The organism is Erythrobacter aurantius (genome assembly GCF_023823125.1).
GTDB lineage: Bacteria > Pseudomonadota > Alphaproteobacteria > Sphingomonadales > Sphingomonadaceae > Erythrobacter > Erythrobacter aurantius.
This window is the reverse complement of sequence record NZ_CP090949.1, coordinates 3,236,035-3,290,409: the sequence shown is the minus strand read 5'-3', so window position 1 is coordinate 3,290,409 and position 54,375 is coordinate 3,236,035. Positions and strand designations below refer to the sequence as shown.

At 62.5% G+C, this 54,375-nt stretch carries 62 protein-coding genes and 1 riboswitch (2 of these 63 cut by a window edge); of the genes, 39 read left to right on the top strand and 23 right to left on the bottom strand.

Annotation, left to right across the window (positions count from 1 at the left end):
• Positions 1 to 854, bottom strand: partial view of a lycopene beta-cyclase CrtY gene (crtY, locus tag L1K66_RS15745; RefSeq protein WP_252258745.1) — the 5' portion only. 379 nt of this gene lie to the left of the window's left edge; the window shows 854 of its 1,233 coding nt (coding positions 1-854); the start codon lies at positions 852 to 854; its stop codon lies beyond the left edge, outside the window.
• A gap of 131 nt (positions 855 to 985) precedes the next feature.
• Between crtY and L1K66_RS15740 the strand changes: the two genes are divergently transcribed.
• Entirely contained in the window at positions 986 to 1,921 is a 936-nt protein-coding gene (locus L1K66_RS15740; protein WP_252258743.1) for a MipA/OmpV family protein, read from the top strand.
• Between the two features lie 32 nt (positions 1,922 to 1,953).
• Here L1K66_RS15740 and L1K66_RS15735 read toward each other — a convergent pair whose 3' ends face one another.
• Positions 1,954 to 2,691, bottom strand: coding sequence for a DUF2059 domain-containing protein (locus L1K66_RS15735; protein WP_252258741.1), 738 nt, complete (start codon positions 2,689 to 2,691; stop codon positions 1,954 to 1,956).
• A gap of 165 nt (positions 2,692 to 2,856) precedes the next feature.
• Here L1K66_RS15735 and L1K66_RS15730 point away from each other — a divergent pair, with 165 nt between their 5' ends.
• Complete coding sequence (locus L1K66_RS15730; protein WP_252258739.1) at positions 2,857 to 4,155, top strand: metal-dependent hydrolase family protein; 1,299 nt, start codon at positions 2,857 to 2,859, stop codon at positions 4,153 to 4,155.
• Positions 4,152 to 5,168 carry an MBL fold metallo-hydrolase gene (locus L1K66_RS15725; protein WP_252258738.1) on the top strand — a complete coding sequence of 339 codons (1,017 nt, stop codon included), beginning with the start codon at positions 4,152 to 4,154 and terminating at the stop codon, positions 5,166 to 5,168. The genes L1K66_RS15730 and L1K66_RS15725 overlap by 4 nt, the downstream gene beginning before the upstream one ends.
• A gap of 34 nt (positions 5,169 to 5,202) precedes the next feature.
• On the opposite strand, the gene L1K66_RS15720 is transcribed toward L1K66_RS15725, so the two are convergent.
• Positions 5,203 to 8,649 carry a YadA-like family protein gene (locus L1K66_RS15720; RefSeq protein ID WP_252258736.1) on the bottom strand — a complete coding sequence of 1,149 codons (3,447 nt, stop codon included), beginning with the start codon at positions 8,647 to 8,649 and terminating at the stop codon, positions 5,203 to 5,205.
• Between the two features lie 240 nt (positions 8,650 to 8,889).
• On the opposite strand from L1K66_RS15720, the gene L1K66_RS15715 reads away from it, so the two are divergent.
• On the top strand, positions 8,890 to 9,492 hold the full coding sequence (locus L1K66_RS15715; RefSeq protein ID WP_252258734.1) for a thiamine biosynthesis protein ThiC: 603 nt from the start codon (positions 8,890 to 8,892) through the stop codon (positions 9,490 to 9,492).
• Here L1K66_RS15715 and L1K66_RS15710 read toward each other — a convergent pair.
• The 3 genes from L1K66_RS15710 to L1K66_RS15700 all read right to left on the bottom strand — a co-directional run bounded on the left by L1K66_RS15710 (position 9,489) and on the right by L1K66_RS15700 (position 11,748).
• Positions 9,489 to 10,127, bottom strand: coding sequence for an SOS response-associated peptidase (locus L1K66_RS15710; RefSeq protein ID WP_252258733.1), 639 nt, complete (start codon positions 10,125 to 10,127; stop codon positions 9,489 to 9,491). The two genes, L1K66_RS15715 and L1K66_RS15710, sit on opposite strands and share 4 nt — an antisense overlap.
• Positions 10,128 to 10,155: 28 nt before the next feature.
• Positions 10,156 to 10,539: a hypothetical protein gene (locus L1K66_RS15705; protein WP_252258731.1), complete on the bottom strand. Its 384-nt coding sequence runs from the start codon at positions 10,537 to 10,539 to the stop codon at positions 10,156 to 10,158.
• A gap of 90 nt (positions 10,540 to 10,629) precedes the next feature.
• Complete coding sequence (locus L1K66_RS15700) at positions 10,630 to 11,748, bottom strand: NAD(P)H-dependent flavin oxidoreductase (RefSeq protein WP_252258729.1); 1,119 nt, start codon at positions 11,746 to 11,748, stop codon at positions 10,630 to 10,632.
• A gap of 132 nt (positions 11,749 to 11,880) precedes the next feature.
• Here L1K66_RS15700 and L1K66_RS15695 point away from each other — a divergent pair, with 132 nt between their 5' ends.
• The 10 genes from L1K66_RS15695 (at position 11,881) to L1K66_RS15650 (ending at position 20,128) form a co-directional block, all read left to right on the top strand.
• Complete coding sequence (locus L1K66_RS15695) at positions 11,881 to 13,449, top strand: flavin-containing monooxygenase (RefSeq protein WP_252258728.1); 1,569 nt, start codon at positions 11,881 to 11,883, stop codon at positions 13,447 to 13,449.
• A gap of 52 nt (positions 13,450 to 13,501) precedes the next feature.
• A riboswitch (TPP riboswitch) is annotated at positions 13,502 to 13,607 on the top strand.
• A 35-nt stretch (positions 13,608 to 13,642) separates the two neighbouring features.
• Positions 13,643 to 15,505: a phosphomethylpyrimidine synthase ThiC gene (thiC, locus tag L1K66_RS15690; protein ID WP_252258726.1), complete on the top strand. Its 1,863-nt coding sequence runs from the start codon at positions 13,643 to 13,645 to the stop codon at positions 15,503 to 15,505.
• A gap of 6 nt (positions 15,506 to 15,511) precedes the next feature.
• Positions 15,512 to 16,042 (top strand): DUF3833 family protein, encoded by a 531-nt coding sequence (locus tag L1K66_RS15685; protein ID WP_252258725.1) that lies wholly within the window; start codon positions 15,512 to 15,514, stop codon positions 16,040 to 16,042.
• A 282-nt stretch (positions 16,043 to 16,324) separates the two neighbouring features.
• On the top strand, positions 16,325 to 16,627 hold the full coding sequence (locus L1K66_RS15680) for a hypothetical protein (protein ID WP_252258723.1): 303 nt from the start codon (positions 16,325 to 16,327) through the stop codon (positions 16,625 to 16,627).
• Positions 16,624 to 17,622 (top strand): hypothetical protein, encoded by a 999-nt coding sequence (locus tag L1K66_RS15675; protein WP_252258721.1) that lies wholly within the window; start codon positions 16,624 to 16,626, stop codon positions 17,620 to 17,622. The genes L1K66_RS15680 and L1K66_RS15675 overlap by 4 nt, the downstream gene beginning before the upstream one ends.
• Before the next feature lie 264 nt (positions 17,623 to 17,886).
• On the top strand, positions 17,887 to 18,099 hold the full coding sequence (locus L1K66_RS15670) for a cold-shock protein (protein ID WP_252258719.1): 213 nt from the start codon (positions 17,887 to 17,889) through the stop codon (positions 18,097 to 18,099).
• A gap of 116 nt (positions 18,100 to 18,215) precedes the next feature.
• The gene (locus L1K66_RS15665; RefSeq protein ID WP_252258717.1) at positions 18,216 to 18,431 is read left to right on the top strand and encodes a hypothetical protein; all 216 of its coding nucleotides are present in this window, start codon (positions 18,216 to 18,218) and stop codon (positions 18,429 to 18,431) included.
• 72 nt (positions 18,432 to 18,503) lie between these two features.
• Positions 18,504 to 19,133, top strand: coding sequence for a dioxygenase family protein (locus L1K66_RS15660; protein ID WP_051700095.1), 630 nt, complete (start codon positions 18,504 to 18,506; stop codon positions 19,131 to 19,133).
• Positions 19,134 to 19,204: 71 nt separating this feature from the next.
• Positions 19,205 to 19,480, top strand: coding sequence for a hypothetical protein (locus L1K66_RS15655; RefSeq protein ID WP_252258716.1), 276 nt, complete (start codon positions 19,205 to 19,207; stop codon positions 19,478 to 19,480).
• 303 nt (positions 19,481 to 19,783) lie between these two features.
• Positions 19,784 to 20,128, top strand: coding sequence for an HPF/RaiA family ribosome-associated protein (locus tag L1K66_RS15650; protein ID WP_252258715.1), 345 nt, complete (start codon positions 19,784 to 19,786; stop codon positions 20,126 to 20,128).
• A 33-nt stretch (positions 20,129 to 20,161) separates the two neighbouring features.
• On the opposite strand, the gene L1K66_RS15645 is transcribed toward L1K66_RS15650, so the two are convergent.
• Positions 20,162 to 21,418: an FAD-binding domain-containing protein gene (locus tag L1K66_RS15645; RefSeq protein ID WP_252258713.1), complete on the bottom strand. Its 1,257-nt coding sequence runs from the start codon at positions 21,416 to 21,418 to the stop codon at positions 20,162 to 20,164.
• 178 nt (positions 21,419 to 21,596) lie between these two features.
• Between L1K66_RS15645 and L1K66_RS15640 the strand changes: the two genes are divergently transcribed.
• The 4 genes from L1K66_RS15640 (at position 21,597) to L1K66_RS15625 (ending at position 23,581) form a co-directional block, all read left to right on the top strand.
• Complete coding sequence (locus tag L1K66_RS15640; RefSeq protein WP_252258712.1) at positions 21,597 to 22,169, top strand: fasciclin domain-containing protein; 573 nt, start codon at positions 21,597 to 21,599, stop codon at positions 22,167 to 22,169.
• Between the two features lie 125 nt (positions 22,170 to 22,294).
• A complete protein-coding gene (locus tag L1K66_RS15635; RefSeq protein WP_252258711.1) occupies positions 22,295 to 22,741 on the top strand; it encodes a COG3650 family protein in 447 nt (148 codons plus the stop codon).
• A complete protein-coding gene (locus L1K66_RS15630) occupies positions 22,738 to 23,154 on the top strand; it encodes a hypothetical protein (protein ID WP_252258710.1) in 417 nt (138 codons plus the stop codon). The genes L1K66_RS15635 and L1K66_RS15630 overlap by 4 nt, the downstream gene beginning before the upstream one ends.
• Positions 23,155 to 23,176: 22 nt before the next feature.
• Positions 23,177 to 23,581, top strand: a complete 405-nt coding sequence (locus L1K66_RS15625) for a GFA family protein (RefSeq protein WP_252258709.1) — start codon at positions 23,177 to 23,179, stop codon at positions 23,579 to 23,581.
• Between the two features lie 21 nt (positions 23,582 to 23,602).
• Here the strand turns inward: L1K66_RS15625 and L1K66_RS15620 are convergent, their stop codons facing one another.
• The gene (locus L1K66_RS15620; RefSeq protein ID WP_252258708.1) at positions 23,603 to 25,042 is read right to left on the bottom strand and encodes a S41 family peptidase; all 1,440 of its coding nucleotides are present in this window, start codon (positions 25,040 to 25,042) and stop codon (positions 23,603 to 23,605) included.
• Positions 25,043 to 25,285: 243 nt separating this feature from the next.
• Here L1K66_RS15620 and L1K66_RS15615 point away from each other — a divergent pair, with 243 nt between their 5' ends.
• Both L1K66_RS15615 and L1K66_RS15610 read left to right on the top strand, forming a co-directional pair.
• Entirely contained in the window at positions 25,286 to 25,855 is a 570-nt protein-coding gene (locus L1K66_RS15615) for a YbhB/YbcL family Raf kinase inhibitor-like protein (protein WP_252258707.1), read from the top strand.
• Between the two features lie 49 nt (positions 25,856 to 25,904).
• The gene (locus tag L1K66_RS15610; RefSeq protein WP_034955353.1) at positions 25,905 to 26,156 is read left to right on the top strand and encodes an SWIB/MDM2 domain-containing protein; all 252 of its coding nucleotides are present in this window, start codon (positions 25,905 to 25,907) and stop codon (positions 26,154 to 26,156) included.
• Positions 26,157 to 26,202: 46 nt separating this feature from the next.
• Here the strand turns inward: L1K66_RS15610 and L1K66_RS15605 are convergent, their stop codons facing one another.
• The 4 genes from L1K66_RS15605 to dapD form a co-directional block, all read right to left on the bottom strand.
• Entirely contained in the window at positions 26,203 to 26,604 is a 402-nt protein-coding gene (locus L1K66_RS15605) for a DoxX family protein (RefSeq protein WP_252258706.1), read from the bottom strand.
• The gene (locus L1K66_RS15600) at positions 26,601 to 27,059 is read right to left on the bottom strand and encodes a cupin domain-containing protein (protein WP_252258705.1); all 459 of its coding nucleotides are present in this window, start codon (positions 27,057 to 27,059) and stop codon (positions 26,601 to 26,603) included. Before L1K66_RS15600 ends, L1K66_RS15605 begins: the two co-directional genes overlap by 4 nt.
• A gap of 22 nt (positions 27,060 to 27,081) precedes the next feature.
• Positions 27,082 to 27,234 (bottom strand): hypothetical protein, encoded by a 153-nt coding sequence (locus L1K66_RS15595; protein WP_252258703.1) that lies wholly within the window; start codon positions 27,232 to 27,234, stop codon positions 27,082 to 27,084.
• 81 nt (positions 27,235 to 27,315) lie between these two features.
• Positions 27,316 to 28,152, bottom strand: coding sequence for a 2,3,4,5-tetrahydropyridine-2,6-dicarboxylate N-succinyltransferase (gene dapD / locus L1K66_RS15590; RefSeq protein ID WP_252258701.1), 837 nt, complete (start codon positions 28,150 to 28,152; stop codon positions 27,316 to 27,318).
• A 196-nt stretch (positions 28,153 to 28,348) separates the two neighbouring features.
• On the opposite strand from dapD, the gene L1K66_RS15585 reads away from it, so the two are divergent.
• Positions 28,349 to 30,787: a S8 family peptidase gene (locus tag L1K66_RS15585; RefSeq protein ID WP_252258700.1), complete on the top strand. Its 2,439-nt coding sequence runs from the start codon at positions 28,349 to 28,351 to the stop codon at positions 30,785 to 30,787.
• A gap of 4 nt (positions 30,788 to 30,791) precedes the next feature.
• Here the strand turns inward: L1K66_RS15585 and L1K66_RS15580 are convergent, their stop codons facing one another.
• From L1K66_RS15580 to L1K66_RS15565, 4 genes are all read right to left on the bottom strand, one after another.
• Entirely contained in the window at positions 30,792 to 31,886 is a 1,095-nt protein-coding gene (locus tag L1K66_RS15580; RefSeq protein WP_407931958.1) for a phosphotransferase family protein, read from the bottom strand.
• Positions 31,886 to 32,974, bottom strand: coding sequence for a Zn-dependent alcohol dehydrogenase (locus L1K66_RS15575; protein WP_034955348.1), 1,089 nt, complete (start codon positions 32,972 to 32,974; stop codon positions 31,886 to 31,888). The genes L1K66_RS15580 and L1K66_RS15575 overlap by 1 nt, the downstream gene beginning before the upstream one ends.
• Before the next feature lie 47 nt (positions 32,975 to 33,021).
• Entirely contained in the window at positions 33,022 to 34,356 is a 1,335-nt protein-coding gene (locus tag L1K66_RS15570) for an acyl-CoA dehydrogenase family protein (protein ID WP_252258698.1), read from the bottom strand.
• Positions 34,357 to 34,438: 82 nt separating this feature from the next.
• The gene (locus L1K66_RS15565) at positions 34,439 to 35,977 is read right to left on the bottom strand and encodes an MFS transporter (RefSeq protein WP_330221238.1); all 1,539 of its coding nucleotides are present in this window, start codon (positions 35,975 to 35,977) and stop codon (positions 34,439 to 34,441) included.
• A gap of 123 nt (positions 35,978 to 36,100) precedes the next feature.
• Between L1K66_RS15565 and L1K66_RS15560 the strand changes: the two genes are divergently transcribed.
• From L1K66_RS15560 to L1K66_RS15550, 3 genes are all read left to right on the top strand, one after another.
• Positions 36,101 to 37,294, top strand: a complete 1,194-nt coding sequence (locus tag L1K66_RS15560) for an acyl-CoA dehydrogenase family protein (RefSeq protein WP_252258697.1) — start codon at positions 36,101 to 36,103, stop codon at positions 37,292 to 37,294.
• An 84-nt stretch (positions 37,295 to 37,378) separates the two neighbouring features.
• A complete protein-coding gene (locus L1K66_RS15555; RefSeq protein WP_252258696.1) occupies positions 37,379 to 38,518 on the top strand; it encodes an acyl-CoA dehydrogenase family protein in 1,140 nt (379 codons plus the stop codon).
• Positions 38,519 to 38,532: 14 nt separating this feature from the next.
• Positions 38,533 to 39,342, top strand: coding sequence for an SDR family oxidoreductase (locus L1K66_RS15550; protein ID WP_034955344.1), 810 nt, complete (start codon positions 38,533 to 38,535; stop codon positions 39,340 to 39,342).
• A gap of 210 nt (positions 39,343 to 39,552) precedes the next feature.
• Here L1K66_RS15550 and L1K66_RS15545 read toward each other — a convergent pair whose 3' ends face one another.
• From L1K66_RS15545 to L1K66_RS15530, 4 genes are all read right to left on the bottom strand, one after another.
• Positions 39,553 to 40,980, bottom strand: coding sequence for a B12-binding domain-containing radical SAM protein (locus L1K66_RS15545; protein ID WP_252258694.1), 1,428 nt, complete (start codon positions 40,978 to 40,980; stop codon positions 39,553 to 39,555).
• A 135-nt stretch (positions 40,981 to 41,115) separates the two neighbouring features.
• The gene (gene gmk / locus L1K66_RS15540; protein ID WP_252258693.1) at positions 41,116 to 41,766 is read right to left on the bottom strand and encodes a guanylate kinase; all 651 of its coding nucleotides are present in this window, start codon (positions 41,764 to 41,766) and stop codon (positions 41,116 to 41,118) included.
• 31 nt (positions 41,767 to 41,797) lie between these two features.
• Complete coding sequence (locus L1K66_RS15535; RefSeq protein WP_252258691.1) at positions 41,798 to 42,199, bottom strand: hypothetical protein; 402 nt, start codon at positions 42,197 to 42,199, stop codon at positions 41,798 to 41,800.
• 31 nt (positions 42,200 to 42,230) lie between these two features.
• Positions 42,231 to 42,731 (bottom strand): SspB family protein, encoded by a 501-nt coding sequence (locus L1K66_RS15530; RefSeq protein ID WP_252258690.1) that lies wholly within the window; start codon positions 42,729 to 42,731, stop codon positions 42,231 to 42,233.
• Positions 42,732 to 42,868: 137 nt separating this feature from the next.
• On the opposite strand from L1K66_RS15530, the gene hisB reads away from it, so the two are divergent.
• From hisB to pal, 13 genes are all read left to right on the top strand, one after another.
• Complete coding sequence (hisB, locus tag L1K66_RS15525) at positions 42,869 to 43,486, top strand: imidazoleglycerol-phosphate dehydratase HisB (protein ID WP_252258689.1); 618 nt, start codon at positions 42,869 to 42,871, stop codon at positions 43,484 to 43,486.
• Complete coding sequence (gene hisH, locus L1K66_RS15520; protein WP_252258687.1) at positions 43,479 to 44,105, top strand: imidazole glycerol phosphate synthase subunit HisH; 627 nt, start codon at positions 43,479 to 43,481, stop codon at positions 44,103 to 44,105. Before hisB ends, hisH begins: the two co-directional genes overlap by 8 nt.
• A complete protein-coding gene (gene hisA, locus L1K66_RS15515) occupies positions 44,102 to 44,830 on the top strand; it encodes a 1-(5-phosphoribosyl)-5-[(5-phosphoribosylamino)methylideneamino]imidazole-4-carboxamide isomerase (protein WP_252258686.1) in 729 nt (242 codons plus the stop codon). The genes hisH and hisA overlap by 4 nt, the downstream gene beginning before the upstream one ends.
• Positions 44,827 to 45,006: a hypothetical protein gene (locus L1K66_RS15510; protein ID WP_252258685.1), complete on the top strand. Its 180-nt coding sequence runs from the start codon at positions 44,827 to 44,829 to the stop codon at positions 45,004 to 45,006. Before hisA ends, L1K66_RS15510 begins: the two co-directional genes overlap by 4 nt.
• Complete coding sequence (hisF, locus tag L1K66_RS15505; protein ID WP_252258683.1) at positions 45,003 to 45,767, top strand: imidazole glycerol phosphate synthase subunit HisF; 765 nt, start codon at positions 45,003 to 45,005, stop codon at positions 45,765 to 45,767. Before L1K66_RS15510 ends, hisF begins: the two co-directional genes overlap by 4 nt.
• A gap of 15 nt (positions 45,768 to 45,782) precedes the next feature.
• Positions 45,783 to 46,097 carry a phosphoribosyl-ATP diphosphatase gene (locus tag L1K66_RS15500; RefSeq protein WP_034955335.1) on the top strand — a complete coding sequence of 105 codons (315 nt, stop codon included), beginning with the start codon at positions 45,783 to 45,785 and terminating at the stop codon, positions 46,095 to 46,097.
• Between the two features lie 2 nt (positions 46,098 to 46,099).
• Positions 46,100 to 46,477, top strand: coding sequence for a histidine triad nucleotide-binding protein (locus L1K66_RS15495; RefSeq protein ID WP_034955334.1), 378 nt, complete (start codon positions 46,100 to 46,102; stop codon positions 46,475 to 46,477).
• Between the two features lie 95 nt (positions 46,478 to 46,572).
• The gene (locus L1K66_RS15490; RefSeq protein ID WP_252258681.1) at positions 46,573 to 47,028 is read left to right on the top strand and encodes a YbgC/FadM family acyl-CoA thioesterase; all 456 of its coding nucleotides are present in this window, start codon (positions 46,573 to 46,575) and stop codon (positions 47,026 to 47,028) included.
• A 2-nt stretch (positions 47,029 to 47,030) separates the two neighbouring features.
• Positions 47,031 to 47,750, top strand: a complete 720-nt coding sequence (gene tolQ, locus L1K66_RS15485; RefSeq protein WP_252258680.1) for a protein TolQ — start codon at positions 47,031 to 47,033, stop codon at positions 47,748 to 47,750.
• Positions 47,750 to 48,196 carry an ExbD/TolR family protein gene (locus L1K66_RS15480; protein ID WP_252258678.1) on the top strand — a complete coding sequence of 149 codons (447 nt, stop codon included), beginning with the start codon at positions 47,750 to 47,752 and terminating at the stop codon, positions 48,194 to 48,196. Before tolQ ends, L1K66_RS15480 begins: the two co-directional genes overlap by 1 nt.
• 12 nt (positions 48,197 to 48,208) lie before the next feature.
• On the top strand, positions 48,209 to 49,033 hold the full coding sequence (locus L1K66_RS15475) for an energy transducer TonB (RefSeq protein WP_252258677.1): 825 nt from the start codon (positions 48,209 to 48,211) through the stop codon (positions 49,031 to 49,033).
• On the top strand, positions 49,030 to 50,442 hold the full coding sequence (gene tolB / locus L1K66_RS15470) for a Tol-Pal system beta propeller repeat protein TolB (RefSeq protein ID WP_034955330.1): 1,413 nt from the start codon (positions 49,030 to 49,032) through the stop codon (positions 50,440 to 50,442). The genes L1K66_RS15475 and tolB overlap by 4 nt, the downstream gene beginning before the upstream one ends.
• Before the next feature lie 64 nt (positions 50,443 to 50,506).
• Entirely contained in the window at positions 50,507 to 51,037 is a 531-nt protein-coding gene (gene pal, locus L1K66_RS15465) for a peptidoglycan-associated lipoprotein Pal (RefSeq protein WP_252258675.1), read from the top strand.
• Between the two features lie 52 nt (positions 51,038 to 51,089).
• On the opposite strand, the gene L1K66_RS15460 is transcribed toward pal, so the two are convergent.
• Positions 51,090 to 51,239: a hypothetical protein gene (locus tag L1K66_RS15460; protein WP_252258674.1), complete on the bottom strand. Its 150-nt coding sequence runs from the start codon at positions 51,237 to 51,239 to the stop codon at positions 51,090 to 51,092.
• A gap of 174 nt (positions 51,240 to 51,413) precedes the next feature.
• On the opposite strand from L1K66_RS15460, the gene L1K66_RS15455 reads away from it, so the two are divergent.
• On the top strand, positions 51,414 to 51,947 hold the full coding sequence (locus tag L1K66_RS15455; protein WP_034955327.1) for a J domain-containing protein: 534 nt from the start codon (positions 51,414 to 51,416) through the stop codon (positions 51,945 to 51,947).
• The gene (locus tag L1K66_RS15450; protein WP_252258673.1) at positions 51,935 to 52,480 is read left to right on the top strand and encodes an NADPH-dependent FMN reductase; all 546 of its coding nucleotides are present in this window, start codon (positions 51,935 to 51,937) and stop codon (positions 52,478 to 52,480) included. Before L1K66_RS15455 ends, L1K66_RS15450 begins: the two co-directional genes overlap by 13 nt.
• Here the strand turns inward: L1K66_RS15450 and L1K66_RS15445 are convergent.
• Together L1K66_RS15445 and L1K66_RS15440 are read right to left on the bottom strand one after the other, a co-directional pair.
• Positions 52,470 to 53,309, bottom strand: coding sequence for an SDR family NAD(P)-dependent oxidoreductase (locus L1K66_RS15445; RefSeq protein ID WP_252258672.1), 840 nt, complete (start codon positions 53,307 to 53,309; stop codon positions 52,470 to 52,472). The two genes, L1K66_RS15450 and L1K66_RS15445, sit on opposite strands and share 11 nt — an antisense overlap.
• 50 nt (positions 53,310 to 53,359) lie before the next feature.
• A protein-coding gene (locus L1K66_RS15440) for a cystathionine gamma-synthase family protein (RefSeq protein ID WP_252260530.1) crosses the window boundary here: on the bottom strand, positions 53,360 to 54,375 show its 3' portion. 304 nt of this gene lie beyond the right edge of the window; the window shows 1,016 of its 1,320 coding nt (coding positions 305-1,320); its start codon lies beyond the right edge, outside the window; the stop codon is at positions 53,360 to 53,362.

Below are 54,375 nucleotides of genomic sequence, written 5' to 3'. Positions count from 1 at the left end.
TAGCTGGTGAGCGGATGGGTGAACCCGCCGCGCGCGCCCGCGATCGCCACACCGGAGATGCGGACCTCTTCCTGATAGGCCGAGAAATTACCCCCGGTCAGCACCGGCAGCACACCTGCTTCATTGCCGACGATGGCGTGATCGGGCCAGCCGTTTTCGCGAGCGTATTGGTCGATCCGCGCCGACAGCGCAGCCCGGTCAAGCTTGAAGCTGTCGGCGTAGTAGGTGTCTTCGACGAAGACGTCATGCGATGCCAGCGGCAGGACATAGACGAAGCGATAGGCCCCACCATTGCCGCTGGGCGCGAGTTGATCGACGGTTGCATCCATGATGACAGGGCGTTCCAGCCCGTGCGGTTCGGGCAGACGCATGTGCCGGCCAAGGAACACCTGCCACCCGCCGCGCAGATGCCTGCTTGGCTGGAAGCTGCGGCAATCTATCACCGCCCGTGCGTCCAGCCGGGTTCCGTCGTCCAGATCGACCCCGCGCGCATCAAGGCTTGCGGCCTTGCGCCCCAGCATCACCGCGTTGTCGGGCAGGGCGCGCATCAGCCCTTCGTGAAAATCATGCGACGCCATCGAACAGTATGAGGTGCCCAGCGTGCGCCGATATTTGGGGAATTCGACATCATAGCCCGCGTCCCAGCCGGTCTGGCGGAATTCGGCGAGCAACGCGCGGCCTTCTTCGGACAGGTCGCTGTCAAACCAGCTCCAGCGGTGATTGCCGCCGATCACCTTGCCCGCCTCGACCACGGCAATGCGGAATTCCGGACGCGCGCGGTGCAGCGCAAGAGCAATCAGCCCGCCCGCAAGGCCGCCGCCAACAATCGCCACGTCGAGTTGTGAGTCGCTCATCTGTATTGGCCCTAGGGGACAGCGCGCGCAGGGGCAACGCGCATCGCCATCCACCCGGCAGAACCGGAACCTATGGGGGCAGTGCACATTGACCATTCGCCCCCTCTCTCTCCCACGGAGTTCTCCCTGAAATGCCCGAACCCCGCCCCTTGCCATCGATTCTTGCCTTTCTTGCCATGACTTTGGCGGGGCATGCCCATGCGGAAACCGCCCAGGAGATGGGCGCTGAAGAAGAGGGCGCTCCCGCCGCCGTCGTGCAGGATGCTTCACCTCAAGGGGCCGGTGCACCTCCGTTCAAGCCGGTGTTCGACGAGACTTGGGCGACCATCGGTATCGGTGCAGGTCTGGTCCCAAGCTATTCGGGTTCCGACGATTACGTTGCTTTCCCGCTGCCGCTGATCGTCGGGCGCGTGGGCGGTGTGGGGATCAGCCCCAACGGCCCCGGCTTCAACCTCGATCTGCTGTCACAAAAGCCCGCCATGGGCCCTGCGAAAACCTCGTTCTCGCTCGGGCCGTCATTCCGCTTTCGCAATGACCGCGCCAACCGGATCAAGGACCCGGTGGTGGAATTGGCGAGCGAACTCGACACCGCGATCGAGGTCGGATTGAATGGCGGCGTGACCTTTCCGGGCGTTTTCACGCGGGGGGATCGTCTGGGAGTATCGACGCAGCTGCGCTGGGACATTCTGGGTGCGCATGAGGGAATGCTGATCGAACCGGGGGTGAATTACTTCACCCCTCTGGGGCGCGGAGCCGCGCTGCAGCTGGGGTTCAATGCCAGCTTCGTCGACGATGATTTTGCCGACTATTACTACACCGTCACCCCTGCCGATGCAGCGGCGACCGGCCTGCCGCAGTTCACCGCTGATGGCGGGCTGAATTCGCTCGGCACGCTGGCGATCTTCACGCTGGACCTCGACGGCAATCTCTTGAACGGCGGGTTCAACCTTTATGGCGTCGCGGGCTATTCACGGCTGGTCGGCGATGCGGCGGACACTCCGTTCACATCGGTTCGCGGCAGCGCCAGCCAGTTCATCGGCGGGATCGGCGTGGGCTACACGTTCTAGTCTGCGCTACCGCTTCGCTGCTTGAGCGCGGGTTATTCCCCAAGCCTGCGCTTGAACACCGCCTGGATCACCGCTTCGATCTGGGCGGCCTCGTCAGGGGTGGGCTGTTCCTGCTCCATCTGCGCGCGCAGGGCGATCATTTGCGGGTTGATCTGGCCCAGCTTCAGCAGCGCGGGCTTTTCCATCGCCAGCCTGCCCATCGCGACAAGATCGTCCTGCGACAGTTCCGAAATCGTCGCCTGAGTGGCATTGCCGATATCACTGGCGACATTGTCGCGCACTTCGTCTTCGCTCTGGCCGTCCAGCTCCTGCACATTTTCCAGCGTCGCATCGGGGCTGTAATTGCGCGACACCCCGCCAAGGATGCGGCGGCCAAGCTCCGACCGATAGAATGCCGCGATGTCCTGCGCTTCGGAAGTGGTCAGGTTGCGCGCGAACAGGCCGACCATTTGCGGGCGATACTTGTCGCGCACACGCGCCTGATAATCGCGGAAAATCGGGCGCATTTCCTTGACGATCTCATCGATCAGGCCGGGGCTCATCTGGTCGACCTGAGCGATCACGGGAATTGCCGCATATTCGCGCCGTACGACCTTCATGGTGGAATCGAGCGCAACTTCGTGATCGACCCCTTCGTCGATGGCGTTGAACAGATCCTGATAGGCGGCATCGCTCTGCTGCGCGGCAGCCGGAACCGGCAAGGCGACAAGCGCCAGCGGCGACAGGGCAAAGGCACCCAGAACAAGGCGGATCTTCAAAAACGGAATCATGGGTGCGTCCCTGTGGCAAATGACAAGACACCGCAAAGACCAAGCGCCCGCGCAATCGTCAAGCGAATTGCGCGTGCCCCACGAATTGCCGAAGGCCCGGTCTTGCCAGCGCACCTCAAGCGGGGCATCACTGTCACCTTGGGGCCTGACAGGGGAGAGAAACCAATGAAACTGCTTGCCAAAACCATGGGCGCGATTGCTGCGCTGGCCGCGTGCATCGCTTCGCCTGCCGCAGCCGATACGCTGATCGTCGAAGCGGGCAGCGTCATCATGGACGCCGACAGCCAGCCAAGCGGCCCTATGGCGATCGTCGTGATCGACGGAACGATCCGCGACATCCTGCCCTCTGACAGCCCCGATCTCGAAGTCTATGCGGTTGAAGGGTCGAAGGTGATCGACCTTTCGGACAAGACCGTGCTGCCCGGCCTGATCGACCTGCACACGCACCTTTCGGGTGATCCCTCGGGCGAATTCTGGCGTGCGGCGACAACTCCGCCCGAATACTTCACGCTGATCGCCGCCAAGAACGCGCGCATCACCGCGCTTGCCGGGTTCACCACCGTGCGCGATCTGGGCAGCCGCACCGATCAGGTCACGCAGATGCTGCGGCGCGCGACAGCCGAAGGGATGGTGGCAGGTCCGCGCATCGTCACCAGCGCGCGCACCATCGCCATCATCGGCGGGCATGGCGACGTGAACGGCTTTATCGAACATGTGAACGACGTCCTCGATTCCGGCTTCACCTGCACCGGCGCGGTCGAATGCGCAGCCAAGGTGCGGCTTGCCTCGCAATACGGGGCCGACCTTATCAAGATCACCGCGACCGGAGGCGTCTTGAGCCAACAGGGGCGCGGGCTCGAAGCGCATTTCAGCGATGAGGAAATGCGCGCCATCGTCGAAACGGCGGAAACGCTCGGCCTCAAGGTCGCGGCGCACGCCCATGGCGCTCGCGGGATCGAGGCAGCGGCGCGCGCCGGTGTGCACACGATCGAACACGGCACCTATCTTGACGAGCAGGCGGCGCGGGTGATGCGCGAAAACGGCACCACGCTGGTCCCGACACTGATGGCGTTGAAGGGCGTATCCGAAGGGCTCGACACCGGTACCTACACCCCGGTGGTGGAGGCCAAGATCCGCGCGGTGCAGCCGTTGATGGCGTCGCTGGTCTCGCGCGCCCGGCAATTCGGCGTGCGGGTTGCTTTCGGCACCGATGCGGGTGTGTTCCCGCATGGCCGCAATGGCGAGGAATTCGCGCTCATGGTGGCGCAGGGGATGAGCCCGCGTGAAGCGCTGGCCAGCGCGACCACGGTGGCGGCTGACGTTCTGGGGATGGGTGACACCATCGGACGCATCGCGCCGGGCTTTTCGGCAGACCTGATCGCGGTTGACGGCAATCCGCTGGCCGATGTGACGGTGCTGGAGGATGTGGACTTTGTCATGGTGCGCGGGCGCGTGATCGAATGATGCGCGGCCTTGCCGCCCTGCTGGCGGGCGGTGCCTTGTGTTCGGCCCCTGCCGTTACCTATGCCGCCGATGGGGAGCCGGAGGTCTGCAAGGTCGAGCTCGTCGTGCTCGGGGCAGGGCAGGATGCGGGCGCGCCGCAGATCGGCAATGCCGATGACACCGGCCCGCACCTGCTGCCATCCGCGCTCGCCCTGATCGATCGGGCGAACGGCAAACGATATCTTTTGGATGCCAGCCCCGCGATCACCGAGCAGCTTGCCATGCTGGACAGGATCGAGCCGCCCGCGGATGGGTTGGGCCTGGACGGCGTGTTTCTCACGCATGCGCATATCGGGCATTATCTCGGCCTTGCGTATTTCGGGCGCGAGGCTGCGGGGGCGAGCGGGGTCCCCGTCTATGCGATGCCGCGCATGGCCCAGTTCCTGCGCACAAACGGGCCGTGGAGCCAGCTGGTCGAGCTGGGGAATATCGCCATCAAAGAGGTGGCGCATTCCTCTTATCGTTACCCTCCGTTGGCGAACGAAGCATGGCGGCCGTCAGAGCCGCAGCTTATCGGCGGCAATATCGCCGCCAGCGCCATTCCGGTGCCGCATCGCGACGAATATTCGGAGACGGTCGGTTGGGTTTTCGCCGATCCCGAACGTTGGTCGATCCTATACCTGCCGGACATTGACAGCTGGGATGAGATGGAGGCGCGAAACCCGGGCTTCTCGCTCGAAACCTGGGTGCGCAAGGTCGGGCCGGATGGGTTGGTCTTCATCGACGCGACCTTTTGGGACGACGATGAACTGCCGGGGCGGGACATGAGAGAAATCCCGCATCCGCGCGTCACAGAAACGATGGACCGCTTGCAGGAGCTTCCGCCAAGCGAGCGCGCCAAGGTGCATTTCATCCATTACAACCACACGAATCCGATCCGCGATCCGGACAGCGCGCAAAGCCGCGAGGTGGCAGAGCGAGGCTATAACGTTGCCCGGCGCGGGGACCGCATTTGTCTGGACAAGGGCGGGTAGCGACGAGCCCGAAAGGCCCGCCCCCATTCTCGCTTCAGAAACCGAAAGCGACGCCCACACGCCCTCCGGTGCTCTTTTCGGCGGTCGATCCGGCAACGCTGGCGGTGATATATACGCGTTCGCGCACCCGCGCCGCGATCGATCCGGAAAAGCCCTGTTCGCCCTGATAGGTCGAAACATTGGCGCTGACCGAAAAAGTGCTGTCAGGCACGATCATCGTTCCGCCCATCGCCATCGCCGCAGCAATGCCGCCGCGGGTGCGCTGGTCGAGGTCTTCCAGCTGGAACGCCAATCCGGTGATCCTGCCGTCCAGCGCGGAAATGCTGCCCGACAGATTCTGGATCTGTGCATCGGTGATTGCCTGCATCGTGTTCATCGACACGCGGACATTGTCGACAGAGGCGGCAGTGGCGACGGTTTGCCGCCCCAGCGTGCCGGCTTCGTCCACGGTGACGACGCTGACCGGGCCGACCTGCGCCTGGGTGCTGGCGGCGATGTCACCGATCCGCACGGCGCTGCCCGTACCGCCCAGCGTCACCTGATTGGCGGCGGTGGTTTCTGCATTGGCACCGACGGCGGTGGAGCCAGCAAATGCGGCCTTGGCGCGCGATCCGATTGCCGTCGCGCTTTGCGCCGTGGCCGACGATGTGTTGCCGACTGCGGTGGCCAGCAGCTCGCTGGCGAGCGCCTGTTGCCCAAGCGCGGTGGTGTTGTTGCCGGTGGCCCTTGCTGTCTGTCCGAAGGCGACCCCCTGTGCAGCGGCGCGGGCGCCGGTGCCGAAAGCAGCGCTGTTAGCGCCGAACGCCTCCGCCGCACGGCCCAACGCAGTCGAACTGTCCCCGGTCGCAATCGCCGAACGGCCGACAGCGGTGGCGAAGTTGGCGTTTGCAAGGGAGCCTGCACCAATCGCAATGGCATTGTTGGCCAGCGCCCTCGCATCCGCTCCGAAAGAGGCGGAGTTGATCCCCTCCGCCCGCGCACGCGTGCCGAACGAGTTGGCGCTTTCCTGACTGGCGACCGCCGATACGCCGACAGCAACGCCGCGATTGCCCGCTGCATTGGCAAGCGAACCAATGGCCAGCGCGTCAATCCCCGTCGCGGATGCGGAAGTGCCGGTGGAATTGATCCCGAAGAAGCGGTTGTTGGCACCCGAAACGCTGCTGAGCGCGGAATTGAGCTGAGCGACATTGACCGCGTCCGTCCCGGCAGACCCGGCTGCGACGTTGACGATGCGGCGTTGCTGGCTGGCGCTGCCGACCGAGACGACATTGGCCTGCAATGCCGCCGAACCCGCCCCCAGCGCCACCGAATTGTTACCGCTGACAAAGGCGCTTTCGCCGATGGCTGTGCCTGTCAGCGCGTTGACGAAGCTGAGGTTGCCGATCGCGGTGCCGCTGGCAAAGGCGGTGGCATCGGTGCCGATCGCCAGAGCGTTGGCGCCATCCCCCCGAGCGCGCACGCCGATTGCGATCGCGCCGTCGCCCGACCCGCTGTTCGCAAAGCTGCCCATCGCGATTGCCCCCGTGCCGTCGGCGCGGGTCGAATTCGCCCCGCCGATGGTGTCGCCGCCAATGGCGATGGAACCCGCGCCGCCTGCCGTGGCGACCGTTCCTATGGCGATAGCGTTCAGCCCGCCCGCCACTGCATTTCCGGTTGCGCCGTTGACCTTGACGAAGGGCGTAGCGCTGTCGGCAAGCGCATCGTTGAGCTGGCCCAGCGTCACCGCGTCATTATCATCCTGCGCGTCGGCAACATTGGTGATCCGCCGCTTCAGCGTGGAATTGCCGATCGACAGCGTATCGTCCTGCAAGGCCAGCGATCCCGCACCGAGCGCGATCGTATTGCTGCCCTGCGCCTGCGCCTCGGCACCGACCGCCAGAGCGCCCTGTCCGCTGGCGAAAGCGCCGACATCACCCGGATCGGCTGTGTCGAGGCCGATGGCGATGGAGTTGGTTCCTTCGGCAATCGCGCCCGATCCGATGGCGAGCGAATTGCTGCCCGTGGCCGTCGCAATACCGTTGGTGCCGTTGGCGGCGAACTTGTCGTTCCCGGCAATCGCCTTCAACTGGCCGACGGTTGCGGCATCGCTGTCCGCCACCCCGTCCGCGACATTGGTGATCCGCCTTTCAAAGCCGGTGCTGCCGACCGATACCGTGTTGGCGGCGCTGGCGGTTGATCCTGAACCCAGCGCGACCGAATTGGCGAAGCCCGCGCTCGAACCGGTGCCAATGGCGACAGAATCGATCCCCGATGCCTGCACCGAAGTGCCGACCGCGACAGCCCCGCTGGCGCTGGCGCTGGAGGAGCTGCCCAGCGTGGTCGCATTGTTGGCCCCGGCATTGGCGCTGAAACCCAGTGCGGTGGCATTGGTGCCGGTGGCGTTGGCAAAGCCGCCGAAGGTGGTCGCTCCGTTTCCGTTCGCACCCGAAGTCGCGCCCACGACCACGGCTTCGCTGCCATCGGCAATGGCGCCGTCGCCGATGGCGATTGATCCCGTTCCGGTCGCGGTGGGGGAGAAGCCGCCATCGACATTGACGACGACGCCCGGCGTGCCGCCGCCTGAAAGCAATGCATTGACCTGTCCCAGCGTCACCGCGTGATCGTCGCGGTATCCGGGTGCGACATTGGTGATGACGCGCCGGTTCGTCTCGCTGCCGACCGACACGGAATCGTTGAGGTCCGCTATGGAACCGGCCCCGATGGCGACCGAATTCAACCCGACCGCGAACGAATCCGCACCCAGCGCCACGTTGCCGGTCGCGTTGGCGGAGGAGCCCAGCCCGTCATTGTCGAGATCGCCGCCAATCGCGATTGCCCCGTCGGCATAGATGCGCGTTTCCGAACCGATGGCGATGGTGGCCCGTCCGCCGGCGATCACCCCGAACACGTCCGCGCCCGCCGTGTTCGATCCGATCGCGATCGAACCCACGCCAGAACTTTCCGCGTCATTTCCGATGGCAATCGCGGCCTGGCCCGATGCGTCCGCTGCTTCGCCGAGGGCGGTCGCTTCGTCTCCGGTGGCGCTTGCCCCGGTGCCGATGGCGACCGAACGCGCGGTCGATGCCTGCGCCAAGCGCCCCACCGCGATGCTGTCCGCGCCGGTGGCGACCGAAAGAATTCCGATGGCGGTGCTGTTGGTGCCGAACGCGTCCGATGCCGCGCCGATTGCGGTTGCGCCTGCCGCGGTTGCCTGTGCCGAACGGCCAAAGGCGCTGGCGCTGTCGCCCACGGCAAGGCTCAGGCTTCCCGAGGCGGCGGAGCCATTGCCCACGGCTGTCGCATTGCCGCCCGTCGCGCTGGCATTCTCGCCGCATTCGAGCGTGTCGTCGCTGGTGTCTGCCACCGCGTCAGGCCCGTTGCCGGTGTTGCAGGGCGCGGTGGTGTCGGCCTGCGCCGGGCTGGTCATGGCGATCGCAAGCGTGCTCGATGCGAGCAGGAGCGCGCCCGAAATGCGGACGCGCGGCAGGCGTGAAATATTCATGGATGCTCCCCCTTTAGAAGTCAGCGGCTCCGTCCAAACCAATGGTCGAATCAAGCCGCATAGACCGGAGAAGAATAACAGGATCAGTGGGTTGCGAAACTCTAATCGCGTGTCATGGTGGGGGATGCCGGGATCCGGTGTAACCTTTTGCTCGCAACCGGCGAACGCGCCTGTATCGTTGATTTTGACGCCCGGACTACACCAAAGCACAGGGCGCGCGCGATGACAGGGGTACGATTCATGCCGATTTCCTTCCGCAACACGGTCCGTCTGGTTGCCGCTCTCTTGCTGGCAGCCGCAGTCACGCAGAGCGTCTACACCGCGCTTTATGCCAGCGGTGCTGAGGTGCCGCGCCAATTGCTGTGGGGTATCGAAGGGGTCATCTTTACTCTGATGGCGGCTTTTGCCGGGGCTGCCATGCTTGAGGCAAAGCAGCATTTTCTTGCGTGGTCGGCGATCGGCTTTGCAGCCGTGCTCAACGTGGTGCAGGTCGGCGTGGGGCTGACCTTGTTCGGGCCGTTTTTCGAAGTCGCGCGCGAGGTGGAAGCCTTCGCGCCGGCTGCCGCGGCAATCGTCGCTTATTCCTTCATGGTCTACAACGCGGCGAAGCTCTTGCTGGCATTGGCGTTGATCGTTTTCGCCCTGGCTAGGCTTGGCGGCGGGTCACGATTGTTGGGTTGGTTCGGCCTTGTGGTCGGTTGTGTCGCTGCCATCGCCAACGCATTGTCCATGGCACTGGGCCGCGATTTCGCTGGCGAACTGCCGATTGCGGGCGGATCAGGCGTGCTGGCGACTATGTTGCTGGCCATCTGCCTGTTCAGCCTCCCGCGTGAGGAAGCCTAATCCGGTTCCATATCCCGTTCGATAAGCGGGATCGGTGCCGGGCGCTCAGTCAGAAGTCTGGCCGCGTCCCAGCCGCCGTGCAGCCACGTCTGAAGGCTGCGATCATCGGATGGCAAAATCAGCGGCATGGCATTGCATCCCGCCGCTTTTGCAGCGCCGGATGCTTCTCGTGTGAGCAGGGCGAATGCGGGAATGTCCTCGTCTTTCCACACCCCGGCGATGGCGAAGATCCCGCCGTCCTCGGGCGCGAACCAGTGTTTCAGCCGTCGCCCTTCATAATCGATCCCGCTGCACCACAGCATGACCGATGTCGCCGGGACAATGCAGCGGAACTCGCTGTTCCTGAGATTGCCGATCCAGAACGGGCTGTCGGGATTGCGCACCGTGGAAATGCGGCGCATCGGATCGTCGGAGCCGGACGGGGGCAGCACGCCCCACAGGCGTGGCACGATGCGCGGCTGCAGCATTCCGCCCGGCGGGCGCGGCCCGGCGATAAAATCGTGCCCGGCGGTGATGACGGGGGCAAAGCGGTCCCGCGCGACATAACCCCCGCCCCAGGGATCATCGCCCAGCCTCGCGCCAAAGCGCCCGGCAATTTCGCGAGCGGTGCAATCGAGACGGTAAAGAGATGTCATCGCGGTGCGCAGGTAGGGAATACGCAGATCAGAGCGGTTTCATAGCCCAATCAGGTGCAAACAGGCTGGCCGCGAGCGCCACCGCAATCAGTCCGAAGAAAGCCGCGCCTATGCGCACCAAGGGTACGTGCTTGTCATACGCCAGCAACACCGCTGCGCCGCCATTCGAAACGAGTCCCATGATCGCAATGCCATAGGGAAACCCACCGTCCCGCCACCACGAAAAGCCCGACGCATAACCGATCAGCAGCGCGCCGACTGCGAGCGCATAGAGGCGCATGTAGCGCATTTGCGTCTCCTCAAGGCCAAGCAAGGGAGCGCTGACCCGAACCGGCACGACAAACAACGGGATCACGACCGCAAGCGCAGTGACGAGAATCTTGGCCGCAAGGATCAGGTCAAACAGTTGCACATTGAAACCTTTATCTTGCGGGGCTTGTCCGGGCAAGTACCATTTTGTGTCTGCGGAGATATCGCCAGGTCCGTTTGCCGCAGCTTGGCTCTATTCGAGATTGGCAGCCAGACCCTCGAACCCGGCGGCAAAATCGGCTTTGAAATCCTGCACGATGGTGCCGACCCCGCGCGAATCCTTGACGAGGCCCAGCCCCTGACCGACCCAATAGCTTGAGAGAGCCTGGGCCTTGGGATTGCCCGCCACCGCCGCCTGATCCAGCGCGCGCAGCACCGGTTCGGCCAGCAGGCTCATCAACGGCATGGGCAGGGCAGGCAGGCCAGCCGCCTCCCACCTATCGTGCCATTCGCTCTTTAACTGACGGCTGTATTTGCCGGTGCGATGCTTTGAGCGGATCGTGTCGCGCGATCCGGCCGCGATCATCTTTTCGCGGAACACCGGGGTCGTCTCGGCTTCGGGTGAGGCAAGCCACACGCTGCCGCACCAGGCGCCCGCCGCTCCCATCGCCATCATCCCTGCCATCTGCCGCCCGTTCATGATCCCGCCTGCCGCAAGCACCGGAATGTCCGCGCCCGCTTCCTCTATCGCCTGGATCACTTCGGGGACGAGCACGATCGTCGAGACATCGCCGCAATGCCCGCCGCCTTCGCCACCCTGCGCGACGATCACATCGACCCCGGCGGCCACCTGTTTAAGCGCGTGCTCCTTCGCGCCCACCAGCGCTGCGACCGGAATGCCGTATTTCTTCCCCGCCGCGATCATTTCCGGCGGGGCGGTGCCCAGAGCATTGGCGATCAACCGCACCGGATGGTTGAAGCTGACTTCAAGCAATTCCTGACCCAGCGAAGTGTTGGGCGCCTGCGATCCGCCCTGCGGCGCTCCGACATCATCGGCAATCCCGCATTCGCGCAGCAGCTGGCGGGTGAAATCGCGATATTGCGACGGGATCTGCGCGATGATCGCATCTGCGCTGACCGAATGATCGACCGCCTGCACTTCTGGGATCAGCACGTCGACGCCATAGGGCTTGCCCTCGACATGATCGTCGATCCACGCAAGTTCATGCTCCAGCTGTTCAGGCGTGTAGCTGACCGCGCCCAGCACGCCGAAACCGCCCGCGCGACTGGCTGCGGCCACCACGTCGCGGCAGTGGGAAAAGGCAAACAGCGGGAATTCGCATCCCACCATCTCTGTCATACGGAATGGCATCGTGTTCTCTCTCCTCAGGCCCCTGTGCTGACGCATCGCGGGCTTGTGGGCAAGCCGTCCCGGCCAAAATTGATCCGCATCAATGTGCCTCTGCGCACCCCTCGATATCCCTGCAGCATGGAGGATTGCGCGATGGCACATGTGATCGATTGGCCAACTACCACCCATGTCGATGTCCTGATTGTCGGGGCGGGGATATCGGGCATCGGATCGGCCTATCACCTGCAGCAGCAATCCCCCTGGGCAAGCTATGCCATCCTTGAAATGAAGGACACATTCGGCGGCACATGGGAAACGCACAAATATCCCGGTGTCCGCTCCGACAGCGATCTCTACACTTTCGGCTATCGCTTCAAACCGTGGGTGGGCGCACCCATCGCCAGCGCGCAGGCGATCCTCGATTACATGGGCGAAGTGATCGAGGAAAACGGCATCGGCGATCATATCCATTACGGCCACCGCATCGTCCATTGCGCGTTCTCACGCGAAACGAACCTCTGGACGGTCGAGGCGGAGCGGCTTTCCGACGGTGCTATGGTCGCCTTCACCTGCAATTTCCTGTGGATGTGCCAGGGCTATTACGACCACGAAAAACCCTACATTCCCGAAGACTGGGCGGATCGCGGGCTAAACGATTTCGCGGGCGATTTCGTCCACGCGCAGAAATGGGATCCGGAATACGATTATTCGGACAAGCGGGTGCTGGTGATCGGATCGGGGGCCACCGCTGCCACCGTCGTCCCCGAACTCGCCAAGAGAGCCGCGCATGTCACCATGCTGCAGCGTTCGCCGACCTATTTTTATTGCAGCGAGAACAAGAACGAGCTGGCCGACCGGCTGCGTGAAATCGGCATAGACGAGCCGACCATTCACCGCGTCGTGCGGCAACAGATCATGCATGATCAGGATGTCCTGACACGGCGCTGCATCGAAGAACCCGATGCCGTGTTCGAGGAATTGAAGGAGCTGGTGCGCGCCTTTACCGGGAAACCCGATTTCGAATTCGAACCGCATTTCACCCCGCGCTATCGCGTTTGGCAGCAAAGGCTCGCATTCTGCCCCGACGGCGACGTTTTCCGCGCCGCGGTGTCGGGCAAGGTGAGCGTGGTGACCGACACGATCGACCGCGACACCCCCGAAGGGGTGGTGACAGCATCGGGCGAACTGATCGAAGCCGATCTGATCATCGCCGCAACCGGTTTCCGCCTGTCGGTGATGGGCGATATCCCGTTCGAGGTCGATGGTGCGCCCGTCAACTGGAACGACAGCGTGACCTATCGCGGGATGATGTTCACCGGCGTGCCGAACATGGCGTGGGTCATGGGCTATTTCCGCGCCAGCTGGACCTTGCGGGTCGACATGCTGGGCGATTTCGTCTGCGGCCTGCTCAACCGGATGCATGACAAGGGCATGGCGAGGGTCGAGGTTGCCCTGCGGCCCGAAGACGAAGGGATGCAGCTGCACCCCTGGATCGAACCGGACAATTTCAATCCGGGCTATCTGATGCGCGGGCTCGACCAATTGCCGCGCCGGGGCGACAAGCCCGAATGGCGGCACAATCAGGATTACTGGCGTGAGCGCGAGGAAATCCCGGCGATCGACCTGAGCGGCAGCGAGTTTGTCTATACTCCGGCGGTGACGGCTCGCGTTGACGCGCTGCATGACGAAGCCGCAGATGCGACTGGCGAGCCTGCGCATTGATCCTCCAGCGGTGATGCAGTCCTAGACTCGCAAGCCAACGCGGTTTAACACTCACCCATCCCCGGGGAGCCATGATGGCTGAGAGGGCGGTTTGAGTCCGCCGACCCGTTGAACCTGAACCTGTTAACACAGGCGGAGGGAGTGGGCGCCGCTAAGGCAGAAGTCCGCACTCCGCCATCTGGAGAGACTTCGCATGGCCGATATCAATTCCCCCGTAGAGATTGGCGTAACCACCGGGCCCATCCGCGGCAGCCGCAAGATTCACGTCGGCGCGCGCACCGGATCGGGCATTCAGGTGGCCATGCGCGAAATCCATCTCGAAGGCGGGGAGCCGCCAGTGCGCGTGTACGACACCTCCGGCCCCTACACCGATCCCGAGGCCGTGATCGACATCAACGCCGGCCTTGCGCCGCATCGCCGTGACTGGATTCTCGCTCGTGGCGATGTCGAGGATTACGATGCGCGCGAGGTAAAGCCTGAAGACAACGGCCAGCTTGGCCCGGATCGTTCGGGCGGCGTCCCTGAATTCCCCAATGTGGTGAAGCGCCCCTTGCGCGCCAAGCCGGGCATGAATGTCAGCCAGATGCACTACGCCCGCAAAGGTATCGTCACGCCCGAAATGGAATATGTCGCCGAGCGCGAGAATCTGGGCCGCGAAATCGCCAAGGATCAGGTGCGCGATGGCGAAAGCTGGGGCGCGGCTATCCCCGATGTGATCACCCCCGAATTCGTCCGCAGCGAAGTCGCACGGGGACGGGCGATCATCCCTTCCAACATCAACCACCCCGAAAGCGAACCGATGGCGATCGGGCGCAATTTCCTCGTCAAGATCAACGCCAATATCGGCAATTCCGCCGTCGCATCGGACGTGGCGCAGGAAGTCGACAAGATGGTGTGGGCGACGCGTTGGGGCGCTGACACGATCATGGACCTGTCGACGGGCCGCAACATTCACGATACCCGCGAATGGATTATCCGCAACAGTCCCGTGCCGATCGGCACCGTGCCGATCTATCAGGCTCTGGAAAAGGTTGGCGGCATTGCCGAGGAACTGACCTGGGAAATCTTCCGCGACACTCTGATCGAACAGGCCGAACAGGGCGTCGACTATTTCACTATCCACGCAGGGGTTCGCCTGCCTTACGTCCCGCTCGCCGCCAAGCGCGTCACCGGGATCGTGTCGCGCGGCGGATCGATCATGGCGAAATGGTGCCTTGCGCATCACAAGGAAAGCTTCCTCTACGAGCATTTCGACGAGATCACCGAGATCATGAAGGCGTATGACATCGCCTACAGCCTCGGCGACGGCTTGCGCCCCGGCAGTATCGCGGACGCCAATGACGAAGCGCAGTTCGCCGAACTCTACACGCTGGGCGAGTTGACCAAGCGCGCGTGGGAGCAGGACGTGCAGGTCATGATCGAAGGGCCGGGCCATGTGCCCATGCACAAGATCAAGGAGAACATGGAAAAGCAGCTCGAGGCATGCGGCGAAGCGCCGTTCTACACCCTCGGGCCGCTCGTCACCGATATCGCTCCCGGTTACGACCACATCACCAGCGGCATCGGTGCAGCGCAGATCGGGTGGTACGGCACGGCGATGCTCTGCTACGTCACGCCCAAGGAGCACCTCGGCCTGCCCGACCGCGACGATGTGAAAGTCGGCGTTGTCACCTACAAGCTTGCCGCCCACGCGGCTGACCTGGCGAAGGGGCACCCGGCGGCACAGGTGCGCGACGATGCACTCTCCAAGGCGCGCTTCGAATTCCGCTGGCGCGACCAGTTCAACCTGTCGCTCGACCCGGAAACCGCCGAGCAATATCACGACCAGACCCTCCCGGCGGAAGGCGCCAAGACCGCGCATTTCTGTTCAATGTGCGGGCCGAAGTTCTGCTCGATGAAGATCAGCCAGGAAGTGCGCGACTTCGCGGCCAGGCAGAATGCCGAGCCCGATACCTTCATCGCCGCAGAAGACGCGGAAAAGGGGATGGAGGAAATGGCCAAGCTCTACGAGGAGAAGGGCAAGCAGCTCTATCTTCCCGAAGACGCGGCGGAGTAATCCCGCATGGCGCAGCGCGGCAGGATCACCTTCGGGCTTGCCGCGCTCGCCGCTTTGGCATTGTCCGGCTGCGCCAGCCTGCCCGATGATTTCGCCATGGTCGGCGAGGCCGCGTCACCGGCCTTCGATCCGCTGGTGTTCTTCAACGGGCGGCTCGAAGGGCAGGGCACGCTCGACAAGGGGCTGCTGGGCACGGTGCCGATCCGGGTCGAGAGCACCGGCAGTGTCGCGCCATCGGGCGTGCTGACGCTGGTGCAGGTGATCCACGAAGGCGAAAAGCCAGCCCGCACCCGCACATGGGAAATGCGCCGCCTGTCCGAAGGCCGCTACGAAGCGAGCCTGACCGACGCCGACAGCCCGGTCGAAATCTGGACGAAGGGCAACACGCTCAACATCCGCTACACCATGGAAGGCAGTTTCACCGTCAAGCAGCGCCTGACTCTGTCACCCGACGGACAGCACGCCACCAACGCGATGCAGGTCGACCTGCTGGGCGCAAGGGTTGCCATGCTGAGCGAGGTTATCGAGCGGGAGTGAGGGGCTACCGCGTCGGGCTGTCGATCTGCTCCAGATCCTCCACAACTGCTTCATCGCGCTATACAACAGGCCAATTTTCCATAAGATCAAGCCTTTCAACTTTCGGAATTGATGCAATTCCGGATGGCTAGACGTGGAGTGTTGCGGTTGAAAGAGGTCAACAAAGAATCTGCATTTTTGGGATTCGAAATCATTTTGACGATAATACTATCAGCGTTCTTACAAAATACAGCGTTGAACAGTCTTGTCAAGAAATCATCATGAAATATGTTAATAGATTGTATGAATTTTGAAATATTTTCCAATTTCTTTTGGTTTCTTTTGATCGTCGTTTCTCTTGCATTTTTCATATTCAACGCACGATCCTTGGCTATAGATTATTTTATATATGGCGTGAACGGAGATCGATGGAGTCTTGTTCGGATTGCCTTTGCACTGATGGTGATGGTTTGTGTAGACCTTTGGATGGATCAGGTGGCAAACAATCCTGCTGACCTTCCCGTTTCGTTTTTGGCATTGGCTTGGTTGCTTGCCTATCTGGTGTCCGCGTCACGCGCCAAGCCCAAACAGGAACGCATGGAATGAAGATCAAGTTCTACAAGATTGCGGATGTCATCGACAAATTGACCAGAATCGATGACCGGTGGAGAACTGATTCCGATCTTGGCACCCAAATAGAAGCCTTCGAAAAGGTCGTGAATTTCTCAATCACGGACAATGTCTCCTTTCAGCATGGCGTGGCTCATGTCGGTGTGGATTACCGGTTGGGGAACGAGCCGACCTTTGGCCGATCAATGGTCGATGCATGGAGCGCGTTCGAGCACGTTCTGATGCATCTCGGCGACAAAAAGGTCAGATGGCTCAGGGACATTGTCGACGAAGATATTCTGGAGAATTGCGTCAGCTTTGGCAGCCCTCATTCCAATTTCGTTGCACGACTAAGCTTGGGTTACAGCCTGAACAGCGGAAGCATGCAACTCATCCCCGAGGCAGACGATCTGCCTTTCATGCCGAAAATCCGCTACGGCGATGGCGGGTATGGTCATGAGGTTGACCGTGCGGGTTACTCCGAGGGCCAGTGGGATCTCTCCTATAGCGACGGTGGCGATATCGTCAGGCTCATTCCACCGTTGGGCAAGACCGGGCAATTGACCAAAGACTATCTCGTTTTGTCCTGCGTGCCGAACATGGGCTCGTCGGTGACGAGGGAGCATTTCCGAGCCAAGCGGGATTTGGCCCAACTGGCGCGGGCAGACCTGGCAGAACGGGATACCCCCGAATACCGCAAGAAGCGCGATGCATTGATAAGGATGCGCGATAGAAAGGCACCGCTTCGCACTCTGATTGTCGGGGGGCTCCACGGGCCGGGAACAGCTGCCGCAAAACATATCTTCACTTCGCCAGAAAGGCTGAAACGCCTGTCGGATGCCCTTCGGGATCATGATGTGGCAGGGCGCCCGTGGCAGGCGCTCTATGAAGTCGGGAACGTCGAACGACGAACCGTGGACGGAGTGCTGAGGGATGTTCCGGTTCCGGAATCGATAAAGTTAGCAAGAGTCTGCGTTCTGGATGAGCGATAGGCTCGCGTAGTGACTCCAGAAGCCGCCGCGAACAATAATTAGGCGTTTGCGCAATTGTGTGCTACAACATCGCCGCTGACGTCGGAATTTGCGACGGAACTTGAACTTTGACGACCGCCGCTTGCCACTTGCTTCCCCTTCCAACGGGTAGCCCGGCCCCGGCGTAAACCGGACGACGACTTCCTTTCATCTGATCGATTTACGCACGACCCGCACGGCACCCTGCCGCGCGGGCAACCCAATCGTTCTTGAAAGGAACGCATCATGGCCAAGACTGGCACCGTAAAATTCTTCAACACCGACAAGGGTTATGGATTCATCCAGCCCGACGACGGTTCTGCCGACAGCTTCGTGCACATTTCCGCGGTTCAGGCCGCCGGCATGCACAGCCTCGACAAGGATCAGCGTCTGAACTTTGAAGTCGAAACCGGCCGCAATGGCAAGGAATCGGCGATCAATCTGTCTTCGGCAGACTGATAGGCTGAACCAGCCCGCAAGTCAGGGGCGCCGCGCTGCAAGGCTGCGGCGCCCCGCTTGCAACGCCCGCTACACCACCCCCCCGCTTTCCCCTCTTCCGACAAAGGAACCCCGCCATGGCCCAGACTTACGAATTCTATCTTGAACGTGCAGTCGAAGCGGCATTGGCAGCGGAGAAAGCGGAGCTGGACAATGTGAAGGAGCGCGAATTGCGTTCCGAAAAGACCTGGCTGGGCCTTGCCGAACAGGCGCGCAAGGGCGCGATCCGGCGGGAAAAGGCCGATGCCGAGCGCCGCGCAAAGCGCGAAGCCGAAGCCCTGCACGCGCAATAGCGCCGCCTGCACTCGCCAATCTTCATACGGCGTGATAATCCTCCCGGCAGGGTCGTCGATTGGGGGGTATCGATGAAGCATAAACTTTCGCGCCGCGCGTTTGCCGCTGGCGCAGTTCTCACAGCCACAGGGGCCACGCGGCTTGCCGCGCAAGGGGCGCCGGAATGGTGGGACAAGATCACGCCATACCAGACGATCGGCCCGTTCTATCCGGCCAATCGTCCGCACGAAGCCGACGCCGACATGACCCGGCTGCACGGCCATGCCAATCGCGCCAAGGGGCAGGTGATCGAAGTGTTCGGCCGGGTGCTGGACCGCTTCGGCAAGCCGATCAGCAATGCCAAGATCGAATTGTGGCAGGCCAACATGCACGGCCAGTATTCGCACGGCAACGCTCCGCACAAGGAAGAGTGGCACGATCCCGACTTCCAGGGCTTTGCCGAAATCCGCACCGATCCAGACGGCAACTGGCGCGTCACGACGATCAAGCCGGGGGCCTATGCCGGGCGCACCAATCACATCCATTTCGATGTGGTCGGTCGCGAACAGCGGTTGATCACTCAGATGTATTTCCCGGATGAAGAAGCCAACAATGCCGAGGACGGCCTGCTGCGCCGTGCCGGCGACGGTGCGCCCTTACTGATCGCGCACAAGACAGCCGACCATGCCTACCACTGGGACATCCGCCTCGCGGACACCTGACGCAGATGGGGAAGGGGCGGGCTGAACTCACCCCTTTCCTACAGGCCTGCAATTGTGGCTTATCCTGATGGATGAGTACACACCCGTACCCATCCACCCCTGACAACACCCATTGGACTGCCGAAAGGGCTACAGCCTTTCTCAGGGCGCTGGCCGTTTCCGGCAAGGTTGCGCCTGCAGCGCGATCTGTCGGGATGAGCCGCCAGGCCGCCTATCGCCTTCGACAGCGCGCGCCGCATTTTGCGCATTTGTGGAACATTGCGCTGGAGCAGGCGCGGGCCCGGCGTGCCTCTGAGCGGCAGGGCAGGCGCGTCCATCCGCTGCTGGCGAAGGGGCTGTCGAGGTGACACTTGCCCCCCTGCAAAGGCGACACTCTGCCCCGGCGAATGGTCATAGTTTCGCGAATTCGGGTCACACTTTCCCGGCTTTGGGTGACACTTTCGCACGTAAGGTGACGCTTTGCGCACAAAGGGTGACACTTCCACGATTTTTTCTTCAGGACCGTGTTCCACCCGTTCCATCCTGTTGGAAAACGGCCCGTCGCATATCCTTCAACCCGGCGCCGAAAGTGCTGGCATTACACGCCGAAATGCCCACATTGGATGACACCGATGATGCCATCGGCAACGACAACGATAGGAGAGCATTCCATGCAGTTCCAGTTCAACTCCGACAGTTCCGTCATGGGTACGGAGAACGTTGCGACCCGGATCGAGGCGATGATGCGCGACAAGCTCGCCCGCTTCGAGGATCGCCTGACGCGGGTGGAAGTGCATGTCTCCGACGAAAACGCGCACAAGCATGGCGCCGATGACAAGACCTGCACGATCGAGGCGCGCCCGCGTGGCGGTCGTCCGATCGGCGTGACCGAGCATGCCTCGAAAGTGGATGATGCGGCGCGCAAGGCGGCGAACACCATGGCGCAGCGGCTTGAGCGGGTGCTGGGCAAGGAAGCGCGGCACAAGCACGACGCGCGCCCCGACAAGGTGATGTGATCGGTTGACGGGGGGTGTGAACTCCCCGCTTTCCTACTCCGCCGCGAACAGGGTAGGGCTGGCGCTGATCCCGAGATCGTCGAGGATCGGGCCGACCTTCTTCTTGACCCCGAAGAACCCGGCACGCGCATGCGGCCAGGTTTCGCGGTCGATCGCCGGGAGGAGTTCGGTAACACGGCCCTGATGTGCGAGCGGAGTGATCTGCGGCATCAGAGCGTCGCGGGTCCACCCGGCGGGCAGGTACGGCAAGGCGAGCCGTTCGATCCCGGCTTGGGCAAGGATGTCAGCCAGCGGGCGGTCCGTTGGCCAGTCGATACCGGGGCAAGCGAAAGCCGCCGCGGCTGCGCTGACCCCGCCTGCCACGGCCTCTTGGGCAAAGCCGGATACGGCAGCGGCCGTCGGCAAGGGTGAACGCGCCTCTGGACGAGCGGCGCCGATCACCAGAGCCGGCGGCGAAGGGAGGTTGAGCGGAACGTGGCTTGCACCTTCGTCATGCAGGAGCAAGGCATAGGGCTTCGCGAAAGCCGCGCAATCCGGTGCAGGCGGCAAGGCGAGCCTCTGGCGCGGGTGCTCGCCCGGTTCCTCAAGCGCGGGGGCATCGCTCGCGAGACCCTGCGCCGCCAACGGACCGCCCTGTTGTTTGGCGGTGTAGCGGGCGATGTTGTCGGGCCGGGCAAGGTAGGTCTTGCCCTTGGTATGCAGCCCGCCAACCCAGCGCCACGAAAGCGTGTTGGAGGCCGCGTCGCCATCGATCAACTGGCGCAGGAACAGGTCTGCACCAAGGTGCCAGTCGAGCTTGAGCGTGAAGATCCAGATGCTCGCAAACCACATGCGGGCGTGGTTGTGGAGGTAACCGGTGGAGGCCAGCTCGCGTGCCCAATGGTCGAAGGCCTCGATCCCGGTCGAGCCTGCGACTGCGGCTTCATAGGTGGTGCGCAGTCCGGCGTTCGCCTCAATCGCGTCCAAGGCGCGGTCGCGCCCTTCGCAATAGGCGCGCCATATGCCGGGACGCTGTTCGAGGTAGCCCTTGAAGTAGACGCGCCAGAACACCTCGGCGATGAACTTGTCGGCGGCATCGGCGCTGTGCTGACGCAAAACGGCATCAAGCACTTCGGCTTCCTTGATGAGGCCGGAGTGCAGCCAGGGGGAAAGCTGCGAGACGTTGCGGCGAATGCCATTGTCAGGCACGCCGTCATCGTAATTGCGGTTTTTGGCGTAGGCGCGGCCTGCTCTCGGAAGGAAGTCGGTCAGCCGATCCAGCCCGGCAGCGCGTGTCGGTTCAAATCCCATGCCGCCTCAACTGCGCGGAGGGCCAAGGGTTCCGAAAGCGGTCCGGCAATTCGGAACATCCGCCGCGACGACCCGTTCGTATATGTGAAGGGGCTGCCACTCATTCTCTGGCCCCGGACTTGCGAACCCCCTTTCGCAAGATCAACGACAAACCCGATAATCCAAAGGATTGGTTCTGATGAACATTGTGAAGATCACCCTCGCTTCCTCCATCGCCCTCGCGCTGGCCGCTTGCTCTTCCGAAACTGACAGCGGCGACACCATGATGGCCGACGAAACCGCGATCGCCGAAGATGCGACCGCAGCCGGTACCATCGTCGAAGTGGCACAGAGCGATGAAGGTTTCTCAACCCTAGTAGCGGCTGTGACGGTTGCCGAGCTCGGTGAGACGCTGTCGGGTGAAGGGCCGTTCACGGTCTTTGCGCCGACCAACGATGCCTTTGCAATGATCGACGAGGCGACCCTTACCGAACTGACAACCAACGACATCGAAACGCTCACGGCGATCCTGCAGTATCACGTTGTCGCCGGTGCTGTTGACGCAGCGACGCTGACCGCCGCGATCGAAGAAGCGGGCGATGAGGGCTACACCATCACCACCGTTGGCGGCGGCACTCTCAACGCAAAGCTGGTCGATGACGCCGTGGTGCTGACCGATGCAGCAGGTGGCACCTCCACCGTAATCGCGACCGACGTGGCCGCCTCGAACGGCACGATCCACGCGATCGATACGGTCTTGATGCCGCAGTAACCCGGATCCGCAGACTGCCATTCAAACCGGGCGGGCCTGCAAGTGCGGGCCCGCCCTTCGCATTGCTGACTGCGGTTTCCTGACACGCCGACATGCGATATCAGTCGGGAAAAAGGGAAGCGAGCGTGCCGAAATTGCCCAGATCGATCCTTGCCGCGTCAGGCGGCTTGCTGCTGTTGTCTTGCGCCGATGCTCCCGGAGAAATCGGCCGTGATACCCAGCCATTCGACGGCATTTCACCGACAGCAAGCATAACCCTGCTCGGCACGGAACCGTTCTGGAGCATTTATATCACCCCGGATGGCGAAGGCTTCGTCGCCCGTTACGCCTCGCCGGAAAATTTTGATGGCTCGCAATTCGCGGTCTCGCGTTTCGCCGGCAACAACGGGATCGGATTCAGCGGTTCTCTGGATGGGAACGCCCTGCAGATTGCCCTTACCCCGGGGCAGTGCAGCGACGGCATGAGTGACCGGGCATACCCTTACACCGCCACAGTCGCGTTTGGCGATGCGGTCCTTTACGGCTGTGGCCATACCAGCGATCAACCTTTCACCGGCGATGAGGCTCCATGATCAAGGAAACGGAAAATTTGGCAGGGTCCGGCCGACTGGGGGCGGCCATTGGCAGTGAGCCTGTGAGCAAGGGCTGGATCCTTTTCTTCTGGGCCGCCAGCCTGTTCAATTTTGTGATCGGCGCTCTCGGCATGTTTTCGCCCGAGGCAACTATCGATGCCCGGATTGTCAGCCTGCTCGTCTTCTGCTTCGGCATTGTCTACCTGCTGGTGGCGCGTGATCCGCTTCGCTTTGGGCCGGCCCTGTGGGCGGGTCTGATCGGGAAGCTCGGAGTGGTCGGTTTGCTGGGGCCCGCCGCGCTGGAGCCGGGGGCGGATGCCGCGATACTCCCCATTCTGTGCGTTGACGCCTTGTTCGCTCTGGGGTTCGTTGTGTTTCTCTTTGTCAGGAGCGACGATCTGAGTGCGAAGTGACGGCAGGAGGGGAGAAGACAAGATGACGAAAACCGGAGGCTGCCTGTGCGGCAAGGTGCGCTACACGCTGAGTGCCGAGCCCAAGATTTGCGTGACCTGCCATTGCAAGAACTGCCAACGGCAGGCTGGCAGCGCGCTTTCCATTATCATCGGCGTGCCTGAAGACGCCGTCGAATTCACCGGCGAGATCAAGACCTATAACGACACCGGGGATAGCGGTGCGACGGTGAGGCGCCAATTCTGCCCCGAATGCGGATCGCCGGTGTTCACCCGTTTGGAGCAACCCGGCCTGATGTTCATCAAGGCCGGTACGCTGGACGATACTTCAGACCTTCAGCCCGCGTTTCACTGCTACGCCAAGAGCGCACAGGCATGGACTCCGATGGGCGATATTCCAGGGTTCGAAACCGTCCCCGACGGAATGTGAATCCGGAAGGGGAGACCCCGGTCAGAAAAGACCGGGGATCTCGAACTGGGCGGCTGTCGGGAATTCGGGGCGCAATGTCTCGCGTCCGCCCACGCTTTGCGCCGTCTGCCCGCCGCCTTGCGAAATGGCGGTGCAGCTGCGACCGGCGAGGAAATCCAGCGCAGTCGCAATCGAGGCTTCGGCCGGATCACCCAGCGGGGTGAAGATATCGTCATCTGCGCGGCACGAATTGGGGATTACGCTGGCAAGACCTGTGAAGTATTCGCCCTGATCGCTGGCGTTCACGGTCTGGAACGTCACAGCACGAATACGCAGATCGCACTCCGCAAAATCGAAGCCGAACTGCCCCACCGGCTTGCCCGAAGTGTTCGAGCCCACGATCGCGATGCTGTCCGCATTGAGATAGGGGATCATCGAGTTGATCACCAATTCGCTGGCCGAGGCACTATTGCCCGTAGTGATGAAGGCGATTTTGGACGCCTGGAGCGACTGGGCTTCGTTCTGGAACAACCGCGTGGAGTTCTCCGAAGATTTCGACGCGCGCAGGATCGTGCGGCTCCACACCTGGCCGACCCGGCCTTCGCCCAGAAGATCTCCGAAGGTTTCGGCGAGAGACACGAGTCCGCCACCATTATAGCGGAAATCGATGATCAGCTCGGTCACGCCATTGGCGTTGAATAGCTCGAACGCATCGCGCAATTGATCGCCTGCGCTGCTAGGGAAGAAGGTGCGGAAATTGAGATAGCCGACATTCTTTCCGCCATCGTTCAAGACGAGCGCACCATACCGGTCTGACACCGGATCGAGCGAGAATTCGGTCTTTGTCACCGATGTCTCGATTACGTTCCCGCCCAGCTGGGCGAAGCGGATCACCCGGCTCACGCCCGGATCGGACGGGCCAAGAGCGTTGACGACCGCTTGCGGCCCACCCGATGCCATCAGCGAGTTCACCGTCTGCAGGTTCGCGCTGGTGGTGCCGATTGCGAGAAGTTCGGTGCCGCGATCCATGCCGGCCTGGAAGCCGTTGCCGTTTTCGAACGCTTCGAACAGGAAAACGCGGTTGTTAATCGAGTCAAATGCCAGCCGGATTCCGAACCCGGCGCTGGAGCCAGAGTTGATGAGCGCGTTTTCTTCCGCGATCGAGGTGGCGAAGGTGAAGCCCTTGTCGCGCGACTGGGCGCGGGCAGGGGCGACGCGTGCATCCAGATAGCTTTGCACCGAATTGAAATTCGCCGGGTTCACGGTGTTGTCGAGCAGGCTGGGGAACAGGTACCATTCGTTCAGCACATCGTTGGCAAAGGCGATCTGGTTCGAAATCGCGCAGTTGGACGTCGGTGGTGTCGGGGTTGGCGTTCCGCCTGTTGGGGGAGTGCTAGAACCGCCTCCTCCGCATGCTGCGAGGGAAAGGGCAAGCGTCGCTGAAAGCGCGATGCGGCTGATGGATACACGTTTTGTATTCATGAGATGGACGCGACTCCGGGCAAGAAACCGATACAGATAGCCTCAGCAGGCGTCGGGTTTTATGCATCGGCGCTTTGCAAACTGCAAGCGAACGAGCTTGTCCACGACCAAAAAAGCCGGGACTGTGTTTGAATTCGTTCACATTTCGCGGGGTTTTCCCCAGAAGCGGGGGCAAATCCCGGCGATCTCCCTCGTTTTGGGCATCTGTTCCGACTAGCAACGAGGTCATGGAAAGACAGAATCATGCCTGACCTGCCCGAATGGCTTGCGCCCAAACTGCCCCCGGCGGCGCGTCACCCCGGCCTTGCAATTGCAAGCCTGGGGGATGCCAAGACGCTTGGGCGTGGCGGGTTCGCACTGACCAGCCCGGCTTTCGATTCCGGTGAAGCGCTCGACCCGTGTTTTACTGCCGAGGAAGAAGATGCCGTTGCTCCTCCGCTGGAGTGGAGTGCGCCCCCTCCCGGATCGCAGGAACTGATCATTATCGTCGAAGACGCTTCGAGCGCCGGCGATACTCCTGCGTGCCATTGGCTGGTGTGGGGACTGCCGGGCCAGAAGGGAAAGCTTCTCGAAGGCGAAGTACCACCTCGTGCAGGGAAGAATGCGCTCGGCAATTCCGAATGGCTGCTGCCCGCTCCGCCCGAAGGCGAGACGCGCCACTACGTATTCCAGATTTTCGCAACCGAACTACCTTTGACGCTGATGCCCGGAGCAAGTCGCGACGACGTGCTGGGCGCGATCAAGGGCTTTGTTACCGGTTGCGCCGTGATCCACGCGCCTTACACCGGCGGTTCTGCCGATGACGAGGCGTAGGAAGATGAAGATTTCTGACAACCTGCCATAACATCAAGGGAGACTAACCATGGCTGGCAAAACGAATGCACTGCAGAAGCCGGTGCAACTTTCGGGCGACCTCGAAGCGGTGATCGGCAAAGGCCCGATGACCCGCGCCGAAGTGACTTCGAAGGTGTGGGAATACATCAAGGCCAACGGCCTGCAGGATTCGAAGGACAAGCGTCAGATCAATCCCGACGCCAAGCTGGGCGCAGTGATCGGCAAGGACCAGATCTCGATGTTCAAGATGACGGCTGCTGTTTCCAAGCACCTCAGCTAAGAGGCTTTGCCTCAAACGGCAGGCCAGTGGCGCTGTTTCCTGACGGTTACGCGTTGCTGGCCTTCCGCCGCAGGGGGATTTCCCCTGCCCATAATGCCCACCCGATGATGATTGGTTGGGCGATCATGCGCGGAATGTGATAGCCAAGGCCTAAGCCTTGATCTTCGCGCGCCATATCCATGATGAAATGATTGATGTTCGCAGGCCATACGCACAGCGCGTATAGGGCAAGGCCAATCCCCCCTGCGCGCCGCAAAGCCGGGCTGAACGGCTGCACAAGCGCGATGGCGCCGAGAATCTCGGCAATACCCGTCCAGAACACGATGGCTTCGGGATAGGGGATCGCTGCTGGCATGATCGACAGGAAAGGCGTCGGCTGCGCAATGTGCATGTAGCCGGCAAAGGCATAAAAAGCGGCCAGAAGCAGGCGAAGCGCGGTTCGGATCATGATTGTTCCTTCTTGCCCGGTTCCCATCCGGGGGCCGCAAGCACAAAGCCCGCGAAATCGAATCCCGGCACGACAATGCAGCTGACCAAAGTATAGCCATGATCGGATTCTGGCGCAGGTGACGCACTGGCAGCCTGCCATGCTCCTGCCGGGACTATGCCCTGCAGACATTGGCCATCCGCAATGTCACGGCCAAGCGTTACTTTCCGCACCGGTCCGATATCGGTCTGTGCGATTGACAGTTCGAGTGGATCGCCATCCTGCCAGAGCCAGAGCTCATCCGCATCGACCTTGTGCCAATGCGATGCTTCGCCGGATTTGAGAAGGAACAGGATCGCCGTTCCTCTTGCGCGACCTTCGTTGTCAGGCTCTGCCCGCCAGGTTTCGCGGTACCATCCACCCTCGGGATGGGGCGCCAGTTGCAAACGCTCGATAAGACGGTCGGCGTTTGTCATCCGGCATTTGTCCTTGGCGTCTTCAGTTCGAAAGCGCCGGAATGATCCATACGATCGACATCGCGACGATAGCGATCAGCAATCCGATGCCGAGTACATAGCGCATATAGCCCGTTGTATGTGCAGCGCGTGCGTCGTCGTCTTCGATGTGGATGGGTTCGTTTTGTTCGGCCATGGGGGCTCCCTTGATTGTTGGTCCTATTGATCAACGGGAGTACCTTGGTCCTGTTCCTGAATCGTAGTGGCCGGGCGTGGCTCAGTCGCGCAAAAGTTCGTTGATTCCGGTCTTGGAGCGGGTCTGCGCGTCAACGGTCTTGACGATCACGGCGCAATAGAGCGAGGGGCCGGGTGAACCGTCTGGCAGAGGCTTGCCGGGCAGGTTGCCGGGCACCACGACGGCATAGGGCGGGACTTCGCCCATGTGCACTTCGCCGGTGGCGCGATCGACGATCTTTGTCGATGCGCCCAGATACACGCCCATCGAAAGCACAGCGCCTTCGCCTACACGGACACCTTCGGCCACTTCGGCGCGCGCGCCGATGAAGGCTCCGTCGCCGATGATGACGGGTTCCGCCTGCAGCGGCTCAAGCACGCCGCCAATCCCCGCACCGCCCGAAATATGGACGTTCGCGCCGATCTGCGCGCAGGAGCCGACGGTGGCCCAGGTGTCGATCATCGTGCCTTCGCCGACATAGGCTCCAATGTTCACGAAGCTGGGCATGAGCACCGCGCCCTTGCCGATGAAACTGCCGCGCCGCACGACCGCGCCTGGGACCACACGAAATCCGGCTTCCCGAAACCGGCTTTCGCCCCAACCCGCGAACTTGATCGGCACCTTGTCATAGGCTGTCTCGCCGCCCGCAGCGGTTTCCATCACGCGGTTGTCGTTCAGGCGGAACGACAACAGCACTGCTTTCTTGAGCCACTGGTTGACTTTCCAGCCCCCATTGCCGTCAGGCTCTGCCACGCGGACTTCGCCATTGTCGAGCATGGTCAGCGCCTCTCCGACAGCGTGGCGGACATCGCTGCCAGGGGTGATCTCGCTGCGGTTTTCCCAAGCTTCTTCGATCTGGGAGATAAGGCTGTCGGTCATGCTGGTTTCCGTTGGAGCGGCGCGTAGGCCGGTTGGTTCTGATGAAAGCTGCTAGCGAGAGCCGCATTGCACGGCAAGGGCGTTGCGCGAACCGCTGCTGAGTTCGGCCATAAGTCATTGTGCCGAGGGGCTTGTAAGAAGTGCTGCCATCTGACTATGACTAGGGTGCTGGGGGTAGTGGTGAAGGAAGACGATTATGCCCGAGACCTCCGGGACTTATCCAACATGCGATTTCGACGGGCAGCCGATCGGCTCCGAGCCACCGATATGTGAACCAGACGCTCCGATCCGCTGGAAAGTGGTCGCAGCGGCTGTCGCCTGCGCGGCGCTGAGCGCATGCGGAGGCGGGGGTGGCGGTATGCCGCCGATGACCATGCTGCCACCCCCTCCGCCTCCTCCGCCGCCTCCTCCTCCGCCACCTCCTCCCACGACCAATTTCGACACTGCGGAATTCCGGCGTTCGGACGGGCCGGGTTTTCATGGCGCAATCGAGGCCTGGCAGGACGGCGCAACCGGATCGGGCGAAATCATCGCTGTTATCGACAGCGGCATCGACAGTGACAGCCCCGAATTTGCCGGGCGGGTGCACCCGAATTCGCGTGATGTCGCAGGCAGCCGGGGCGTCGATCCCGAAGACGATCACGGCACCAATGTCGCACTCGTCGCGGCGGCAGCGCGCAACAACAGCGGCGTGCTGGGCATCGCTTTCGACGCTCAGGTATTGGCGATTCGTGCGGACACGCCCGGTTCTTGCGGATCAGACACACCGCAAGACCCGACACTCGGCTGCACTTTCAGCGACGCCAACATTGCCGCGGGGCTGGATCTTGCGATCTCGTCAGGCGCGACAGTCATCAATCTTAGCCTCGGCGGCAGCCCGGCAACTTCGCAATTGCGCAATGCCGTCGGCCGGGCCGCAGCTGCGGGCATTGTCGTGGTGATTTCCGCAGGGAATGGCGGCGATGGAAGCGAGCCGGGGATCGACCCCAATCAACCCGATCCGTTTGCCACCAGCCTGCTCGAAGTGGGGGGCGGAAATGTCATCATTGTCGGCTCGATCGACGAAGACGGGGCATTTTCCGACTTCAGCAACCGCGCGGGCAATTCTGCAGCGTCCTTTATCTCTGCGAGGGGCGAAAGGATTTGCTGCGTCTACGACAATGGCGAGCTGTTTGTCGAAACCATTGATGGCCAGCAATTCGTCACGCTGTTTTCCGGCACCAGCTTCGCAGCACCTCAAGTCGCCGGGGCGGTCGCGCTGCTGGCGCAGGCGTTTCCAAATCTGACAGGCGAAGAGATCGTCGAAATCCTGTTGGCCACCGCCCGCGACGCGGGGGCGACTGGAACGGACAATGTGTTCGGCACCGGCATTCTCGACATCGCCCGCGCGTTTCAGCCACAAGGGACGACAACGCTCGCAGGGACAGGATCGGCGCTGGCGCTGGTCGATGACTTCGCGATCGGTTCGGCGGCAATGGGCGACGCATTGTCTGGTGCGACGATCAGCACGATCGTTACCGATCGCTATGACCGGGCCTATAGCGTCGACCTCACCGGGCAAACCCGCAACGCCGCGCAGGTCCAGCGGCTGCAAGGCGCGGTCGGGCGCGGTGGTCTGACCCGGGCAGCCGGTAATGAAACGCTGGCGCTGGCGATCACGGTAGGCGAAGGCCCGCGCGCCGCTGGGCTTGGCTGGTCGGAGGCGCTGCAACTCACCCCTGATGATGCGCTGGGTGCGCGCGTGCTTGCGGCTCGGGTGGCGGCGCGCATTGCGCCCGACATGCAGGTGGGTTTCGCGGTGTCGCAAGGTGCGAGCGGCCTTGTCGCCCAATTGCAGGGAGCGGAACGACCAGCGTTCCTGATTGCACCCGAAGCGGGGCGTGATGCCGGCTTCCTCGAAAGCAGCGAGCTCGCCTTCGCAACTCGACACGAGGTCGGGGCCTGGGGGATCACGGTATCGGCAGAGCGTGGCCGGGCTTGGCTGGGTGACAATCGCCGTGCGAGCGATATCATGTTTGGCATTCGCGAGCGTCGTCCTACTTCGACATTCAGCCTTGCTCTGGATCGCAATTGGCAGGGGCTTGACGCATCCGCCGCACTAACGCTGCTGTCGGAAGAGGGCACGCTGCTGGGCGCGCATTTCAATCCGGCTTTTGGTCTTGAGGGCGCCGATACGGTGTTCCTTGATGGCCGGTTCGGCTACTCGATCGCCCCGAACTGGCGAGTTGGGGCGGCTTATCGTGCCGGCTTTACCGCTCCGCGCGGAGGATCGTTGATCGGTGCCGGGTCGCAAGTGGAAACCCGGGCGTGGTCTTTCGATGTAACCCGGCGTGGCAATTTCTTCAGCGGGGACAGCATAGGCCTGCGCGTAAGTCAGCCTGTGCGGGTAGCAGCGGGAGCGATCCAGTTCGATCTTCCGGTTGGCTATGACTATGCTACCGAAAGCGCGATCTTCGGACGGCAGAGCCTCTCGCTCGCCCCGGAAGGGCGCGAGATCATGAGCGAATTCAACTGGAGCGCGCAGTTGCCGTTCGGGCGGGTATCAACCAGCGTCTTCTACCGCAGCGAACCGGGGCATTTCCAGAATGCCCCGGATGATATCGGCGCGTTGATTACGCTCGGATCGTCATTCTGACGGCCTATTCGGGCATTCCGGCGGCGCGGGCGAACATGTAGGCCCGCTCAACCAATGGCGCCACTCGCTCGCTCATGGCTTGCGCATGGGCGGACGATGCGGTGCCGTCGATCACGCGCTTCTTGATGCCCTGCATGATCCCGGCGAGGCGGAACAAATTGTAGGCGAAGTACCAGTCCATCGGCGGAACCGGGTATCCCGTGCGTGCGACATATCGCTCGACCGCTTCGTCCTGTGAGGGGATGCCCAGTTCTTCCAGATTCAATCCGAGCAGTCCCGCGCGCCCATCGGCAGGATTGTGCCAGTTGAGCATCAAATAGCTGAAGTCCGCGATCGGATCGCCCAGCGTCGACAGTTCCCAGTCGAGCACGGCAATGATGCGGTTTTCGGTCTTGTGGAAGATCACATTGTCGAGCCGGTAATCGCCATGCACCACAGAGGATTCATGCTGCGGCGGGATGGTTTCGGGCAGCCATTCGATCAGCCGCTCCATCTGCGGCATGTGCTCGGTTTCGGAAAGTTTGTACTGCTTCGACCAGCGCGCGATCTGGCGTGCGCAGTAATCGGTTGGCTTGCCATAGTCGCCCAGCCCGATCTGGTCCGGCTTGTTCAGATGCAGGTCCGCCATCGTGTCGATCAGCGAATGGTAGATTTCGCGCCGTTGTTCGGGCGTGCAGCCGGGCAGCGCACCGTTCCAGAGCGAACGGCCATCGGCCATGCTCATCACGAAGAATTTTGACCCGATCACCTCCGGATCCTCGCACAGCCCGTAGGTGCGCGGCACGGGGAATCCGGTCGGGTAAAGGCCCGTCATCGCGGTGTATTCGCGGTCCACCGCATGCGCACTGGGCAGGAGCTTGCCGAATGGCTGGCGACGCAGGACGTAGTTTGTCCCCGGTGTTTCGATCTTGTAGGTCGGGTTGGACTGGCCACCCTTGAACTTGGTGTAACTGATCGGCCCTTCGAACCCTTCGACATTGGCTTCGAACCACTGTGTCAGCCGATCAAGATCGAGCTTGTCGCGCTCGGTCACCTCGACCGTGCCCACCATTTCCTTGTCGAAATCGATATCGGGCATCCCCATGGTGTTCTTGCTCATCAGTCGAACACCACCACGCTGCGTGCGGAATGGCCGGCGCGCATCTTGTCAAAGCCGGAATTCACATCCTCAAGGCTGATCCGCTCGGCGATGATTGTGTCGAGATCAAGCAGGCCGCGCATGTAGAAGTCGACGAGGCGCGGCAAGTCCACCGGGAAGTGGTTCATGCCCATGATCGCGCCCATCAGCTTCTTGCCGCCTAGCAGGTCCATCGCGCCAAGGCCGACTTTGCAGTCCAGCGGCATCATGCCGAGGATGACAGCCGTGCCGCCTCGGCGCAGTGCCGCCACCGCCAGATCCGCCGACGCCTGACGTCCGACTGCTTCGATCCCCCAGTCGACACCGCCGTTCGAAATCGCCATGATTTCCTGCACCACGCCATCGGCGAGGGCATCGACAGTGTGCGTCGCGCCCAGCACTTCGGCCAAGGCACGCTTTTCGGGCAGGGGATCGGCGGCGATGATCTTGCCGGCACCGGCGATCTTGGCTGCGTTGATTGTCGCAAGGCCGACACCGCCGCAACCGACCACCAGCACGCTTTCGCCCGGCGTCACATTACAGGCGTTGAAGATCGTGCCGGCCCCTGTCGTCACCGCGCATCCGATCACGGCGGCACGATCCAGCGGCATGTCCTTGTCGATCGCGACGCAGGCGTTTTCGTGGATCAGCATCTGTTCCGACAATGCCGACAGGTTGAGCATCTGGTTGACCGGATCGCCACCCGCACGAGTGATGCGCGAGCCTTCGCCCTTGCCCCGGCGGGTGTTGCCGCCAAGGCAAAGCGCCATGCGCCCGGTGACGCAGAATTCGCACTGGCCGCAGAACGCGCTGAGACAGGAAACCACGTGATCGCCCGGCTTCACTGACCGTACTTCCGATCCGACCGCGCGCACCACACCCGCGGCCTCATGGCCGGGGATGCAGGGGAGCGGATGCGGATAAGCACCGTCGATGAAGTGCAAGTCCGAATGACACAGGCCGCAAGCCTTGGTGTCGATCAGGACTTCGTGCGGGGCGGGGTCGGCATATTCGACCTCGCCAATCACCAGGCCTTGACCCGGCGTTTCAAGGATTGCGGCTTTTGCCATGTCTGGCTTCCTCTCTCAGCAGGTTCTTGTCGGAAGGGGTGGGGCGCTCAGCGAGCGACCCCCATGTCCCCCGAGCTGAACGAGCCACCGTCATTCGCCGGAGCCGAGCCATTGCGCAGGGCATTGGCGCTCGGTCCCGCTTCGGGCACGTGCTTGCCAATTTCCATGCGGGCGATGGAACGGGCGTGCACTTCGTCCGGCCCGTCGGCAAGGCGCAGCGTGCGCATGTGCGCATAGCTTGCGGCAAGGCCATAGTCGTCCGAAACGCCGCCACCGCCATGCGCCTGGATCGCATCGTCGATGATCTTCAACGCCATGTTGGGTGCCTGCACCTTGATCATGGCGATTTCCTGCTTGGCCGACTTGTTACCGACCTTGTCCATCATGTCGGCAGCCTTGAGGCACAGCAGGCGGGTCATGTCGATGTCGATACGGGCGCGCGCAACGCGCTCTTCCCAGACCGAATGCTTGTAGATCGGCTTGCCGAACGCCTCGCGCTCTTGCAGGCGGCGGCACATCTTGGCCAGCGCTTCTTCGGCAACGCCGATGGTGCGCATGCAGTGGTGAATACGGCCCGGCCCGAGGCGACCCTGAGCGATCTCGAACCCGCGCCCTTCGCCCAGCAGCATGTTGCTGGCCGGAACGCGTACGTCCTTCAGTTCGATTTCCATGTGGCCGTGCGGTGCATCGTCATAGCCGAACACCGGCAGGTGGCGCAGGATGTTCACACCCGGCGCATCGAGCGGCATGAGGATCATGCTTTGCTGAGCATGGCGTTGGGCGCTGAAGTCGGTTTTGCCCATGACGATGGCGACCTTGCAACGCGGATCGCCCGCACCTGATGACCACCACTTGCGCCCGTTGATGACGTATTCGTCGCCATCGCGCTCGATCCGGGTTTCGATATTGGTCGCGTCGGACGATGCGGTGAAGGGTTCCGTCATCAGGAAGGCCGAACGGATTTCGCCGTTCATCAGCGGACGCAGCCACTGCTCCTTCTGCTCCCGCGTGCCATAGCGGTGGAACACTTCCATGTTGCCAGTGTCGGGGGCGGAGCAGTTGAACACTTCCGATGCCCAGCCGATGCGGCCCATTTCCTCGGCGCAGAGCGCGTATTCGAGGTTGGTGAGGCCCGGCCCTTCGAATTCGAAGCTGTCATCGACATGGTGATGGCTGTCGTTGCGGGGCGGCATGAAGAGGTTCCAGATGCCCGCATCCTTGGCGAGCTTCTTCTTGTCTTCGATGATCTGGATCACCTTCCAGCGATCGCCTTCGGCATCCTGCGCCTTGTAGGTGTCGATATTGGGGCGAACGTGCGCTTCGATAAAGTCGCGCACGCGATCGCGCCAATAGGCCTGGCGTTCTGTCGGTTCGAAATCCATGGGGATAATCCTCTCTCAGTCCTGAAATGCAATCGAATCTGTCGGGCCGACCGTGGCAGAGCCTTGTGCCCGCGCCAAGCTCTCATTTGTGGCTGTGCGCCTCTTGTTCTTGTGATGCCCTGCGCGCCGCCAATGCCGCCACACGGGCTTCGTGATCTTCCCGCCTGATCGGGAACCGGCCAAGCCAGTAGGCGGCGATCAACGCCAGCACAATCGAGACGCCGCCATACATCAGGATGATGTCGCTTATGACTTCCTGCGGGACTTCCCCCGGTGCGGCGTCGCTCGAAAGTTGTGACATCCGGATGATCTGCCCGGTCAGGAAAATGCCAAGCCCGGTCGCACATTTCTGCACCAGCCAGTTGCCGGAATAGAAAGCCCCTTCGGCACGCCGGCCGGTACGCTCCAGATAGGCTTCGACGATCTCCGCGATCATCGAGCTGGCGGAAATCATCACAACGATCCCCATTGTGTTCGCGAACACCAGGAAGGTGAAATACAGCCCGGTTGATCGAGTGGTGCCCACCTCCGGCCAAAGCCCGCCCAGCAGCAGCAAATAGGGAAGCAGGAACAGACCCAGCGATACCAGCGCCGATACAGCCGCACTTTTCGGTTTTCCGAGATGCTTGTGCATCGGGCTGACGATGAAGAACATCAGCACCACCGAAAAGAACAGGATGACGGGATAAAGCTGCAAGGCAATCCGATCGAACTGCCAGACAAACACGTTGACGTAGTTCGAGATCGAAAACGTCATCCCCTGACTGACATAGGCCGCCAGTCCGCCCGCTGCGAAGATCAGAAACGCGCGTTCGCTGAAAGCTTCGATAATTTCGGAGAATGCGCCTTTCAGGCTGAAAGGCTCAGGCTTGGTTTCCGGAAGATGCGCGACCAGACGATGCTGGCCCAGCGCCGAGCCCAGCACAGACACTGCCATCAGGATCGCGCCAAATGTGCCAAATGCGACATAGCCGTCGCGTTGCAGCAGGCCTTCGGGGCCGGGCATGAAGACGGTGTAAGCGAGCATCATCATCAGGATGCCGCCGAACCAGCCTGACAGGTAGCGATAGCGAAACAGCGTCGTGCGTTCGTCGTAATCTGCGGTGATTTCGGGAAGCAGCGATACCGAAGGTACCTCGCAAGCCGAAAGCAGCACTCGCACCACGATGGCAATTCCGACCAGACCGAGGAAGCTGGGCGCTTCCGACCCCGGCGGAGACCACATGACGACCCATGCAAAGGCCAGGGGTATCGGCGCGGCGTAGAGCCATGGAAGCCTGCGACCCCATCGCGTGTAGGTGCGATCGGACAGATTGCCGAGGATCGGATCGATCACCGCATCCACTAGCAGTGCGATCAGGAGGGCGAGGCTGACCAGCCCCGCATCCATTCCCAGAACCTGATTGTAGAACAGCAGCAGGAAGAAGCTGAAGCCCGAATCCTTGACCCCGAATGCCACCGCTCCAAAGCCGTGGATCAGTTTCAGGCGTGCCGGAACTTTGCCTTCGACAAAGCTCACGCGGTCGCGCTCCTGTGCGCGATCATGTTCTGCCGAAACTGCGCGAATCCGGTCATTCTGGCTCTCCCAAACCTTGACCCGAACGTAAGCTCGCGGCTGCATCCGTCAACGGAATCCCGCTGACGCTACGGCATGCGTGCCTATCGTAACGGTGCTTGCGGGCGCTCGCGAAATCACGATAACGTAAGCGTTAAGTGAGAGCCAATTTGAGAGGAGTCGGCTGCAATGTCCGATCTGGAAACCTTCCGCACTGAAACGCGCGCATGGCTGGAGGCGAACTGCCCGCCGGAAATGCGCGAACCTGCCCGCGATGACAGCGATGTGTACTGGGGCGGCCGCAAGGCCACTTTCAAGAACGATGCGCAAAAGGCATGGTTCGAAGCCTGCCGGGACAAGGGCTACACCGTCCCGTCCTGGCCCAAGGAATATGGCGGTGCAGGGCTGAACCCCGCCGAAGCCAAGATCCTGCGTCAGGAAATGAGCCGTATCAACGCCCGCCCGCCGCTCAGCTCGTTCGGCATCTGGATGCTTGGCCCGGCATTGCTGAAATTCGGCACCGAAGGGCAGAAGCAGCGCTTCCTCAACGAAATCGCGCGCGGCGAAATCCGCTGGTGTCAGGGCTATTCCGAACCGGGCAGCGGCTCCGACCTCGTTTCGATGCAGACATTCGGCGAGGACAAGGGCGATCACTGGATCGTCAACGGCCAGAAGATCTGGACTTCCTATGCCGATCACGCCGACTGGATTTTCTGCCTCGTCCGCACCGACAAGAACGACAAGTATCAGGGCATCACCTTCATGCTGTTCGACATGACCAGCGAAGGCGTGTCGACCAAGCCAATCCTGCTGATCAGCGGCAACAGCCCGTTCTGCGAAACCTTCATGGACAATGTGAAGGTGCCCAAGAGCTATGGCGAGGACATCCCCGGCTATGTCGGCCAGATCAACCGCGGTTGGGACGTGGCCAAGTATCTGCTCGGCCATGAGCGCGAGATGATTTCCGGCATGGGCGGCGGTGAACGCACCGCAGCCATCGGTTCGGCGATGAAGCGTCACGCGGCGAAAACCGGTGACGAGATCGACCCGGTGCTGCGCAGCGAATTGGCGCTGTTCGATGTCGATGCGCTGGCTTTCACCGCGATGGCTGAAAAGTTCATGGACGAGATGAAGGCGGGCAAGGGCCATCCGGCGCAGCCCAACATGATGAAATACGTCGGGACCGAACTGAACAAGCGCCGCCACGAGCTGATGATGTCGGCCGGTGGTTCGCGCAGCCTCGAATGGGAAAGCGACGAAACCGGCGGGGGCAAGCCTTCGCGCAACTGGCTGCGGACCAAAGCGAACTCGATCGAGGGCGGCACCAGCGAAGTCATGCTCAACGTGATTTCGAAGCGCATTCTCGACCTGCCGGGCGCCTGAGGTCTCCACCAAGAACAAGGGCCGCGTTCCGTGATCGGGATGCGGCCCCGATAACGACATTCCGAGAGAGGAACGAGGCACACCATGCCCCTTTATCACACCGAAGATCAGGCCATGCTGGCCGACACCGCCGCCGGTTTCATGGCCGAGGAAGGCAATATCGCCAAGCAGCTGCGCCATTGGCGCGATCGCAATTGCAAGGACGCCTTCGGCCACGGCCTGTGGAAGCAGTTCGCCGAGCTGGGCTTTACCGGCATGCTTCTGGACGAAGACGATGGCGGGCTGGGCATGGGCCATGTCGAAGCCGGGATCGTGCTTGAAGAGATCGGCCGCAACCTCACCCCGTCGCCGTTCCTGACCTCCTCCGTGCTGGCCGCGACCGCGCTCAAGCACGGCGGAGCCGCGATCAAGGACCGGTATCTGCCCGGCCTCATCGAAGGCGAGAGCGTGTTTGCCGTCGCGATCGACGAAACCGCCAAGCACCGTCCGGGCCGCATCACCTGCCGCGCCGAGAAGTCGGGCAACGGTTTCCGCCTGACCGGCGCCAAGAGCTTCGTCATCCACGGTGCCAGCGCCGACATGCTTGTTGTCGCCGCCCGCACCAGCGGCGCGGATGAGGACGAGGACGGGATAACCCTGTTTGCCGTGCCCAAGGACGCGGCCAACATGAACCATGATCCGGTCCGCCTCGTCGACAGTTCGATGGCAACGCACACGAAGTTCGACGGGGTCGAGCTCGATGGCGATGCCGTGATCGGCGAAGTCGACGGTGGCCGCGAAGTGCTCAACGCCATGCTCGCCGCCGGGCGTATCGGTGCCGCTGCCGAAGGCGTCGGCGTCGCGCGCGGGGCGATGGACATGACGATCGACTACCTCAAGCAGCGCAAGCAGTTCGGCAAGCTGATCGGTGAATTCCAGGCGCTTCAACACCGCGCCAGCCACCTCTATTCCGAAGTCGAAATCGCCCGTGCGGTGACGATCAAGGCGCAGCAATTGCTCGACGAAGGCGCCGAAAGCGCGGAGCTGATGACATCCGTTGCCAAGGCCAAGGTCGCCAAGGCTGCTGGTCTCGCCGTCAAGGAGGGCGTGCAGATGCACGGCGGCATCGGCATGACCGACGAATACGACATCGGCCTGTATATGAAGCGCGACCGGGCGCTCCAGGAATTCCTCGGCGATGCCTATTTCCACGCCAATCGCGTCGCGCAGTTGAGCGGCTACTAAAGGGATACCGACCAATGGACATTCAATCACTCTTCAGCCTCGAAGGGCGCGTTGCGCTCGTCACCGGCGGTTCGCGCGGCATCGGCAAGATGTTCGTCGAAGGCCTGCTCGCCGCCGGTTGCGCCCGCGTCTACATCTCGGCCCGCAAGGTCGAGCAGATGCAGGAAACCATCGACGAATTCGGCGCCGATAAGGTCATTGGCATCCCCGCCGACCTGTCGCAGATGGACGGCATCCAGTCGCTCGCCGACGAAATGGCCAAGCGCGAGGACAAGCTCGACATCCTCATCAACAACGCCGGAGCGGCGTGGGGGCAACCCTATCTCGAATTCAACGAGGCGGGCTGGCACCGCACGATGGACCTCAACGTCAAGACTCCTTTCTTCCTCACGCAAAAGCTGCACAACCTGCTGGTCGCAGGCGGCAAGGGCGATCACCCGGCCAAGGTGATCCATGTCTCCTCCATTGATGGCCAGCGGATCAACCCGTGGGAAACCTACGCCTATCAGGCTTCCAAGGCGGGCGTCATCCAATTGACCCGCCGCATGGCCGCGCGGCTGATCCAGGACAACATCGTTGTCACCTCGATCGCGCCGGGCGCCTTTGCCAGCGAGATGAACAAGGCCGCCAAGAACGCGCCCGACGCATCGGCATCGATGATCCCGGCCAAGCGTATCGGCAGCCCCGAAGACATGGCCGCCGCCGCGATCTACCTGTGCAGCCGCGCGGGCGACTATGTCGTCGGCGAAACGCTGACCGTGGATGGCGGCGTCGTCAACGCGGCGCTTCCGTCGATGTTCAACGATCCCGCCGGACACGGTTGAGAGTAGCAGACCGACTTCACACTTGCACAAAATGCAAGTTGATGAAGTGCATGCTAGGGGCTCTCTTTTCCAAAGGGGTGCCCCGGAAACGCCAAAAGCCCCGCTTGGCAGGCGGGGCTTTTTCGTTTGGCTTTGCTGTCCACGATTTGAAAGAACCGACGCCAGCCTAACCTATTGTGGCGATGTAGGAAAACGCCGAATGCCGCCGCATCAGACTTCGATCCGGTCGACCGCCTCGACCCGTTCGCTCCTGTGGCCCGAGGCGCGATCCGCCGCCTTTGTAACCCGCGACAGCACCGCTTCGAGCAGCGGCGTCATCACATCAAGCCGCCGCGCGTTGATCACCATATCCCATAGCGGTTCGAACTTCTTCCAGCCTGCCGCATAGAAGAAATGCTTCGCCTGATGTTTCAGCGACTGATGGCCCGATGCACCCGCAAACACATTCGCCCAGCTGTAGAAATCGCGATAGGCGCGGTCATACCCGTCTTTCAGCTCCTGCGCGCTTAGCCGCATCGGCTCGAACACAACCTGCCTAGTGTCGTAGCGATCCCAGTCCCTGCTCGTAATGCGTCCCTGTTCCTCCATGCGCTGAAACAGGCGGGTTCCCGGATACGGCGTCTGGATGTGAAAGGTCGCGGTCGTGATCCCGTTCGACACCGCCCAGTCCACCGTGCGATCAAACACGTCAGGCCCGTCGTCATCCATGCCGAACACGAACGATCCGTTGATCATGATCCCCAGATCGCTGAGCCGCCTTGCCACCGCCTCGTAATCGCGCGCCAGATTCTGTTTCTTGTTGCTGGCTTTCAGATTGGCCGGACTGAACGTTTCAAAGCCGACAAACAGGCTGCGCAGCCCCGCTTCTGCCGCCTGTTCGATCAGGTCACCGCGCAGCACGCTGTCAACGGTGGCCGCCCCCTGGAACAGCCGCCCCATGCCGCTCATGCCTTCGAACAATCCCGATGCGAAGCGGCGATTGCCAAGCAGATGATCATCCAGAAAATACAGGTGCCGTCCCGGCAGCCGGTCAATCTCGGCCAAGGCCTCGTCGATCCGCTGGGTGTAGAACGAGCGGCCCCCTTCGAAGAAGGCATCCTTGTAGCAGAAATCGCAATGCTGGGGGCAGCCGCGCGTGACGACGATCGAGTTCGGCACAAGATAACGTTCGCGCTTGATCAGATCGCGCCTGACCGGCGGAATGCCTTCGATCGTTCGCCCATCGCCGGACACATATACGGCGCATGCGTGCCCCGCCGCGAAGTCTGCGAGAAATTCGGGAAAGGTCTGCTCCCCCGGACCGATGAAAATCGTGTCGGCATGCTGCGCCGCTTCATCGGGGAGCGAGGTCACATGCAGCCCGCCCAGAATGACGTAGCACCCGCGCGCCCGGTACAGATCGGCTAGCGCATAGGCGCGATAGGCATTGGTGATGTAGACTTGGATGACGACCAGATCGGGCTGATCGTCGGTCTGCAGCGTTTCGACATGATCGTCGACCAGTTCGACGTCCCAGTCATCCGGCAGGAACGACGCCAGCGTCGCAAGGCCCAGCGGCGGAGACAGGGAATATTTGATTGGCCGCCAGAACGGGCTCTTTGCCTCGGTCAAAGCCGGCAGGATCATCTTGACCTTCATGTGCGCCCCCGTCCCGGCTTCGCATTACGCCTGCCAGTGACGGTGTTGTACATGAAAATCCTGTTGCGCCAATGGCTTGGGTAGTGGGCCGGTACAGACTTCGACGGTGAAACCCGCCCGAACTACCCCAACAACCTACCCCATCAATTCGCGCACAAACGGGATCAGCCCGGTCTGCCGCTTGCGGCGCATGCGCTCCGCGTCGAGCACTTCGCGCACGCGGGCAAAGCATTCGCTAATGTCATCGTTGATCACGACGTAATCATATTCGGCCCAGTGGCTGATTTCGGCGCGGGCGCGTTCCATGCGGGAATCTATGACTTCGGCGGAATCCTGTGCCCGGCTTTCCAGCCGGCGGCGCAATTCGTCGAGACTGGGCGGCAGCACGAAAACGGTGACGACGTCCTGATCGTCCTTCTGCTTCAATTGCTGTGTGCCCTGCCAGTCGATGTCGAACAGGTAATCCTGTCCGCGCTTCAACCCTTCGCGGATCGCGCCCTTGGGCGTGCCGTAACGGTGGCCAAAGACCTGCGCCCATTCGTAGAAATCGTCTTCTGCCACCATCGCGTCGAACTGCGCGTCGGACACGAAATGATAGTCCACCCCGTCACGTTCACCCGGACGCGGCGGGCGGGTGGTGGCGGAAACCGACAGCGTGATTTCCGGATCCTGTTCCAGCAGCATGCGCGAAAGCGTGGTCTTGCCCGCGCCAGAGGGGGAAGACAGGATGAACAGCAGGCCGCGCCGCGCCAGCTTGTCCGTCGATTTGAAGGAATGATCGCCCATAGGCCCCGTTGCCGCAAATGGGGCACGGAAATCAAGTGTCCTTATCGGCCCCTTGGCTGGTCGGGCGTTGCCGACCCTTTCTGCGGCGGACAGCCTTGCCGCGATCATACAGCGTCTTCAGCACCAGCCCTCCCGTCACCAGCGCCAGCCCCGGCACCGATCGGGTCGCCAGACGGCTGGCCCCGTAGAGGCCCAAAGTCGTCAGCATCGAACGCCCGTCGAGCACTTTCCGCTCTTCCTCGCTGCTGTGCGCGCTGGCTTTCACGACCTGCCGTTCCACCTTTTGGCGCAGCAAGGTGGACGCGCCGAGCAACACGATGTCGGCGATCACGAGATTGGTCGTCGGATTGTCGCTTGGCAGCGGCAGGCGGCGCGGCGGCTTCTGCGCGGATTCTGGCGCGGACGTTTCCTTGTCGGAGGCTTTCCTTGTCATGGTGCCTCGAAGTCTCCCTGCGACCTTGCGGCTATTTCTTGCGGCCGAAATCGACCGTCACGACATTGGAGCCGTCGCCGCCATCGCCATCGGGCTTGCCGCCCTGCGGTTCGGCATCGTTTTCGGCAATGTCGTGTTCTTCGGGCGCCAGTTCGTTCACCGACGCCTGGAACTGCAAACCGAAATCCACCGCCGGATCGACGAAAGCGGTGATCGCGGCATAGGGAATTTCCAGCTTCGCCGGGATCTGGTTGAACGACAGGCCGACCGAAAACCCGGTTTCCTGCACGTCGAGGTCCCAGAACTTGTTCTGGAGCACGATCGTCATTTCATCGGGAAACCGTTCACGCAGGTGAGCCGGGATCGACACGCCCTGTGCGCCCGTCTTGAACGTGATGTAGAAATGATGGTTGCCGGGAAGCTCGCTCCCCCCGCGCTCGATCTCGCCGAGCACGCGCCCGACAACGGCGCGGAGCGCTTCCTGGACGATCTCGTCATACGGGATCAGGCTGTCTGGCGTGTCATCTGTCATTATGCGCTGAATCGTGGAGCGAGCCGCGTCGCTGGTCAAGCGTTTCGTGAAGGGTCGTGGCGATTGTCCGAACGGTAAGCGCATTTGCCGCGCCGCAGGTGCTTGCACCGTGCACACGGGCGCTTATAGCCGCAGCCATGACAGACCTCTCCGCAAGCAGCCCCCGCACGGGCACGATCAGCCGCAACACCGCCGAAACCGGGATCGCGATCAGCGTGAATCTGGACGGCACGGGCACCTATGACATTTCGACCGGGATCGGCTTTCTCGATCACATGGTCGAACAGTTTTCCAAGCATTCGCTGATCGACGTGACGATGAAGGTCGATGGCGATCTGCATGTGGATCAACACCACACGACAGAGGATTCGGCGATTGCGCTGGGTCAGGCGATTGCGGATGCGCTGGGCGACAAGGCCGGGATCGGGCGATATGGCGCGGCCTATTCGCCGATGGACGAAACGCTTAGCCGCGTCGCGCTCGACATTTCGGGGCGGCCCTATCTGGTGTGGAAAGCGGGCTTCACCCAGGAAAAGCTGGGCGAATGGGATACCGAGCTGATCGAGCACTGGTTCCATTCCGTCGCGCAGAGCGCCGGGCTGACGCTGCATATCGAGCTGCTGTACGGCACCAACAACCACCACATCTGCGAAAGCATCTACAAAGGCTTTGCCCGCGCAATGCGGATCGCGGTCGAACGCGACCCGCGCAAGGGCAGCGCGATCCCCAGCACCAAGGGGCAACTCGGTGGCTGAAATCGTCGCCCTCGTGGATTACGGCGCGGGCAATCTCCATTCGGTGCACAACGCGCTGAAGGCGGTTGGGGCGGATGTCGTCGTTACCGCCGATGCCGATGTGGTGCGCGCGGCGGACCGGATCGTGCTGCCGGGCGTGGGGGCGTTCAAGGCTTGCGCGGATGGCCTCAATGCGGTCCCCGGAATGGTCGAGGCGCTGACGGAGCGCGTCTATCACGGCGGCGCGCCGTTCCTTGGCATTTGCGTGGGCATGCAATTGCTCGCCACCCGCGGGCTCGAATTCGGCAGCCACAAGGGGCTCGGCTGGATTCCGGGCGAGGTGCGGCTGATCACCCCGCATGATCCCGCGATCAAGGTGCCGCACATGGGCTGGAACGATGTCGCCGTTATGCCGCACGCGCGCGGCCATGACGTGATCGAGGAAGGCGAGGCCTATTTCCTCCATTCCTACCACTTCGTCGCCGAAGACCCGCATCACGTCGCCGCGTTGACCGATCACGGCGAAGGCCTTGTCGCCGCGGTATCACGCGGCAATATCTGCGGGGTGCAATATCACCCTGAGAAAAGTCAGGCCTATGGCCTCGCGACGCTCACCCGTTTTCTGGAGTGGAAGCCTTGATCGTATTTCCTGCCATCGACCTCAAAGGCGGCGAAGTCGTGCGGCTGGCCGAAGGCGACATGGATCGCGCGACCGTTTACGGGGACAACCCGGCGGCTCAGGCCATGCTTTTTGCCGAGGCCGGGGCCGAGCATCTGCACGTCGTCGATCTCGACGGCAGCTTCGCCGGCGAGGGCCGCAACGCGCAAGCGGTGCAGGCGATCATCGAAGCATTCCCCGGCTACGTCCAGCTGGGAGGCGGCATCCGCGATGCAGCGGCGGTGGAAGGCTGGTTCAACATGGGCGTGGCGCGGGTGGTGATGGGCTCCGCGGCGCTCAAGAACCCGGACTTCGTCAAGGAAATGGCCCGCGAATGGGAAGGCGGCATCGTCGTCGCGGTGGACGCGAAGGACGGCATGGTCGCGACCGAAGGCTGGGCCGAAGTGTCCGACGTGCCCGTCGTGGACTTGGCACGCCGTTTCGAGGACGCAGGCGTCGCCGCGCTGCTGTTCACCGATATCGGCCGCGACGGGCTGCTCAAAGGCGTGAACATCGACGCTACGGTGGACTTGGCGCGGCGGGTGGACATTCCGGTGATCGCCAGCGGCGGAGTAAAGGGCCTGTCCGACATCCACGTCCTGTCGATCCACGCGCATGAGGGGATCGAAGGCGTGATCACAGGCCGCGCGCTGTACGAGGGCAAGCTGGACCTGGCGGCGGCAATCCAGATGGGGGCGCGGGGATGAGTTTGCGTCGTCACGAGGATTTGATCGTTTTTGTCATCTGCGGTTGTGGGGTGATCGGGTTCTGGATGGACAAAGTGCCCGGTTGGTTGATGATTTCAATGATCTTCGCAGGTGCCCTTCGCCGGATTCACAAGGGTGGCGGTGTCGAGGCAATCCGTAAGGGGTGGCCCAAATGACCGTCCGCATCCGTGTCATCCCCTGTCTCGACGTTGCCGATGGGCGCGTGGTCAAGGGCGTCAACTTCGTCGATCTCAAGGATGCCGGCGATCCGGTCGAACAGGCGCGCGCCTATGACGAGGCGGGGGCGGATGAGTTGTGCTTTCTCGATATCTCCGCCAGCCACGAAGGGCGCGGGACGCTGCTTGATATTGTCCGGCGCACGGCGGAAGTGTGCTTCATGCCGCTGACCGTGGGTGGCGGGGTGCGCAGTGTCGAGGATGCCCGCGCGCTGTTGCTCGCGGGTGCGGACAAGGTCGCGATCAATTCCGCTGCCGTGGCGCGGCCCGAACTGGTCGAGGAAATCGCCGCCAAATTCGGCAGCCAATGCGTCGTCGCCAGTGTCGATGCCCGGCGCACACCGCGCGGAAACTGGGAAATCTTCACCCACGGCGGGCGCAAGCCCACCGGTATCGACGCAGTCGAATATGCGGTGAAGGTGGCGGAGCTGGGCGCGGGCGAGTTGCTGGTGACGAGCATGGATGGCGACGGCACGCAGCGCGGCTATGACCTCGATCTCACCGCCACCATCGCCGACAGCGTCAGCGTGCCTGTCATCGCCAGCGGCGGGGTCGGCACGCTCGATCACCTTGTCGAAGGGGTGACAAAGGGCAAGGCGAGCGCGGTGCTGGCCGCATCGATCTTCCATTTCGGCACCCACTCGATCAGCGAGGCGCACAAGGCGCTCCGAGAAGCAGGCTTGCCCGCGCGCGGTGTTTGAGAGAGAAGCGCCCGCATGAACACCCTATCCCGCCTCGAACAGACCATCGCCGCGCGCCGCGCCGCTTCTCCGGAAGAATCCTACGTCGCGAAACTGAATGCGAAAGGCCTGCCCAAGATCGCGCAGAAGCTGGGCGAGGAAGCGACCGAAGCCGTGATCGCCGCCGTTTCCGGCTCTAACGAGGAACTGGTGAGCGAAAGCGCCGACCTGCTGTTTCACCTGCTGGTGCTGTTGAACGCAAAAGGCGTCAGCCTCGACCACGTGCTGGCCGAGCTTGACCGGCGCGAGGGGCTTTCCGGCCTTGAGGAAAAAGCGAACAGGAAAGACTGACGATGCCCATCGACCCGACGCTGCCCTATGATGACAACAACATCTTCGCGAAAATCCTGCGCGGGGAAATTCCCTGCAACAAGGTGTATGAGGATGACTGGGCCTTCGCCTTCGAAGACATCAACCCGCAGGCAGAAATTCACACGCTGGTGATCCCCAAGGGGCGCTATGTCAGCTGGGACGATTTCAGCGCGAAGGCATCGGATGCAGAAATCGGCGGCTTCATCCGTGCCGTGGGCGAAGTGGCCCGGATGAAGGGCCTGGTGGAGCCGGGATACCGCCTGCTCGCCAATATCGGCGCGCATGGCGGACAGGAAGTGCCGCATCTGCATGTGCATGTGTTCGGCGGTCAGCCATTGGGGCGGATGATCGCTCGCTAGGCACGGCTCGGCACCCAATAGGCGGGTTATGCGCCGGGCATAAAAACTCATACTTGCCGCGCGACTCTTCGCTGCGCTAATGCCGCGCCGGACACATGGTCGTACTTCCTCCTCTTCCCGGCGGCATCTTTGATGGCCCGCGCCACCTGTACGGCGTGCGGGTCTATTACGAGGACACCGATCTTTCGGGGATCACCTATCACGCCAATTACCTGCGCTGGTTCGAACGCGCGCGATCAGACCTGTTGCGGATGCTGGAGATAGACCAGCGCGCCGCCATCGAGGCGGGCGACGGGGCCTATGCGGTGTCGGAAATTCACCTCCGATACATCCGCCCGGCGAGATTGGACGACGACGTGGTTATAGAAACGACCTGCACCGAACTGGGCGCGGCTAGTTGCCGGATGCACCAGATTGCGCGCCGGGGCGATCAGGAACTGTGCGAGGCCAGCTTGCGCGTGGGTTTCATCTCGCTCGAAGGCCGCCCCCGGCGCCAGCCTGCTCAGTGGCGCGCGGCGTTTCGGCAATTCATGGACAGAGAGGACAAATAAGAGTGCCCATTGACCTGATGAGTGCAGCGGCAGGCGTGGCGGCCCCGGTGGCTGGCCCGACGCGGCTCGATCCGATCGAACTGTTTCTTCAGGCCGATATCATCGTGCAGGCGGTGATGGTGGGGCTGATCCTCGCCAGCATCTGGACCTGGGCGATCATCATCTCTTTCACGCTGCGGATCGGCGGATTGAACCGCAAGTCGCGCGATTACGAGGCGAATTTCTGGGACACCAAGGATCGCGAAGCCGCGCTGAGCAAGAAGATGCGCGGCGAAGTGCCTTCGGCGCGGGTCGCGGGGGCGGGGCTGGACGAATGGAAGCGTTCGACACGGGCCACGCCGGTGGATCGCGACGCCACCCGCCAGCGCATCGGCGCGGCGATGGAAAGCCAGGTCGCGGCAGAGGCGGATGATCTGGCGAACAAGCTGAACTTCCTTGCCACCACCGGATCGGTCGCGCCGTTTGTCGGCCTGTTCGGCACGGTGTGGGGCATCATGAATAGTTTCTTCCAGATCGGCGCGCAGCAGAGCGCATCGCTCGCCGTGGTCGCACCGGGCATTGCCGAGGCGCTGTTTGCCACCGCAATCGGCCTGTTCGCGGCCATTCCGGCGGTGATCGCCTACAACCGGTTTTCCAATTCGGTGAACCAGTACGAAGCGCGCCTGCAACGCTTCGCCGACAAGGTGCACGCGGGCCTCAGCCGCGAACTGGATCGCGTGTAATGGGGATGGGGGTTTCATCCTCCTCCCGCCGTGGCAAGCGTTCGCGGAGGGCGGCGATGGCGGAAATCAACGTCACTCCGCTGGTGGACGTGATGCTGGTGCTGCTGATCATCTTCATGGTGACGGTGACTCTGCCGGCTGTCGGCGTGCCGATCGAACTGCCCGAAAGCCGCGCCAATGCCGTCGAGGAAACGCCGACGCAGGTGACGATCAGCATCGATGGCGAAGGCCGCGTCTATGTCGAGAACGAAAGGATCGCGGCGGGCGCGCTGCCAGAGGCGCTGGCGGCGATCAATCGCACCGGATCGGGCGAATTGCCCACGGTGGTGCTGCGCGGTGATCGCAGTCTCGACTATGGCAGGGTGATGGCGGTGATGGGAGAATTGGGCCGCGCAGGCTTCACTTCCATCTCGCTGGTCACCGACGGTTCAGTTACTCCGCCATAGCGAGTGGCTGTAATGGGAGAAGCCGCCTTTCATCCAGAGGATCGCATCGGCCTTGCCGGGGCTGTGGTGCTGCATGCGCTTGTGGTCGCGGCGCTGGCGCTGCAATTCGCCTTTGCGACGCCGCGCATCCTGACGCCTGAACGGATGACGGTGAGCCTCGCGACCGAGGTGAGCCTCGAATCGACCGCGCCTGATCCTGTGGCCGAAAGCCGGGCGGCGATTGCGCCGACGCTGGCAGAGGAGCCCGCGCCGCCGGTGGAGGAAGCGCCGCCCGTGCGCCAGCCCGAGGCACGCACCCCGCCGCCCCCGCCCCCTACGCGCACGCAGCCCCGCACACAGCAACGCACCACCCCGCCGCCGCCTGATACGCGCACCCGCCGCCGCCCGGAGGAAGCGCGCTCGACCCCGCCGCCGCGCAATTCCGCACCTGCAGGCGGCAGCCGGATCGGCAACAATTTCCTCGAAGGGCAGGGCGCATCGACCAACACCGACGAAACCCGCGTTCCCGCCAGCCAGATCGGCGCAAGCGCGCGCGCTTCGTTGCAGCAGGCGATCAACCGGCAATTGCAGCCGCACTGGTCCGCGCCGATCGGCGTGGATGCGGAACAGCTGGTTTCCGTGGTATCATGGCAGATGAATGAGGACGGATCGCTCAAGGGATCGCCGACTTGCCGCACGATCCCGGACAGCATCACCGCGTCCAACCGGCCGCAAGCGCCCTTGCATTGCGAGCGCGCCGTTCGCGCCGTGCGGCAGGCAGCGCCGTTCGATCTGCCCGATGAGTATTACGAGGCGTGGAAGAATATCACCGCCTGGAGATTTGATAGAAGGCTATGATGAGAAAACACTTTATCGCTGTAACCGCGCTTCTCCTTGCCGCGCCGCTCTCTGCGCAGAGCACCGATCTGGGTGATCCCGTGGGCGAGGGCGGAGAGGTCGAAACCGCCTTTGGCGCGGCCACAGCGCAGGAAGATGCGGGCGGGCTGACCGGCTCCACCACCGACACCAGCGATTGGCAGGATCTGGGCATTGCCATCCCCGCCTTTGCCACCGATCGCGATGCGCCCACGCCTGCGAACGCCAATGGCACCGCCGCGCTGGGGCGCGAGATCGCGCGGGTGATCACCGCCAATCTTCAGAACAACGGCCTGTTCAAGCCGACCGGGCCGGACAGCCTGCCGACACCCGGTTTCCCGCAAGTCACCGCGCCAAGCTGGGGCAGCTGGACCGGGCGCGGCGCGGAAATGCTCGTCCACGGATATGTCCGCGCCCGCAGTGATGATCGGCTGGTGGTGGGATGCTATCTTTACGATGTCGCGCTGCAGGACGAATTGATCCGCGAAGGCTGGGTCGTGCGCCCGGCAGACTGGCGGCGCGCGGCGCACAAATGTTCGGACCTGATCTACGCTCGTCTGACCGGCGAAGACCCGTTCTTTGACAGCCGCATCGCCTATATCGCCGAAACCGGCCCGAAGGATCGCCGGGTCAAGCGGCTGGCGGTGATGGACAGCGACGGGGCGAACCACCGCTTCTTGACGCTGGGCAGCGCCACCGCGCTCACCCCGCGTTATTCGCCCGATTATTCGAAGATCCTCTACCTCTCCTATGTCGACGGCAATCCGCGCATCTATGTCTATGACATCGGCAGCGGCAGCCAGACTTTGGTGACGGAAAACCAGAACCCGACGCTCGCCCCGCGCTGGTCGCCCGATGGCCGCTACATCCTCTATTCGATGGCGGTGGCGGGCAACACCGACATTTACCGTGTGCCGGTGACGGGCGGGGCAAGCGTGCGGCTGACCGATACGCCGGGGATCGACATCGGCGGGTCATACTCCCCCGACGGCAGCAAGATCGTGTTCGAAAGCGACCGTTCGGGCACGCAGCAATGCTATGTCATGGATGCTGACGGATCGAACCAGCGCCGCATCACCTTCTTCGGCGGGCGCTGCGCCACGCCGGAATGGAGCCCGCGCGGGGACCAGATCGCCTTCACCCGCATTGCCGGGGACTTCAACGTCGCGGTGATGACGCCTTCGGGCGGTTCGATGCGTGTGCTGACCAACGGCTGGCAGGACGAAGCCCCGACCTGGGCGCCCAACGGCCGCATCATCCAGTTTTTCCGGACCGAGCGGAATTCCGGGCGGTCCGGCCTGTGGCAAGTCGACCTGACCGGTCGCAACGAGAGGAGACTGCCGACGCCGGTGGACGCGTCAGACCCCGCCTGGGGCCCTATCCGCCCCTGATTTTCGTGCTAGGTTTCAACCGCCGGAGCGAATCTCGCCCGGCATAATTCGGAGAGTACCAACCATGACTTTCTCCCCGTCGAAAATGGCGGCAGCCGCCATCCTCACCTCCGCGCTTGCGCTGGGTGCGTGTTCGAAAAAGGCGCCAGAGGAGCTTCCCCCCGCTCCGGTGACGACGCCCGCACCGACCCCGACGCCCACGACCAACACCACCCCTATGGGGCCGACAGTCGGCACGCAGGCGCATTTCGAACAGGCCGTGGGATCATCCACCACGATCTATTTCGACACAGATCGGTTTAACATCGACAGCACCGATGCAGCCGCGCTGCAAGCGCAGGCGCAGTATTTCGCGCGCTTCCCGCAGCTGACCTTCACCATCGAAGGCCATGCCGACGAACGCGGCACGCGCGAATACAACCTTGCGCTGGGTGAACGGCGCGCCAATTCGGCGAAAAACTATCTCGTCAGCCTTGGCGTGTCGCCGGATCGCATCCGCACCGTCAGCTATGGCAAGGAGCGGCCGGTTGCGCTGGCTTCGAACGAAACCGCATGGGCGCAAAACCGTCGTGCGGCGAGCGTGATCATCAACTGATTGCGAATGCTTTCGCGCCCGGTTCCGTCAAACGGGATCGGGCGCGAAACCTTCAGGCGTCGACCGAATAGGCCGTTTCGACCTGCACCAGCGACGCATCGGCCCCGCGCGCGTCAACCATTTCGCCAGCGCGGGCGAACAGCACCAGCATCACCAGCGCGAAGGCTGAAAACAGGCTGGAAATGGTCAATTGCTGGCTCATGACGGTCCTTGGCGGGCTTTCTAAGTGGTTGTCGCAGTAAGTGTACTGCAATGCAACATTTCAGATCGCAACTGGTTCCCATACCTCTGCGACACCTTCCCATTCCTTGCCACTGCCCCTAGATTGACCGCGTGATTGATCCGACCAACGACATTTCCCGCACCGGCCTGCGCCATGCCTAAGGCGACCCGATCGAACGATTGGGGGTTTCCCCGCTGGCGCGGCTACGGTTCCTCGCGCGAGGCGACCAATGTGCGCATCTGCGACCGTCACGGCTGTGACGAGCCGGGCGATTGCCCCGCGCCCAAGGCGCCCAACAGCCCCGACCGCTGGTATTTCTGCCAACGCCACGCCGCCGAATACAATTCCAAGTGGGATTATTTCGAAGGGCTGGACAAGGCCGAGAAGGAAGAACGCGCCCGCGCCGAACGGCAGCAATCCGAAGGCTATGCCGAAGCATCGCATTACGGCTGGGCGGGTTCGGGCGACGGATCGCGCAGCGCCGATGAAATGCGCGCGCTCGAACTGCTCGAACTCGAAGCGGACGCCGATTTCACCGCGATAAAGAAAGCCTACCGCGCCAAGGCCAAGGAAGTGCACCCGGATGTGAAACCCGGCGATGCCGAAGCCGCAGCCGAATTCCAGAAACTGCAACTCGCCTATGAAGTGCTGCGCATGGCCGAAGAGCGGCGCGAGTGGAAAGGTTGAACCTGATGCGCATACTCGCCTTTTCCGCCAGCAATTCCTCCACCTCGATCAATCGCCGCTTGGTCGAATACGCCGCCTCGCTGGCAGATGGTGCCGAGGTCGAAACGCTCGACATCCACGATTACGAAATGCCGCTCTACCGCGCCGATCGCGAGGAAGCCGACGGCATCCCGCAACTGGCGCATGATTTCCTTGCACGGGTCGGTGCGGTCGATGCGATCATCATCTCCTTTGCCGAACACAACGGCATCTACACCGCCGCGTTCAAGAACCTGTTCGACTGGTGCAGCCGTGTCGGGCGCGAGGTGTGGCAGGGCAAAAGGATGCTGCTGCTCGCCACTTCACCCGGCGGACGCGGAGGGAAGGGCGTGCTCGAATTTGCCGCGGGCGCCATGCCGCGTTTCGGCGGCGCAGTGGTGGGGCATATGTCCGTCCCCAGCTTCGGCGAGAATTTCGACAGCGAAGCGGGCCGTCTGACCAATGCCGAACTGGACGCCGAACTGCGGGCGCTGGTGGGCAGGCTTACCGCTTAGGCCCGGCGAACCCCTTGCCACCGGGGGTTGCGTCGATTTCCGGATTCGGATTGTCGTTCCACCACGCGACATCGGTCCACGGGCGGATGTCGACTTCGTGTGTCCAGCAATTGCGCGGTTGCTGCGCGAGGTGCCAGTAGGTTTCGGCAATCGCTGCAGGATCGGATACGCCTTCCGGCCCCTTGGCCGATTTGAACGCGTCGAATTTGTCGCCCAGCAGCTTGCCCAGAGTATCGGGCGCATCGACCGCGCCATCCACCACGATATGCGCCACATGGATGCCCTGCGGTCCGAATTCGGCATTGAGGGTCTGGCACAGCATCCGCCGTCCACCCATGGCCGCCGCGTGGCTGTGCTGCCCGGCATTGCCGCGCACCGCCGATGTCGCCGAAGTGACCAGCAGCGTGCCGTGCCGCCCGGTCTTGGCGCGCTCCACCATCGCCGGGAACATCGCATGGGCCAGACGGAACACGCCGTAGCAGCCCAGCCGCCAGCCCAGTTCGAACGTCTTGTGCGGGGTATCGTGCAGCTTGCGGTTCCCGATCTGCGCGCCGAGATTGTAGAGCGCGCATTCGATCGGGCCGATGTCGCGCTCGACCCGTTCGACCAGTTCCTCGATCGCGCCGTCTTCCGTCGCATTGAGCAGTATGCCGGACGCGCTGCCGCCTTCGCTTTCGATCGTGTCGATCAGCCGGGCAAGGCTTGCCTCGTCCGATCGCCGCGCCAGCACCGCGTGATAGCCGCCACGGGCAAAGCGGATCGCGGTGCTGCCGCCGATCCCGGCGCCTGCACCAATCACCAGAAAAACGGGTTTGCGGCTGTCGGTCATGGTTTTCTCCCTCGCTGCGGCTTGTGACCTAGCAGGCGAGGGAAGAAAACTCATACATGTTCCAGCGCCTGCGCGAAATCGGCGATCAGATCGTCCGGGTCTTCGATCCCCACGCTGATCCGCACCAGACTGTCGGTGATGCCCAGCGCGGCCTTGCGTTCGTCAGGCACCGACAGGTGCGTCATCGAAGCCGGGTGGCTCGCCAGCGTTTCCGTCCCGCCGAGGCTGACGGCAAGCTTCGCGATCTGGAGATTGTCGAGGAAGCGGAAACATTCCGCCTCGCCGCCCTGCAGGAACACGCTGAAGGTCGATCCGGCGCCAAGGCAGTGGCGATCATAGATGTCCTGCTGCCGCGCATCCTGAATGTCGCCGAGATAGCCGAGGCCCGTCACCTTGGGATGAGCTTTGAGGAAAGCGCAGACCTTGGCCGCGTTCTCGCCCGCGCGTTGCATCCGCAGTTCGACCGTTTCGAGGCTGCGCAACAGCATCCACGCGGTGTTGGGATCGACGATGCCGCCCATGGTGTTGCGCAGGGCACGGACCGGGTCCATCCACTTCTTTGCACCGGCAATGCTGCCCGCGACCAGATCGGAATGGCCGCCGACATATTTCGTCAGCGAATAGGCGACGATATCCGCGCCGTGTTCCAGCGGGCGCTGCCACAGCGGGCCGAGGAATGTGTTGTCGATAGCAATGGGGCAAGGTTTACCGAGGTTCGCGTCGCGCGCTTCCTTCACCGCCTCCACATCGACCAGCGCATTGGTGGGGTTGCCGGGGCTTTCGAGGTAGATCATCGCCACCTTGCCACCGTTTTCGCCTGCCTGTTTCTTGGCGCGTTTCAGCACCTCGTCCAGTTCCTCGCGGGTCGCGCCTGCGGGGAAATCGACATAGGTGACGCCGAATTTCGACAGCACCTTGGCAACGAAGCCTTCGGACGCGGCGTAAAGCGGGCCGGAGTGCACGATCACGTCGCCCTGGCTGACATAGGCCATCATCAGGATGCAGATCGCGGTCATGCCGCTGCTGAAGGTCAGCGCGTCTTCGGCCCCGTCCCAGATGGCGAGAC

Bases quoted from the DNA above. Each gene is read 5' to 3' on its own strand.
- L1K66_RS15740 (WP_252258743.1), top strand. From the start codon at position 986: ATGCCCGAACCCCGCCCCTTGCCATCGATTCTTGCCTTTCTTGCCATG.
- L1K66_RS15735 (WP_252258741.1), bottom strand. From the start codon at position 2,691: ATGATTCCGTTTTTGAAGATCCGCCTTGTTCTGGGTGCCTTTGCCCTG.
- L1K66_RS15730 (WP_252258739.1), top strand. From the start codon at position 2,857: ATGAAACTGCTTGCCAAAACCATGGGCGCGATTGCTGCGCTGGCCGCG.
- L1K66_RS15725 (WP_252258738.1), top strand. From the start codon at position 4,152: ATGATGCGCGGCCTTGCCGCCCTGCTGGCGGGCGGTGCCTTGTGTTCG.
- L1K66_RS15720 (WP_252258736.1), bottom strand. From the start codon at position 8,649: ATGAATATTTCACGCCTGCCGCGCGTCCGCATTTCGGGCGCGCTCCTG.
- L1K66_RS15715 (WP_252258734.1), top strand. From the start codon at position 8,890: ATGCCGATTTCCTTCCGCAACACGGTCCGTCTGGTTGCCGCTCTCTTG.
- L1K66_RS15710 (WP_252258733.1), bottom strand. From the start codon at position 10,127: ATGACATCTCTTTACCGTCTCGATTGCACCGCTCGCGAAATTGCCGGG.
- L1K66_RS15700 (WP_252258729.1), bottom strand. From the start codon at position 11,748: ATGCCATTCCGTATGACAGAGATGGTGGGATGCGAATTCCCGCTGTTT.
- L1K66_RS15695 (WP_252258728.1), top strand. From the start codon at position 11,881: ATGGCACATGTGATCGATTGGCCAACTACCACCCATGTCGATGTCCTG.
- thiC (WP_252258726.1), top strand. From the start codon at position 13,643: ATGGCCGATATCAATTCCCCCGTAGAGATTGGCGTAACCACCGGGCCC.
- L1K66_RS15685 (WP_252258725.1), top strand. From the start codon at position 15,512: ATGGCGCAGCGCGGCAGGATCACCTTCGGGCTTGCCGCGCTCGCCGCT.
- L1K66_RS15680 (WP_252258723.1), top strand. From the start codon at position 16,325: ATGAATTTTGAAATATTTTCCAATTTCTTTTGGTTTCTTTTGATCGTC.
- L1K66_RS15675 (WP_252258721.1), top strand. From the start codon at position 16,624: ATGAAGATCAAGTTCTACAAGATTGCGGATGTCATCGACAAATTGACC.
- L1K66_RS15670 (WP_252258719.1), top strand. From the start codon at position 17,887: ATGGCCAAGACTGGCACCGTAAAATTCTTCAACACCGACAAGGGTTAT.
- L1K66_RS15665 (WP_252258717.1), top strand. From the start codon at position 18,216: ATGGCCCAGACTTACGAATTCTATCTTGAACGTGCAGTCGAAGCGGCA.
- L1K66_RS15660 (WP_051700095.1), top strand. From the start codon at position 18,504: ATGAAGCATAAACTTTCGCGCCGCGCGTTTGCCGCTGGCGCAGTTCTC.
- L1K66_RS15655 (WP_252258716.1), top strand. From the start codon at position 19,205: ATGAGTACACACCCGTACCCATCCACCCCTGACAACACCCATTGGACT.
- L1K66_RS15650 (WP_252258715.1), top strand. From the start codon at position 19,784: ATGCAGTTCCAGTTCAACTCCGACAGTTCCGTCATGGGTACGGAGAAC.
- L1K66_RS15645 (WP_252258713.1), bottom strand. From the start codon at position 21,418: ATGGGATTTGAACCGACACGCGCTGCCGGGCTGGATCGGCTGACCGAC.
- L1K66_RS15640 (WP_252258712.1), top strand. From the start codon at position 21,597: ATGAACATTGTGAAGATCACCCTCGCTTCCTCCATCGCCCTCGCGCTG.
- L1K66_RS15630 (WP_252258710.1), top strand. From the start codon at position 22,738: ATGATCAAGGAAACGGAAAATTTGGCAGGGTCCGGCCGACTGGGGGCG.
- L1K66_RS15625 (WP_252258709.1), top strand. From the start codon at position 23,177: ATGACGAAAACCGGAGGCTGCCTGTGCGGCAAGGTGCGCTACACGCTG.
- L1K66_RS15620 (WP_252258708.1), bottom strand. From the start codon at position 25,042: ATGAATACAAAACGTGTATCCATCAGCCGCATCGCGCTTTCAGCGACG.
- L1K66_RS15615 (WP_252258707.1), top strand. From the start codon at position 25,286: ATGCCTGACCTGCCCGAATGGCTTGCGCCCAAACTGCCCCCGGCGGCG.
- L1K66_RS15610 (WP_034955353.1), top strand. From the start codon at position 25,905: ATGGCTGGCAAAACGAATGCACTGCAGAAGCCGGTGCAACTTTCGGGC.
- L1K66_RS15605 (WP_252258706.1), bottom strand. From the start codon at position 26,604: ATGATCCGAACCGCGCTTCGCCTGCTTCTGGCCGCTTTTTATGCCTTT.
- L1K66_RS15600 (WP_252258705.1), bottom strand. From the start codon at position 27,059: ATGACAAACGCCGACCGTCTTATCGAGCGTTTGCAACTGGCGCCCCAT.
- L1K66_RS15595 (WP_252258703.1), bottom strand. From the start codon at position 27,234: ATGGCCGAACAAAACGAACCCATCCACATCGAAGACGACGACGCACGC.
- dapD (WP_252258701.1), bottom strand. From the start codon at position 28,152: ATGACCGACAGCCTTATCTCCCAGATCGAAGAAGCTTGGGAAAACCGC.
- L1K66_RS15585 (WP_252258700.1), top strand. From the start codon at position 28,349: ATGCCCGAGACCTCCGGGACTTATCCAACATGCGATTTCGACGGGCAG.
- L1K66_RS15580 (WP_407931958.1), bottom strand. From the start codon at position 31,886: ATGAGCAAGAACACCATGGGGATGCCCGATATCGATTTCGACAAGGAA.
- L1K66_RS15575 (WP_034955348.1), bottom strand. From the start codon at position 32,974: ATGGCAAAAGCCGCAATCCTTGAAACGCCGGGTCAAGGCCTGGTGATT.
- L1K66_RS15570 (WP_252258698.1), bottom strand. From the start codon at position 34,356: ATGGATTTCGAACCGACAGAACGCCAGGCCTATTGGCGCGATCGCGTG.
- L1K66_RS15565 (WP_330221238.1), bottom strand. From the start codon at position 35,977: ATGCAGCCGCGAGCTTACGTTCGGGTCAAGGTTTGGGAGAGCCAGAAT.
- L1K66_RS15560 (WP_252258697.1), top strand. From the start codon at position 36,101: ATGTCCGATCTGGAAACCTTCCGCACTGAAACGCGCGCATGGCTGGAG.
- L1K66_RS15555 (WP_252258696.1), top strand. From the start codon at position 37,379: ATGCCCCTTTATCACACCGAAGATCAGGCCATGCTGGCCGACACCGCC.
- L1K66_RS15550 (WP_034955344.1), top strand. From the start codon at position 38,533: ATGGACATTCAATCACTCTTCAGCCTCGAAGGGCGCGTTGCGCTCGTC.
- L1K66_RS15545 (WP_252258694.1), bottom strand. From the start codon at position 40,980: ATGAAGGTCAAGATGATCCTGCCGGCTTTGACCGAGGCAAAGAGCCCG.
- gmk (WP_252258693.1), bottom strand. From the start codon at position 41,766: ATGGGCGATCATTCCTTCAAATCGACGGACAAGCTGGCGCGGCGCGGC.
- L1K66_RS15535 (WP_252258691.1), bottom strand. From the start codon at position 42,199: ATGACAAGGAAAGCCTCCGACAAGGAAACGTCCGCGCCAGAATCCGCG.
- L1K66_RS15530 (WP_252258690.1), bottom strand. From the start codon at position 42,731: ATGACAGATGACACGCCAGACAGCCTGATCCCGTATGACGAGATCGTC.
- hisB (WP_252258689.1), top strand. From the start codon at position 42,869: ATGACAGACCTCTCCGCAAGCAGCCCCCGCACGGGCACGATCAGCCGC.
- L1K66_RS15510 (WP_252258685.1), top strand. From the start codon at position 44,827: ATGAGTTTGCGTCGTCACGAGGATTTGATCGTTTTTGTCATCTGCGGT.
- hisF (WP_252258683.1), top strand. From the start codon at position 45,003: ATGACCGTCCGCATCCGTGTCATCCCCTGTCTCGACGTTGCCGATGGG.
- L1K66_RS15500 (WP_034955335.1), top strand. From the start codon at position 45,783: ATGAACACCCTATCCCGCCTCGAACAGACCATCGCCGCGCGCCGCGCC.
- L1K66_RS15495 (WP_034955334.1), top strand. From the start codon at position 46,100: ATGCCCATCGACCCGACGCTGCCCTATGATGACAACAACATCTTCGCG.
- L1K66_RS15490 (WP_252258681.1), top strand. From the start codon at position 46,573: ATGGTCGTACTTCCTCCTCTTCCCGGCGGCATCTTTGATGGCCCGCGC.
- L1K66_RS15480 (WP_252258678.1), top strand. From the start codon at position 47,750: ATGGGGATGGGGGTTTCATCCTCCTCCCGCCGTGGCAAGCGTTCGCGG.
- L1K66_RS15475 (WP_252258677.1), top strand. From the start codon at position 48,209: ATGGGAGAAGCCGCCTTTCATCCAGAGGATCGCATCGGCCTTGCCGGG.
- tolB (WP_034955330.1), top strand. From the start codon at position 49,030: ATGATGAGAAAACACTTTATCGCTGTAACCGCGCTTCTCCTTGCCGCG.
- pal (WP_252258675.1), top strand. From the start codon at position 50,507: ATGACTTTCTCCCCGTCGAAAATGGCGGCAGCCGCCATCCTCACCTCC.
- L1K66_RS15460 (WP_252258674.1), bottom strand. From the start codon at position 51,239: ATGAGCCAGCAATTGACCATTTCCAGCCTGTTTTCAGCCTTCGCGCTG.
- L1K66_RS15455 (WP_034955327.1), top strand. From the start codon at position 51,414: ATGCCTAAGGCGACCCGATCGAACGATTGGGGGTTTCCCCGCTGGCGC.
- L1K66_RS15445 (WP_252258672.1), bottom strand. From the start codon at position 53,309: ATGACCGACAGCCGCAAACCCGTTTTTCTGGTGATTGGTGCAGGCGCC.